The 57,671-nt window shown below is 64.1% G+C and carries 42 protein-coding genes and 3 pseudogenes (2 of these 45 running past the window's edge); 19 read left to right on the top strand and 26 right to left on the bottom strand.

The window, feature by feature from the left end; translation table 11 throughout:
• Positions 1–412 carry the final stretch of a YdcF family protein gene (locus ACZ1JS_RS13185; protein ID WP_465168694.1) on the top strand. Its footprint begins 746 nt before the window's first position, so 412 of the gene's 1,158 nt are visible here — the last part of the coding sequence; the start codon falls outside the window, past its left edge; it ends in the stop codon at positions 410–412.
• 11 nt (positions 413–423) lie between these two features.
• On the top strand, positions 424–1,401 hold the full coding sequence (locus ACZ1JS_RS13180) for a phospholipase C/P1 nuclease family protein (RefSeq protein ID WP_465166452.1): 978 nt from the start codon (positions 424–426) through the stop codon (positions 1,399–1,401).
• Between the two features lie 53 nt (positions 1,402–1,454).
• On the opposite strand, the pseudogene ACZ1JS_RS13175 reads toward ACZ1JS_RS13180, so the two are convergent.
• Positions 1,455–2,687: pseudogene (locus ACZ1JS_RS13175) on the bottom strand (MFS transporter); the annotation flags it as partial.
• A 549-nt stretch (positions 2,688–3,236) separates the two neighbouring features.
• Between ACZ1JS_RS13175 and ACZ1JS_RS13170 the strand changes: the two are divergent.
• A pseudogene (locus ACZ1JS_RS13170) lies at positions 3,237–3,985 on the top strand (IS5 family transposase).
• Positions 3,986–4,524: 539 nt separating this feature from the next.
• Here ACZ1JS_RS13170 and ACZ1JS_RS13165 read toward each other — a convergent pair.
• From ACZ1JS_RS13165 to ACZ1JS_RS13145, 5 genes are all read right to left on the bottom strand, one after another.
• Positions 4,525–5,889 (bottom strand): anti-phage deoxyguanosine triphosphatase, encoded by a 1,365-nt coding sequence (locus ACZ1JS_RS13165; protein ID WP_465166451.1) that lies wholly within the window; start codon positions 5,887–5,889, stop codon positions 4,525–4,527.
• Positions 5,886–6,407, bottom strand: a complete 522-nt coding sequence (locus ACZ1JS_RS13160; RefSeq protein ID WP_465166450.1) for a hypothetical protein — start codon at positions 6,405–6,407, stop codon at positions 5,886–5,888. Before ACZ1JS_RS13160 ends, ACZ1JS_RS13165 begins: the two co-directional genes overlap by 4 nt.
• A gap of 184 nt (positions 6,408–6,591) precedes the next feature.
• Positions 6,592–7,185, bottom strand: coding sequence for a 7-cyano-7-deazaguanine synthase (locus ACZ1JS_RS13155; protein WP_465166449.1), 594 nt, complete (start codon positions 7,183–7,185; stop codon positions 6,592–6,594).
• A complete protein-coding gene (locus ACZ1JS_RS13150; RefSeq protein ID WP_465166448.1) occupies positions 7,182–8,372 on the bottom strand; it encodes a PfkB family carbohydrate kinase in 1,191 nt (396 codons plus the stop codon). Before ACZ1JS_RS13150 ends, ACZ1JS_RS13155 begins: the two co-directional genes overlap by 4 nt.
• A gap of 349 nt (positions 8,373–8,721) precedes the next feature.
• Positions 8,722–9,567: an 8-oxoguanine DNA glycosylase gene (locus ACZ1JS_RS13145; RefSeq protein ID WP_465166447.1), complete on the bottom strand. Its 846-nt coding sequence runs from the start codon at positions 9,565–9,567 to the stop codon at positions 8,722–8,724.
• A 22-nt stretch (positions 9,568–9,589) separates the two neighbouring features.
• Between ACZ1JS_RS13145 and ACZ1JS_RS13140 the strand changes: the two genes are divergently transcribed.
• Together ACZ1JS_RS13140 and ACZ1JS_RS13135 are read left to right on the top strand one after the other, a co-directional pair.
• Complete coding sequence (locus ACZ1JS_RS13140) at positions 9,590–9,889, top strand: helix-turn-helix domain-containing protein (protein ID WP_465166446.1); 300 nt, start codon at positions 9,590–9,592, stop codon at positions 9,887–9,889.
• A 256-nt stretch (positions 9,890–10,145) separates the two neighbouring features.
• Positions 10,146–10,376, top strand: a pseudogene (locus ACZ1JS_RS13135) (transposase); the annotation flags it as partial.
• A 217-nt stretch (positions 10,377–10,593) separates the two neighbouring features.
• Here ACZ1JS_RS13135 and ACZ1JS_RS13130 read toward each other — a convergent pair.
• The 4 genes from ACZ1JS_RS13130 to ACZ1JS_RS13115 all read right to left on the bottom strand — a co-directional run bounded on the left by ACZ1JS_RS13130 (position 10,594) and on the right by ACZ1JS_RS13115 (position 15,975).
• Positions 10,594–13,116, bottom strand: coding sequence for a hypothetical protein (locus ACZ1JS_RS13130; protein WP_465166445.1), 2,523 nt, complete (start codon positions 13,114–13,116; stop codon positions 10,594–10,596).
• Positions 13,113–13,400 carry a hypothetical protein gene (locus ACZ1JS_RS13125; protein WP_465166444.1) on the bottom strand — a complete coding sequence of 96 codons (288 nt, stop codon included), beginning with the start codon at positions 13,398–13,400 and terminating at the stop codon, positions 13,113–13,115. Before ACZ1JS_RS13125 ends, ACZ1JS_RS13130 begins: the two co-directional genes overlap by 4 nt.
• Positions 13,401–13,793: 393 nt before the next feature.
• Positions 13,794–14,588, bottom strand: a complete 795-nt coding sequence (locus ACZ1JS_RS13120; RefSeq protein WP_465166443.1) for a DNA/RNA non-specific endonuclease — start codon at positions 14,586–14,588, stop codon at positions 13,794–13,796.
• Positions 14,581–15,975, bottom strand: coding sequence for a DUF2235 domain-containing protein (locus tag ACZ1JS_RS13115; RefSeq protein WP_465166442.1), 1,395 nt, complete (start codon positions 15,973–15,975; stop codon positions 14,581–14,583). Before ACZ1JS_RS13115 ends, ACZ1JS_RS13120 begins: the two co-directional genes overlap by 8 nt.
• Positions 15,976–16,262: 287 nt before the next feature.
• Here ACZ1JS_RS13115 and ACZ1JS_RS13110 point away from each other — a divergent pair, with 287 nt between their 5' ends.
• Together ACZ1JS_RS13110 and ACZ1JS_RS13105 are read left to right on the top strand one after the other, a co-directional pair.
• Positions 16,263–16,919, top strand: coding sequence for a hypothetical protein (locus tag ACZ1JS_RS13110; RefSeq protein ID WP_465166441.1), 657 nt, complete (start codon positions 16,263–16,265; stop codon positions 16,917–16,919).
• Positions 16,920–17,379: 460 nt separating this feature from the next.
• Positions 17,380–17,940, top strand: a complete 561-nt coding sequence (locus ACZ1JS_RS13105) for a hypothetical protein (RefSeq protein ID WP_465166440.1) — start codon at positions 17,380–17,382, stop codon at positions 17,938–17,940.
• A gap of 101 nt (positions 17,941–18,041) precedes the next feature.
• Here the strand turns inward: ACZ1JS_RS13105 and ACZ1JS_RS13100 are convergent, their stop codons facing one another.
• The 4 genes from ACZ1JS_RS13100 to ACZ1JS_RS13085 all read right to left on the bottom strand — a co-directional run bounded on the left by ACZ1JS_RS13100 (position 18,042) and on the right by ACZ1JS_RS13085 (position 23,717).
• On the bottom strand, positions 18,042–19,958 hold the full coding sequence (locus tag ACZ1JS_RS13100; RefSeq protein WP_465166439.1) for a hypothetical protein: 1,917 nt from the start codon (positions 19,956–19,958) through the stop codon (positions 18,042–18,044).
• Positions 19,959–19,967: 9 nt separating this feature from the next.
• Positions 19,968–20,870 (bottom strand): TniB family NTP-binding protein, encoded by a 903-nt coding sequence (locus ACZ1JS_RS13095; RefSeq protein ID WP_465166438.1) that lies wholly within the window; start codon positions 20,868–20,870, stop codon positions 19,968–19,970.
• A 163-nt stretch (positions 20,871–21,033) separates the two neighbouring features.
• Complete coding sequence (locus tag ACZ1JS_RS13090) at positions 21,034–22,767, bottom strand: hypothetical protein (RefSeq protein ID WP_465166437.1); 1,734 nt, start codon at positions 22,765–22,767, stop codon at positions 21,034–21,036.
• 116 nt (positions 22,768–22,883) lie between these two features.
• Positions 22,884–23,717 (bottom strand): hypothetical protein, encoded by an 834-nt coding sequence (locus ACZ1JS_RS13085; RefSeq protein ID WP_465166436.1) that lies wholly within the window; start codon positions 23,715–23,717, stop codon positions 22,884–22,886.
• Between the two features lie 270 nt (positions 23,718–23,987).
• On the opposite strand from ACZ1JS_RS13085, the gene ACZ1JS_RS13080 reads away from it, so the two are divergent.
• Complete coding sequence (locus ACZ1JS_RS13080; RefSeq protein WP_465166435.1) at positions 23,988–25,151, top strand: hypothetical protein; 1,164 nt, start codon at positions 23,988–23,990, stop codon at positions 25,149–25,151.
• Positions 25,152–25,171: 20 nt separating this feature from the next.
• Here the strand turns inward: ACZ1JS_RS13080 and ACZ1JS_RS13075 are convergent, their stop codons facing one another.
• Together ACZ1JS_RS13075 and ACZ1JS_RS13070 are read right to left on the bottom strand one after the other, a co-directional pair.
• The gene (locus ACZ1JS_RS13075) at positions 25,172–25,606 is read right to left on the bottom strand and encodes a hypothetical protein (RefSeq protein WP_465166434.1); all 435 of its coding nucleotides are present in this window, start codon (positions 25,604–25,606) and stop codon (positions 25,172–25,174) included.
• Positions 25,607–25,949: 343 nt separating this feature from the next.
• The gene (locus tag ACZ1JS_RS13070; protein ID WP_465166433.1) at positions 25,950–26,246 is read right to left on the bottom strand and encodes an ArsR/SmtB family transcription factor; all 297 of its coding nucleotides are present in this window, start codon (positions 26,244–26,246) and stop codon (positions 25,950–25,952) included.
• 138 nt (positions 26,247–26,384) lie between these two features.
• Between ACZ1JS_RS13070 and ACZ1JS_RS13065 the strand changes: the two genes are divergently transcribed.
• From ACZ1JS_RS13065 to ACZ1JS_RS13045, 5 genes are all read left to right on the top strand, one after another.
• Positions 26,385–27,152, top strand: a complete 768-nt coding sequence (locus ACZ1JS_RS13065; RefSeq protein ID WP_465166432.1) for a hypothetical protein — start codon at positions 26,385–26,387, stop codon at positions 27,150–27,152.
• Positions 27,149–28,045 (top strand): 3'-5' exonuclease, encoded by an 897-nt coding sequence (locus ACZ1JS_RS13060; protein ID WP_465166431.1) that lies wholly within the window; start codon positions 27,149–27,151, stop codon positions 28,043–28,045. The genes ACZ1JS_RS13065 and ACZ1JS_RS13060 overlap by 4 nt, the downstream gene beginning before the upstream one ends.
• Before the next feature lie 105 nt (positions 28,046–28,150).
• Entirely contained in the window at positions 28,151–28,639 is a 489-nt protein-coding gene (locus tag ACZ1JS_RS13055; RefSeq protein ID WP_465166430.1) for a hypothetical protein, read from the top strand.
• Between the two features lie 1,237 nt (positions 28,640–29,876).
• On the top strand, positions 29,877–31,898 hold the full coding sequence (locus tag ACZ1JS_RS13050; RefSeq protein WP_465166429.1) for a S8 family serine peptidase: 2,022 nt from the start codon (positions 29,877–29,879) through the stop codon (positions 31,896–31,898).
• A 137-nt stretch (positions 31,899–32,035) separates the two neighbouring features.
• Positions 32,036–32,704: a hypothetical protein gene (locus ACZ1JS_RS13045; protein WP_465166428.1), complete on the top strand. Its 669-nt coding sequence runs from the start codon at positions 32,036–32,038 to the stop codon at positions 32,702–32,704.
• 202 nt (positions 32,705–32,906) lie between these two features.
• On the opposite strand, the gene ACZ1JS_RS13040 is transcribed toward ACZ1JS_RS13045, so the two are convergent.
• From ACZ1JS_RS13040 to ACZ1JS_RS13020, 5 genes are all read right to left on the bottom strand, one after another.
• Positions 32,907–34,571 (bottom strand): DNA recombination protein RmuC, encoded by a 1,665-nt coding sequence (locus tag ACZ1JS_RS13040; protein WP_465166427.1) that lies wholly within the window; start codon positions 34,569–34,571, stop codon positions 32,907–32,909.
• Between the two features lie 141 nt (positions 34,572–34,712).
• Positions 34,713–34,979, bottom strand: coding sequence for a hypothetical protein (locus ACZ1JS_RS13035; protein ID WP_465166426.1), 267 nt, complete (start codon positions 34,977–34,979; stop codon positions 34,713–34,715).
• A 6-nt stretch (positions 34,980–34,985) separates the two neighbouring features.
• Positions 34,986–38,249 (bottom strand): error-prone DNA polymerase, encoded by a 3,264-nt coding sequence (locus ACZ1JS_RS13030; RefSeq protein ID WP_465166425.1) that lies wholly within the window; start codon positions 38,247–38,249, stop codon positions 34,986–34,988.
• Positions 38,249–40,030: a Y-family DNA polymerase gene (locus tag ACZ1JS_RS13025; protein WP_465166424.1), complete on the bottom strand. Its 1,782-nt coding sequence runs from the start codon at positions 40,028–40,030 to the stop codon at positions 38,249–38,251. Before ACZ1JS_RS13025 ends, ACZ1JS_RS13030 begins: the two co-directional genes overlap by 1 nt.
• Positions 39,948–40,679 carry an ImuA family protein gene (locus ACZ1JS_RS13020; RefSeq protein ID WP_465166423.1) on the bottom strand — a complete coding sequence of 244 codons (732 nt, stop codon included), beginning with the start codon at positions 40,677–40,679 and terminating at the stop codon, positions 39,948–39,950. Before ACZ1JS_RS13020 ends, ACZ1JS_RS13025 begins: the two co-directional genes overlap by 83 nt.
• A 498-nt stretch (positions 40,680–41,177) precedes the next feature.
• On the opposite strand from ACZ1JS_RS13020, the gene ACZ1JS_RS13015 reads away from it, so the two are divergent.
• Positions 41,178–41,804, top strand: a complete 627-nt coding sequence (locus ACZ1JS_RS13015) for an SOS response-associated peptidase (protein ID WP_465166422.1) — start codon at positions 41,178–41,180, stop codon at positions 41,802–41,804.
• A gap of 193 nt (positions 41,805–41,997) precedes the next feature.
• On the opposite strand, the gene ACZ1JS_RS13010 is transcribed toward ACZ1JS_RS13015, so the two are convergent.
• From ACZ1JS_RS13010 to ACZ1JS_RS13000, 3 genes are read right to left on the bottom strand one after another with little or no spacing between them, the layout of a single operon-like run.
• Positions 41,998–44,214 carry a DEAD/DEAH box helicase gene (locus ACZ1JS_RS13010; protein WP_465166421.1) on the bottom strand — a complete coding sequence of 739 codons (2,217 nt, stop codon included), beginning with the start codon at positions 44,212–44,214 and terminating at the stop codon, positions 41,998–42,000.
• Positions 44,195–45,478 carry an ATP-binding protein gene (locus tag ACZ1JS_RS13005; protein WP_465166420.1) on the bottom strand — a complete coding sequence of 428 codons (1,284 nt, stop codon included), beginning with the start codon at positions 45,476–45,478 and terminating at the stop codon, positions 44,195–44,197. The genes ACZ1JS_RS13010 and ACZ1JS_RS13005 overlap by 20 nt, the downstream gene beginning before the upstream one ends.
• A complete protein-coding gene (locus ACZ1JS_RS13000; RefSeq protein ID WP_465166419.1) occupies positions 45,475–47,547 on the bottom strand; it encodes a tellurite resistance TerB family protein in 2,073 nt (690 codons plus the stop codon). Before ACZ1JS_RS13000 ends, ACZ1JS_RS13005 begins: the two co-directional genes overlap by 4 nt.
• Positions 47,548–47,916: 369 nt before the next feature.
• Here ACZ1JS_RS13000 and ACZ1JS_RS12995 point away from each other — a divergent pair, with 369 nt between their 5' ends.
• The 5 genes from ACZ1JS_RS12995 to ACZ1JS_RS12975 all read left to right on the top strand — a co-directional run bounded on the left by ACZ1JS_RS12995 (position 47,917) and on the right by ACZ1JS_RS12975 (position 55,911).
• On the top strand, positions 47,917–48,099 hold the full coding sequence (locus tag ACZ1JS_RS12995; RefSeq protein ID WP_465166418.1) for a hypothetical protein: 183 nt from the start codon (positions 47,917–47,919) through the stop codon (positions 48,097–48,099).
• A gap of 144 nt (positions 48,100–48,243) precedes the next feature.
• Complete coding sequence (gene zorA / locus ACZ1JS_RS12990; RefSeq protein WP_465166417.1) at positions 48,244–50,217, top strand: anti-phage ZorAB system protein ZorA; 1,974 nt, start codon at positions 48,244–48,246, stop codon at positions 50,215–50,217.
• An 86-nt stretch (positions 50,218–50,303) separates the two neighbouring features.
• Positions 50,304–50,939, top strand: coding sequence for an OmpA family protein (locus ACZ1JS_RS12985; RefSeq protein WP_465166416.1), 636 nt, complete (start codon positions 50,304–50,306; stop codon positions 50,937–50,939).
• Positions 50,927–52,687: an EH signature domain-containing protein gene (locus ACZ1JS_RS12980; RefSeq protein ID WP_465166415.1), complete on the top strand. Its 1,761-nt coding sequence runs from the start codon at positions 50,927–50,929 to the stop codon at positions 52,685–52,687. Before ACZ1JS_RS12985 ends, ACZ1JS_RS12980 begins: the two co-directional genes overlap by 13 nt.
• A complete protein-coding gene (locus ACZ1JS_RS12975) occupies positions 52,669–55,911 on the top strand; it encodes a DEAD/DEAH box helicase (RefSeq protein ID WP_465166414.1) in 3,243 nt (1,080 codons plus the stop codon). The genes ACZ1JS_RS12980 and ACZ1JS_RS12975 overlap by 19 nt, the downstream gene beginning before the upstream one ends.
• A gap of 403 nt (positions 55,912–56,314) precedes the next feature.
• Here the strand turns inward: ACZ1JS_RS12975 and ACZ1JS_RS12970 are convergent, their stop codons facing one another.
• Together ACZ1JS_RS12970 and ACZ1JS_RS12965 are read right to left on the bottom strand one after the other, a co-directional pair.
• Positions 56,315–56,674, bottom strand: coding sequence for a response regulator (locus ACZ1JS_RS12970; RefSeq protein WP_465166413.1), 360 nt, complete (start codon positions 56,672–56,674; stop codon positions 56,315–56,317).
• 56 nt (positions 56,675–56,730) lie between these two features.
• Positions 56,731–57,671, bottom strand: the final stretch of a protein-coding gene (locus ACZ1JS_RS12965; protein ID WP_465166412.1) for a PAS domain-containing sensor histidine kinase. 1,405 nt of this gene lie beyond the right edge of the window; 941 of the gene's 2,346 nt are visible here — the last part of the coding sequence; its start codon lies off the right edge, out of view; its stop codon occupies positions 56,731–56,733.

The following is a 57,671-nucleotide window of genomic DNA, read 5'->3' as shown; positions in this document are numbered from 1 at the left end:
CCGCTTCGCGCAGGGCGACGTCGCTTTCATCCTGGTCAGCGGCGGCCGCGCCCATCCGCGTGCGACGCCGATCACGGAGGCCGACGAGATGCGCAAGGCATTGATCGAACGCTATGGCATCCCGGCCGATGCGATCATCAGCGAACCCTATGCCCGCCACACCACGACCAATTTACGCAACGCCAGCCGGCTGCTCGCGCGGATCGGAATGCCCGCCGCCACCGATACCCTGATCATCTGCAATCCCGTGCAGAGTGCCTATATCGAAAGCGCGAAGTTCGCCGAACGCAACCGGACGGAGCTGGGCTATGAGCCCGGCCGGGTCGTGCGCCGCGTCTCGCCGACCGAACTGGTCTTCCGTACCTCCAACCAGTCCGACCGCGTCGATCCGCGCGATCCGCTCGACCCCTGAAAGGACCAGCTATGCGTCGCTTTGCCCTGGCCGCCGCCCTGATGCTGTACCCCGCCGCCGCCCATGCGTGGGGCGGGACGGCCCATGCTGTGATCGACCGGGCAGCGATACAGGCCATTCCCGGTAACGGACCGGTCTTCCTGCGCCGTTACGAAGAGTATATCGCTGCCTCGGCTGCGCTGCCCGACCATTGGCGCGGCGATGCGGAGGGTTTCTCGAAGATCGAGGAGGATCCGAATCATGGCTGGTTCCGCGAACAATTCGCCTTTCTGAAACCCGTGCCGCGCTCGCGCTATGAATTCATCCTCGCGCTCTACAAGCAATATGACCGCATCAAGGACCGCGATCCCGCGACCGCGGCGCGCACCAATGTCCGCTGGACCGGTACGCTGCCCTATGCCGCGATGGAGGCGTATGACCGGCTGATCGTCTGTATGCGCGCTATCCGCGCTGCGCAGGCCAGCGGCGGCGATGCGTCGGTGCCCGAGCAGCATTGCGCGTTCCAGGCGATCCGGCTGGGTCATTACATCGGCGACGGATCGCAACCGTTGCACACCTCGGTGAACTCCGATGGCTGGCGCGGCCCCAATCCCGACGGCTATACCCGCGACCGCACGATCCATGGTCGGTTCGAAAGCGGCTTCGTCGATGCCATCGGGCTGAAGGCGGCCGACATCCTACCGCAAATCGGGGCGCCTGCGCTCGCGCAGGGTGACATGTTCGATGCCGTGTTGCGCTTTCTCGACCAGTCGGGCGACCGGATGGAGACGGTGTATCGGCTGGAGAAGCGCGACGGATTCCGCAACGCCGCCGACCCGGATGTGCGGGCGCTGGTCTATGAACGGGCTGCGGCGGGTGCCGCGATGCTGCGCGACATGCTGTGCCGCGCCTGGGCGGAAAGCGCGTCGCCGCCCGCCAAAATTTCACCCTCTCCGCTGGATTTCGCCAACCCTCGCTTCAATCCCGAAACCGGTTCTGTCGCGCCCTGACGCCGGGCAATCGTGCGCAGCAGCCGGGCATGACGCCCATGGTCGAGCGTGAAGCGCCGCAGCAACAGCAGAGCCAGCGCCGCACCGGCGAACGGCACGCCCAGGCCGAGCGCGACCATGCCGATCCGCACCATCTCCGGCTGCACCGCGCCCGGCACATAGCCTAGCAGGTTCAACACTCCGCCGATCATGGCGGTCGACGCCGCGCTGCTCGCCTTCACCAGCACCAGGTAGAAGGCGAACAGCCCGGTTTCGAAGCGCCGCCCGTGCCGCCATTCGACAACGTCGATGGCATCCGCCAACAGACCCCAAGGCAGCATGAAGACGCTGGCGAAGCCGAAGCCGATCAGCGCCGCGCACGCGACCTGCCCCGCCGGCCACGGCAAGGCGCACCCGAACAGCAGCAATCCGAGCGCGCTCACCGCATGTCCCGCTGCCAATAGCCGTGCCGTCGCAAAGCGATGTGCAAGCGTGGTCCAGGCAAGCACACCGCCAAACTGTCCCAAGGTCAGCGCGGTCAGCAACAGAGGGACCGATCCCGGTCGAGCGACGACGTAACTTCCCAGATACAATAGCATCCGCCCGAAACAGGGCATCGCAAATCCAGTCAGCAGCGCCAGTGCCCCCATCCCCAACACCATCGGATCGCCCAGCGGTACCCGAATGCTATCGCCGCGTAATGCGTTGGCGGCGCGCCCGGTACCGCCCGACGCCCAAACGCACAGCAGCATCGTCATCGCGAAGGCCAAACCGATCACGATCCCGGTCCCGGCAAGCGCGCCGAACTGTTGCGTACGGCCGGCTTGCTGCACCACCGGCGTCAGCACGGCGGCGACGACCAACGCGCTGGCGGTGCTGAAGAACAGCCGGTATCCCGAAACCCGCCCGCGGGCGCGGCTGTCGCGGCTGACCTGCGCCATCAATGCGTTATGCGGCACGTCGACGACGGCATAGGCGCTGCGAAAGACGAGGATCGCCGCCGCCAGCACCACAATCCGCTTCACGCCCAGCACCGGCATCGCGTAGATCAGCGCGAATGCCGCCGCACAGGGCAGGGCCGCCACGGCCACTGTCCAGCGATAGCCCCGGCCGGCCGCGCGACAGGCGAGCACTAGCCGCGCCGCCAGCAGGTCGAACACCAGATCCCCCAGCGCCGCGAACAACAGCATCCCGGCCGCCCGCGTGCCGCTCAGGCCCAGCACGTCGGTCAGCAGATAGAGGATCGTGAGATCGGCACCACCGAACACCAACGCTTTGCCGAAATTGCCCGACGAATAGGCGATCATCCGGCTCTCGGCCGCGATGGTCGTTACCGGGGCTGACGAGGGGATGTTCGTACCAGAAATGGGAAATCGCCTCTGTCACCGCTGCGGCGGACACCGGTACCATGGCATCATGTCACTCTGACGACAGCGACGGCGGGCGAACCGGCCGTCAGGAGTGGCCCCTATAGCGGCGAGCCCACATAATTCTTCAATCCAAGTCCGCCTGACCCGCGAACTCCCGAAATAGTCCCGTTCGGCCGAAGACGGAATGCACGACCTGGAACGGTCGCGCCTGGACGATATCCGTTCCTTCGCAGGTCCGTGTTCATTGTAGTCGTCACTGATCGGAGTGTTCGCAGGGGCAAGCTCGGCTTCCTGCTCGTCGGCCTCCGTATAAGCGCCATTGAGTTTGCCGGGATGGTCGTGCACTAAAGTGGCGTGTTCGGCATTCCGTGCGGCCACCTTGGTGTTAAGCTAGGGTCAGGGCCCATTGATGTGAGCGTTGCGATCCGATTCAGGCTCTGCGAGGAGTCTGGGATGAGCGATCTGTTTTAGCTGACGGACGAGCAGATGGCGCGGCTGCGACCGTTCTTTCTGAAGAGCTACGGCAAGCCGCGCGTCGATGATCGACTGGTGCCGAGCGGCATCGTGTTCGTCAACAGAAACGGGCTCCGCTGACGCGACGCGCTCGGCGCCTACGGTCCGCACAAGCCTGTCTCGAGCATTGCCAAGAGGACGCTCGACAACCGGTGGAAACGCTGGGGCGAAGCAGGTGTGTTCACACGGATCATGGAAGGGTTGGCAGCGGTGAATGCCGAGCCCAAGACGGTCATGATCGACGCGACCTGCCTGAAGGCGCACCGCACGGCCTCAAGCCTGCGGGTTGAAAAGGGGATCTTGGCCGCCTGATCGGCCGCACCAAGGGCGGCATGAACACGAAGCTGCATGCTATTGCCGACGCGAACGGTCGCCCGTTGAGCTTCTTCATGACCGCTGGCCAGGTCAGCGATTACACAGGCGCGGCCGCGTTGCTCGACGATCTGCCGAAAGCGCAGTGGCTGCTCGGCGATCGCGGCTATGACGCCGACTGGTTCAGGGATGCTCTGAACGCCAAGGGCATTGAGCCCTGCATCCCGGGTCGCCGGTCGCGCAACGAGCCGGTCAGATACGACAAGCGCCGCTATCGACGCCGTAGCCGCATCGAGATCATGTTCGGCCGTCTGAAGGACTGGCGGCGTGTCGCCACCCGCTACGATCGGTGCCCAAACGACTTCTTCTCCGCCGTCGCCCTCGCTGCCACCATCATCTTCTGGCTGTGATCAACGGGTCCTGACCCTAGCCCGGCCGCCAAGCCTTCAAGAGGTCACGAGCTTTGGCAGAGACGTCCACGCTTATTGGCGCAGGACAGATCGGTCGTGTGGGTTCCCAATATAACTGCGGCGCAGTCCCCTCCAATTACGAAATTTGCAATTATGGAATTTGCACTGAACTGCGGCGAGAAGGCTGGTTAAGTGCACAAGGCTGCGGCGATCGTGCAGTTACAATGGGTTGCTGCCAGCTTTCGTGTCCTTTGCTAAAAGCTCAGCAACTGGCCCTACCGCAAGGCGGCCTGCTGAACACGCTTGCAGTTTCGATTAGGTTACGTAGGTCGATCATACTGGCCTCACGGTCGGCAGGCTGCGTCCTTGAAAGTTGATGGGACACGGTGCCGGACCCCATCCGAGGTGGGTATGTTCCTCTGCAGGAAGTCGATCGCGAGATCCAGTACTGCCAGAACCCGATACACCGAGGTAGGTCTTAGTCCCGAGTGGGTTCGTAGCGTCGGCTACGCGGCCTGCAGAAGGGGATCAATGCCGCCTCAAATCCTATCGAACACTGAACCCATACGTGGGCTAAATAGACGCTCATAGGTCTTGAGCAGGAAGCCGTCAGTCATGCCTGCGATGTGGTCGCAGATCACTCTCGGCTTGTCTTCGGCTTTCTCGTAGCGCGCACGTGTGGACTCGGGAAGCAGCTTCATCGGGTCGGACGACAGTGCGTCGTGGACCGCTACGACCATGCCCTGTCCTTTAAATTCTAGATGCTGGACGGATGCACTCTGGATGACCTTCACCATGACGGCATCCTTCAGCGCATTTAGAAAGGCGCGCTGACGGCCTGGAAGGAAGGCCCGATAGCGAAGAAGCGGAGCCTCGAACTCCTCGTCGGTTTCGATCCGAACGTGGGTCACGAAATGGTGCACCATCCGGCTGATGCACCGTTTCCGACGGCGCTCGTCGGCAAGCGCAGCGATAAAGCCGGCGTGCACGTCGTTGCCGAATTCGTCTGGATAGCGCTCTTTGAGCCGATCGAGGAAGCAGCCCGCGACGGTCTCGGGGATCGCCCCCCGCAGGTCTTCAGCGTTCATCAGCCCCATGGCTAGCGCGTCTTCGAGGTCGTGGACGCCGAAGGCTATGTCGTCGGCAAGGTCCATGATGCTGCAGTCGAAGGACTTGTACCGGGTCCTACCGTGTTTGCCTGGAAACGCTTCCCAGCTCGTGAAACGAGTGCGATCAGAGGTGCTGAGCGGCTCGAGTAGCCACTCGACGACGTCCTGTTCGGTATCCAAGTAGCATTTGGGTGGCTTGCAGGTCGCCCGATCGAGCAACTGGACGACGCTCGTATCCTTTGCAAGTCGAGGCGCCTGTTCTGGATCCGGATTGCGGATGCTGAGATAGGGCGCCGGATACTTGAGGACGCCGAGCATGGTCCTCCGAGTGAGGTTCGCGCCGGCGTTTTCGGAGAAACGCTCGAGACGGGCCAGGATTCGGAGGGTCTGACCGTTGCCCTCGAACCCACCGGCGTTCCTCATGACGTAGTTCAAGGCGTATTCGCCACCGTGTCCGAACGGGGGATGACCAAGGTCATGCGTCGCGCCGATCGCTTGGATCATCGCGAGCTCCGGAATCCACTCGAAGGCCGGATGCTCCGAACAGTCCTTGGCCAGCTGGCGAGCGAGTCCGCCGGCGATCTGCGCGACCTCGATCGAATGGGTGAGCCGGTTACGGTAGAAGTCGCTGTCGCCCAGGTTGAGGATCTGGGTCTTCCCCTGCAGGCGTCGGAAGGAAGCCGAGTGGATGATGCGCGCATAGTCGGTGGCGGGACCGTCACGTGCGTCCTCCTTCTGAGGATTCCACTTCTCCCTCCGGGCCGCCCAGATCATTGATGCTTCCACGCTGCTCATCGTCCTGAATGGTCCCGTGCTGGATACGCGATGCCCTGATCGGCGGGCGGGGGGCTTCCGATGTGGACGGCGCCCACGCCTCTGACGCGAGCCGGCAGCCCGCAGCTCTGTACGATCTCGTCGCCGTGACGGCCCAGCGGGACTGCGGTCAGGCCGAGCGCTTCCGCAGTCAGGCACAGGATTGCCGTCATTGCGCCGGCGTCGCGCCAGAGAAGCGTTTCATGGTTGACGTAGCAGGCGGCGAGCCGGGTCGGGTCCGCGAGAAATTGCACCGTCGTACCTGCGACGGCACCCGTCAGCCCGAAAACGCTCGCAGCGTTAAGGCGGATCGTCTCCGAGGCGTTCCGAGGTAGCCGGGCCATGGAATGGACAGCATCGTCATAGATTCCGACGCCGTCGTTTGCGTCGACGGGGATCGTCATGAGGCGGATCGGATGAATGCCACCGGCGGAGGGACCCGGTCGGCTCTCCCACAGGCCGAAACGTCCATCGAAGCGACGTTCGCGAAGCTGGGTCACGTGCCAGAGTAAGGAACTGAGCAATGCCGGTGGAACCCGGTCACCAACTCTGGACCGACGGGAAGCCAGGACATCGAAGAAGCCGGTAGGCGTTACATGGACGTGGGCCGGTAGCGGATCGATACCAGGAGGTGCGAACGGGATCCATGGCCGGTCGCCCATGGAACGCGGAAGTGGCTCGGCGTCAGTATGGATCGCCATAGAGCTCCCCCATGACATGCTGATGCTTGTAGCATCCGCGGCAGGCGCCGCATGCGATCGCCGACGCATGGCAGCTGTGCGCCCAAGCAAGCAGATCGCGTCCGATGCCGGAGGCGCGCGCGAGCGTGGTGCTGGTCAGGTCGAGCGCCGGGGCGGTTACGCGAAGCCTGCCCTCCTGCATCCGAAACAGCTGGTCGAGGGCTTCGTAGAAGGGCCCGGTCCCATCGACATGAGTGCTGTCCGAGGCGACCGAACCGAGTAGCAGCTCCGTCGCGCCGAGGGAGATCGCTCTCATGCCTGCAAGTGTCGCAAGGAGCTGGTTGCGGAACGGCCACCATTCCGACACCGGAGCGTCAGGGAGGGGGGCGGTTCCCGCCATGTCACCGGAACCGAGCGCGGAACAGTCCGCCGTTACGACGACGTGGTCGATCCCGAGGAGCATGCAGACGTGCTTGGACACGGCGACCTCAGCCGCTGCGGCGCGCTGCCCGTAATCCACGGTGATGGCGACTTCAGGTCTCTTCCAGAACGCGAGCGAGACCGAATCCACGCCGCCGGAAAGCAGAAGGGCCCTCAACGCAGCTGCCATACCGTCTGATAGATCGCCGAAACGACGTCGGTCACGATGTGGCATCCGGATCCCACCGGCATCTTCATGTCCTCGGGGCGCATGTTCTGCGCGAGAGCGACGATCGGGATGCCCCGGGCCGTGGCATAGCCGATCTCGAAGATCGTGCCTGCATCGCCGCCGTTGAGTACGGCGAGAACGGCGTCGCATACGTCCAGCGCCGCCAGATCCAACGGTGCGACCAGCTCCGCGCTCCCAGGGCCGACGTCGTGGAATGGAGAGAAGACGTCGACGCCGGCCGCGAGCAGCTGATCCCGCAACTCCTCGACCAGCCACAGTTCCGCCAGATTGAAGAATGGAGCGGCTATGTACACCCGTCCAGGTGCGGACCGGACCGGCGCGGGCTTCAGGTCCACGAGATCCGCTGCTTTGGCGATCGGCAGGGACATGGTCTCGCAGTAGTGCGACGTCGCGCGTGAGGCGAGGTCGGCGGCTTCGGCGGGGCTGCGTCCCTCGACCGCCCAGAATTGGGTGAACGATGCCGAGAAGACATCGCCGGACCCCAGCTTGAAGACGCTGGCGCTCCGGTAGGCAGGGACGTGGGTTGAGCCGGAATCGGATGCAACCAACGCTCCACGACCACCGCGCTTGACGACGACCACCTGCGCGTCGCCGCGCGCCAGCAGGATATCGACGGCCGACGCAGCGTCCGCTTCGCCGGTGAGGCATGTCGCCTCGCGCTGGTTCAGTATCAGGGCGAGCTCGTCCGCCGTTGAGCCGTTCTCGCCGAACGGGCGGGGGTCGAAGGCGGACTGCGGATCGTAGACGGCGCGCCGCGCACGGATGCGTGCGGTTCCCTCGAGCATGCCGAACCGGAGGATTACGTCGTCGTCGACCTCGATCGGCGGCTGTTGGTGCACGGCGTCGGGCCGGGGGACGATGCGCGGTACCGCCAACGAGTGCGTGTAGTCGAAGGCGATCGCAAACCCGACCGTCGGGCCATCCACCTCAAGGCCGAACGCAGCTTCGAGGTTGGCCAGCCCGTCGACCAGCTGGTCGCTCCTATACGTTACGAGGCGCACTCCGGGAACCGCCCCGCTCATAGCGGCGGCGGCCCGGCCTGCCGATCCGTAGACTTCGCGCCAACTCGGCTCGATGCAGCGCTCTAGATATACGCCGCCGACCACGGTCGTCATACGGGTTCGATCCGTAACTGGACCGCGCCGCCGGATATGCTGAGGACGATGGCCTCGTAGCTATGACCCTGATCAATGCAGTCGATCAGGTAGAGATGCCCGAGGAATGTCAGTGAGCCGGCGACTGAACCTGAGGTGTCCCTGACCTGAAGAATTGCCCGGCCCGTACTCTTGTCGAGATGAACATAGAGACGGTCGTTGACACGCAGTCCTGCCACCACAGCGGGTTGTGGACTGTTGAGCGGTGCCGTTCGCACGGCACTGCACGAAGGCGTGGGCGTTGGCGTCGGACTTGGGTTCCCACCGGACATTTCTGCGTCATCCTTTAGTCGGTATGACGTAGAAGGCTTTACTGGATCAGGGTCAATTGGTTTGCCACGGCGCTCGGTGGAATACTGATCCACTTCGGTTCCATTCCGGGTGGAACGAACGACGTGATCAGGGACGATGGAAGCTGCCGCATCGTCATCCACATAACCGAATCCAGGACGGAGGCGCGCGACCCGATTGCGGTAGCGAACCCGAGGTAGGCAGCCTCCATCAGGCCGTAGTGTCTCTCGACCCGCCACCCTGGATCGAAGAGGTGAAGCATACGGGCGGCTCTGACGATATGGACGTCGAGGATCGAGACGCGGTCGGATCCCCGCCAGTTGCGCACGATCCACGAGGCGGTCTTCGGTCCCACCCCCGGAAGGGCTGTGAGCGCATTGCGGAGGTTCACGTCGTCCGCCTCCTCGTCGATCGCAGCCAAGCCCGTTAGCGCGGCCGCGACATAGCGTCCCTTCTGGGCCGCAAAGCGATAGCGCACCTCTCGGCCGGCGACCTGGAGGGGGGCGGACAGCAGTTCCGTGGCGCTTGCGGCGCATGTCAGGCGGGCAGGATCCTCGCGATCTGCCGCGTTCAGTCTTTCGTAGGCGGCAAGTCCCACTTCAGCCGGAATGCCGTAGCCTCCGAGAAGACACGCCAGCAGCTCCTCACGTAGCGTCCTGCCGAGTTTGTAGTGGGTGGGGTACTCCTCCCCCCACATCCACGCCTGCGAAGCCCAGTAGGCAGGACTGCCAATCTCGTCGGCTCCGCCCCATTCGAGCCATCCGCTGCCAACGCGTTGGCTCGGCGGCGGCAGGTGCATCGACTTTGTCTCACCGCCGACGATGGCGACGATCTTTTGATGCGACGATGCAATGGACGAATGCATATATGCATTTTATCATGCATGAATGACATCCTCAACGCGCGATTCGGTGATTTCGGTCGAAGCCGCCCGACGCCGTCTAGGCAGAAGCCAGGCCGAGCTTGCCGCAGCCCTAGGAATAACGCAGGGCCACTACAGCAAGGTGATGAAGGGCCGGGTGCCACTCTCACCTGCTCTCGAGGCCCGCATGAAGGAATGGCTCGAGGAAGGGAAGCAGCCACTGGTCGTCGACTCCAGCGCGCATCGGATGCGCGAACTCGCGGTGTCGATCCGTATGCAGTTGACGGAATTAATGCATATCGCCGAGCGCGCGCTAGGAGCGTAGAGGATCGGCAGTTCGGCGGGTCGTACCAGAACCTGACAGGCGTGAAGGGTATAGCGGTAACCGCCTATTATTGGAGGCGAGAAATCGCGAGCGCCGCCGATAGTATTACGTGGATGAACTGCCAGACTATCAATCCGGAGGAAAGGAGGGGCGATGCGACCGATGGTGCCGCACCGTCCGCGAACCGTTCGACGACTATGAGATGCTGCCGATTTTGTGAACACTGAGAAAAGGTGTTCTGGGACCGGAAATTGTAATGCAACGGCGAAAGTTCAGCCGCGAGTCCAAGTTCGAGGCGGGGAAGCTTGTGCGGGAGCGCGAGGTGCCGGTATCGCGGGTGACGCGCGATCTCGACCTGCACGAGAACGTGCTGCGCAGGTGAGTGCGTGAGCAGGCAGCGCATCCTTGTTCGGCGTTTCCAAGCCACGGGGTGATGAAGCCGGGGCAGCAGAAGATTGAGCGGCTGCGCCGTGAGCTGGCACGGATGTAGGCTGAGCGGGGCATCTGGAAAAGAAAACGGCGACCAATTTTGCCAGAGGCCTGAAACGTGCCCGATACCCTGCTGCATCACTCGGACCGAGGAAGCCAATACACGAGCAAGAAGTTTCCGCGGCTGATGATAGGGTAACAGCATGAATCAACGGACGTTTGCGCGTGTGCCGAAGCAGCCAGTCGGATGAAACCTGGTTTCCTCACGCGCCAATCTAAGGTACGATTTCAAGATCGTAGTCCTGTGCAGTCTCGTCGGCGAACAGTATCCTCAGCGGGATCACGCCTTCGCCGAGTATCATTTCGGGGGGGATCTGGGTAATGGTTACGCTTTCGCCATTTGCAGCGCGAGTGAATGGCAGTGGCCTTCCCAGGTAGTTCACGGCGACCACCGATTTCAGGTTCGTACCACCTATGACGATCGGTTGAGGGACCGTGCGAGAGACGCGCGCTCCGTCCTTCACGGACGGCTTCCTGTTCGGCTCCTGATTCAGGACCGGAAGATTAAGGAGCACCGTCGCCCCCCTGTCGAGCGCGAGCAGTACCGACTTGACGCCGTTCAACCGATCCTTCGGAATAGTGAACATCAACAGCGTGTCGTCGATGATCTCCATGTTTATCCCTGCCGGACGTATGATCCTGGCCCGGTTTAGTTGAGAACCACGGACAGCGAAGGTGACGTCGCTTTCGTCGACCGCGAAGACGGAAATTCCGGCGGTCGATCCCAAGCCATACTTTAGTTCGTACCGGACTGCGTATTCGGGTCCGGCAAACAGTCGCTTCAGCACGAGCGAGGTTTGACCCTGCAGAGACGATCTGGGGGCTAGAAATGCAATCTCCTTCGAATTTTGCTGTATGAACGGTGCGTCGGTGAGTCCGTAGGCCTTGCCAGCCATCACCGCTACCAATGGGAACGGTCCTCCGACCCGCGGCCCGAATTCCGGACATATCACGATCGGGAGGGTTATCTTCACTAGCCCGTCGCTGAACGGGGAAACCGTCGCCGGTTCATCTCGAACGTGCTCGTCTTCTTCTGGATCATTGGGTACGCGGCACGTCGAGCCGTCCGGCCGCTCGATCAGGCCCTTCCGGACGCCCGCGATTGTGTCCGCGTCGGAGCGGGGCCGCCACCCGACGACCTTCGTCCGATCGTTGAACCGGGCCAGAGCGAACTCGGTGCCGTCGACACGCAGCTTCGTTCCGACGTCGAACCTGCCTGCAAGAACCGCCGAATCGTCAGCGACCTTCTCAACGGCCTTCTCTTCTGAAGATATCTCCCGTTCGGTACCGTCGGAGCTGATGATGCGTGCGCCTCGCGTGGCGACGAGTTGCAGCGGCGAAGTGAACCGAAGCCGCCCCGCCGTGTTCGAGAAGCCGATATTACCGGGTCCCGAGACGAGGTCGCCGAAGCCCACCCGCGTTCCGGCGGGATAGGTTCCCTTCACGATCGCGGTAAGCGTGCCGTCGCCGTTGTCCGTCGTAGTGACACGGTCGATGCGCGTCGTCCTGAATTCGATCTGGGTCGGGATTGGGTCGGAGTTCCTGCAGGATCCTTTGACGTAGTCACCGGCGCTCCCCGTCCGCCGATCGTAGGTTCGCCAGCAGGTCCTTGTGAAGATCGTTAGGAACGAGGAATCCGGAATCTTCGAGCCCGGCGGGAAGGCGACCTGCGCGAACGTCTGCCTCATGCCCTGCTGTATCGTCGATCTGCCCAGTACAGGCCGGAACTGCCACGCGAACGAGATGTTGTTCGGCGACGACGCGCCCGTCGTTGGCTTGGATCCGGCCGTCGAACAACGAGCGTTAGGCAGCGGTTCGGATCGATGCAGCGCGATCGTGTCCTGATCGCGCACCACGTGATACGTCTGCCGGCCCTGCATGAAGCTGCCACCTATGCTCACCACATTCGCCAGGACGGCACCAGCGCCCAGCTGACTCGAACTGCTGACCAAGCTCGCGACATTGTAGGTCTTCTCGCGCGGCAGTAGATTCTGGAGGACTGGGGTTCCGACAACGTCCGTCTGCGGATTGCAGATCGTCACCGTAACCTCCGCCAAGGCCTTCCGGTATCGCTTCGGAGCATCGACGCTGATCGGAAACCCGAACGTCACGTGCCGTCGTCCGATGCCGTCTCCGACGTAGTCGTCGCTCAGCGAGCCTCCGAGAAGAAGTCGAAGGTTCATCAGTTCGTAGTTGAGCTGCACCTGTTCGTTGAGGGTGTCGATCGAGGAAACCGACAGGGCACCCGGTGCCGCCCCTGCTCCGTAAGTCGGCAGCGCGACGGACGGCGGAGCGAACGCTCCGGCGGTGGTCTTCGTCGTCACCGTCTCTCCCGGAGTGGTGTCGGTCGTTCCCGGATACTGTCCGGCAGTCGTCACGACCGTCGACGGCTGTCCTTGCACGATCGTTCTCTCGAAACCGGGCATTGCGGGCCCGCTCAGTTGAGCCGAGAAAGCCTGCTGCCTCGACTCGTAACCCTGCAGGTTGCCGAACTTGCTGGTGATTGAAGCGCGATCGACACCGGCGACGTCGCTCAATTGATCGGCAAGATCCATCAGCATGATCTGAAGGGTCCGGTCGTCGTATATCTTGGGCGGGGCGACGGTGATGCCGTTATCTGCACCGGCTATCGTTGATGCGGCCGTCGTATCGGATCTTGGGTCCTGCGCATCAGCATCGGGATGATGAAGCGCGACTACCGCTGCGCCGAGTACGAGCGTTCGTGCGTAGCTCCTCATTCCAGCACCTCGAACACATGCAAAATCGACTGGGTATCGGCGTTCAAGAAAGCGCGTACCGTCAGCAGGGAATCTGCGAAGTGTCCATAGTCTTCGGTGAACATCTCCCAAGCTGCTACGACCTGCGCCGGATCGTAGGCTCCAACGCAATGCGTATCGAGCTGCATGACGGCACGGATATCCTGATCGCCTTCGGACCATATCAATGTCGATGTCTGGAGATCATCGTTTGTTTCCAGCGCACCGACGTAATGACGAAGCAGATCTACGTTTCCAGTCGTCATCGACTCCGTCTCCGGTGAGCGTGCCTACCTAGAAGACGGTATCTCAAGAATCTTGTTCGATTTAAGAACTCGTCTTGAGTTCAGCTTCCCGTTCCCGAATGGCTCGGTCAATACTTCGATCAGAGTATGGCAGCGCAATTTTTACAAACTCAGAATTGTGGCGATCAACCTCGTTGAGTGCGCAAGGCTTCAGGGGGCGTTCAATCACGAAGGGTCGCTGCCCAGCGGCGGCGTCCGCTGCTAATGGCTCGGTTGTTGTTGGTCCCTTGGGATCCTTTATTTCAAGGTCGCGACTGACCAATGGATCCGTAGAGTGAGGCTGAGCACAAGCAGTCGCTGAAGAGGCAGGGGGTGGAGTTCAAGCGATTGAACCGATGATGAAGGCTCGGGCCTTCATGCCGAACACCCCAGTTCGGGTGACAGATCGGTGAACGAGCGCGTGGCGAGCCGGGGGAACAGGCCGAGGCGGGATCGGAGTTCGACCTCCTCCAGCGTCACGCGCGTCGCGCAGTGATCGAGCGCCCGCGGGGCGGTCGTATCCATGATGAAGGCCGCCATGCGTCCGTCCTGCGTGACGAGGACCTTCCAGTAGCCGGATGGTATGCGGTGGCGTTCGTCGGCCTTCGGCATCGAAGGCATGACGCGTTCGAACAGAGGACCGGTCACGACGTACACCGCGATGTTCCGCCTGACTGCGAGATCGTTCTCCTTGGCCTCCAGCCTCTGCCACGCACCCTGGTTCAACGCCGCACCTTGCGGGGTTATGTTCGAGAGGATGTTCGTGTCGGCCGCGAATGGCGTGCCGGATTGACCGGCGAGCGGTGCCTGATGCCCGCGATCTATTCCGAGCGTCTTGGGGGCGTCGTCGTAATCGTCCTCTTCCAGCGTCTCGTCCGGATCGAGCCAGGGGTCGGCAGCCCACTTCCGCTTGCCCGAAGGGCCGATCGAACTGGGTGTGACGCGGTATGCGACCCAGTCGGCCATCTTCGTCAGATCGTTGGAGGCGAGCGTGTAGATCTCCCGCACGATGATGTCATCGATGTCCGCCGCGCCGATCGGGCAGCCGTGCAGGCAGTGGAAGGTATGCAGTTCCCCGGTATTGCGCGCGGCGGCGTATGCGGTCCACTGAACGGTCAGGCACAGTGCGGCGGCAGTCAGAATCCTGCGGACGACGTTGCGATTAGACATCACCATTCCCTCCGCCCGTGTAGAACGGTGCCGCGCGATCGTGCGTCCGCAGGTTCTCGGGTCTGTAGGGCGCATCGATGTCGTACTGCTGCACCTGCGCCGCCGAGAGCCGTTCGAGAACCGAGGAGTGGAGCGGCGCGTCGCTCCGGAGCTTGCGCAGCTTCTTGGCTGCGAAGCGGAAGATGAAGCGCTGGGTCTCGTCGTGCTGCATGCCCCGCGCGTCCGGTCTGAGCCGCAGCACGCTGGGATCGTACTTCAAGCCGACCGCGCTCGCCGCTCCCAGCATCCAGTCCAGGGCCACGTCCGACAGACGGAACTCGTCCTCCGGGTAGCTGCCTCCGACGTCCGAATGGTTGCCGGCGAACCACAACTGCTCGAACCAGGCGGGATCGCTTTGTCGCCATTGCCCGGGGACGCCCCACGGCACGCGGTCGAAGGATGCGCGGGCCTCGTCGATCGACAGTGCGTGCCGGGCATACCGGACCTGTTCGTCGAGTTCGGTGTCGTACATCTTCATCCGGGCCGAAGCGAAGTGGATCGTCCTCCACCAGGGCACGCCCGGCAACCCGAAGGCGATCTTGAAGCGCGAACCGAGGTTGAAGCCGAGCGCGAGGCCCGCAATCGCTCCGGTCATGATCCCGAACCATTGGAGATATGATCCTGGCAGCCAAAGGGACAGGACGCTCACGCAGCCGATGATGATCGCCGTGATGCAGGTCAGGATGACGATGGCGGCGGGGTTGGCTAGGGACGCGACGGTGTCGAACACGCCAAGGAAATAGGGACGTCCGTTTCCGCCATCGGTGCCCTCGGAACCGTGGGAACGCCGAAAGCGTGCAGCCAGCAGGGTGCGGTGACCGATCAATTCGGTCTGACGCTCCGTTCGCGCGCGTTCCGGTCGGGAGTTGGTGTAGTTATAGACCGCGACCGCCTCCTTCGCGATCTTCCGGGCCGAGGCGGCATCCCGCCTGATCCGCGTGCCGTTTCTGCCGGTCGTCGGCAGTCCGCAGAGCTTGAGGACGCCTCCCAGGCAACGCATCGTGTAGGCGCCGCGACTGAAGCCGAACAGGAAGATGCGATCACCCGGGCGCCACAACCGGACGAGGGCGGCATAGCAGTCGACGATGTTGCGGGTGATGCCGAGGCCCGTTGCCTGGCTCGCGAGGTTGTAGAGAGACCGGGCTAGCGCCGCCGGGGAGTCGATACCGCCGGGAAGGGTGCCGAGGCCCGGATCGTAGAACGCGGTCTGCTCGGCGGGATCGACGCAGCTGTCGGGCGCGACGCGGGTGGCACGATAGAGCTTGTAGATGTTGCTGCGACGCTCATCGACGAGGATGCCACCGCGCTGGCCAGTCCCGTCCGACAAGATGACGATGTTTCGCCCCATGGAGGTCCTCCGTCCCATCGTCATAGAACAAAATGGGAATGAAATCCACGCGTTCCTGCGGCGGGTTCGGTTCAGAACGGATGTGATCCGTCATGGATCGTGTCTCCTAGTTTTCGCCGTTCTTGTCAGAGCGAAAGAAGATTCATCAAAAGAACTCTGACGTTATCCTAGTGGTACGTTAGAAATATTTTTGCCAATTTATTCCATTTTGGATGTAAAATATAGAAAGTTCGTCGCCTGCACTGTAATAAACGTATTGTTAATTGCCGATCGATACTTGCATCTAAATGAAGAAGATTCTGATGAAAAGTGGATGGGGCTGGTTGATCATTGCGCCAGCCTTGGTGGCGTTATGGGGCTGGTGGCAGGTCGGATCGATCGCGTGTGATCTCGAGATGCAGGCCGCGGTTTCGCAGGGGTTGGGTGGAAAGGCTGCCTTCGCATGCCCCTTGCTGGGTTACGAACAGCTGAATCGAGGAACTGCCGTCAGTCCTGCCGATCTGGCGTCCGTGCGGATCGCGGTGGTTGCGTTCATGATCGCTACGCTTTTCGGGACGATCGGCGTACTCGCGGGTTACAAGGCTTTCATCGCCGAACCAAATGCGAGCAACGTCGACAGAGGATTGGCGTGCCTGATTACGACTAGAGGAAGAGGCGCCGAGGTCTTCTGCCATCTTGTCGGTGAGGGGGCGAGGATCGCAGTGACCGCGTTGAGCGTGACGGGCGACGGAGGGGCGGTCCTTCAGACGATGCCTGACCGTGATCTTTCGGCGCGGGAGACTTGGTGCTGGGCCGTCCTCTCCGAACACGCCGTAAGACCTTTTAAATTGGAGCTGACCGCTGTTCTCGAAGATGCTGAAGGTAAGATTTCCGATCTCTCTTCAAAATGGGAGAGAACCGCCGCCGGCTTCAAGTGCGTTTCGTTCAATCGAATATGGAGGTAGAGGTCAAGGGCCTACGATTAGGGTCGCGAAGGCTAGAACGATGAGTACGCCGGCAATGACCATAGCGTTTTTTGCGATCACCCCGTCGGTCGTCCTCGCATTCATCATGACGCCGGCAATCATCAGCAGCAACGCTAGTGCCAGTATAATAAGTCCAGTCAAATCCTTGGTCCTTTCCTGCCGTATGCAAAATGCAAACTATCTTCCATCCGTCGGGACCTTTCACTACTAAGCTTTGTTACGTGGACAGAGTCGGCGCAAGGCTTTGGCGGCTTCAAGCAAAGCTGGCTCGCTCAATGATCATTCATGTCCAACGCGGATTCAGGACGGAACTCGGATTGTCGGACTGGACTTGGGTCGACGAAGCTTGGTCTGCAGCGATGTTGAAACCATCGCAGCGCTGCGTTGGCGGGATGACGCGGCAGAACCCATGCGCTCACCATCGACAATTGGAAGCCGAATGAAAGAAACACGCGCCTTCAACATTCTGACCGCCGACAAGACGTCGATGACGCAGTTCGCGCGGTGGCATAGCCTTCTGGAGTCGCTGGCAAACGTCGGGCTGGCTGGCGAGCGGCTGATGACGGAGTTCGGCTTCAAATACTCCTTGCGAACAACGGAGCGAACGGTGCCCGACTGCGACCTGACGTGGGGGATCGGAGCGGAAGACCGAACGGTTCAGATCAATCCGGCCACCTCCGCCGGAGACGCCAACGTGCTCTCAGCCATCGCTGAGGATCGGAACCAGCCCGGACGCTACGTTCTGCTTCGGCAGGGAAGACTGCAGCGGAACCGCCAGACGATTGCACAGATCAGTGGAGGCGAGTTTCGTCATGCGTTCGGTCGGCTTCCCGTAAGCGCTCGCGGATCGTTCGGTGCGCGTGGGAGGGAGTGGTTCCTGGTTTGCGACCTCGTCGATGACGCGGAGGAAGTCGCACGTCAGACTGCCGAGTTCGTCAGACGATGTGCCGTCGTCAGGTCGACCCATGGTACCCATGCGAATGCCGGCGACGGTTCTTGAACCTGGACAATCGGCTGATCGCCCCAGCGCAGACGCCGACTTCGGTGCGGCGTCCGCCTCGTCCGGCCCCGCACTGGGTTGCCGGATGACGGGTTCGTAATTCAACCGGGGACTGGTTGAATCCACGGATCGCTTCGCGCTTCAGTAACGTTGCCGTTGTCGGCTCGCAGGTGCATGCCGTTCCTCTCGGTTGGCACCGCGAAGAAGGCGATTTCCACTTCGCGACGTTTGCACCACGGCCCATCCCGCTCGATATGGTGTTCCTGGAGCATGCGGTCTGCTTCGATTGCCGAGCACCCCATACGTGCTGTCATTTCGCCGAGCGAGATTAGCTCCGCCGCCATGTTCAGAAGCGGCTCCGTCGGAATCCGGGTGCGGCACGTCGCGGATAGCCGCCAACGGTCCAGGACGTTGGCATGCCGTTCGTGGAGATTGAGCACGCTCATGGCATCGGACCTGCTCATTGCCGAAAAGGTCGCGGTCCCATCCGGCGGGGATCGATCGATCGACCTCGACCAGCGCATCATCGCGGGCTCGACGACGATGCGCCTGATGATGGGGTTCTTTCCGGGCTTGATGCGGTAGCGGAACCGGCCGTCCAGCAAGGACGTGACGATGGCGCCCCAAGGCTTGTGACCCCCGCCGATCGACCGCATGATCGTGCTGAGCGGGATGCCGGCTTCGTCGACGTCGAAGCAGGAAGCGGTCTCGGAACCTTCCTCAAGCTTCGACAGGACGTCATCCACGGATGCGTTCGTCACGCGAGGTTCGTCGCCCTTCCTTCGCAGGGTCCTGGCGCTGGATTCGTCCAGCCGACCCAAGACGACCAGTTGGCAGACCCCGTCGACGCTGATCCCGAGGCGCAGGGCGGCGTCAGTCATCGTCGAACTGAACGCCAGGCTTCTCGTCAGTTTGGTCAATTCCGAAAGGTCGAGCAGCGGTTGGGGTTCACCCTTCACCAAGGCGAAGATCGTCGACAGGTCACCCCTGCGCCGGGCCGCGGCGAGGTCGCGAGTCATGAACGGCATCGAACGGGACGCCGGGTTCGTTCCGATGCCGTACCGCTTCCCGTGTTCCATGATGAAGTTCCTGAGGTCGGCGACGATTTTGACGAGGACCGGCGGCGTAGCGGGACTGTCGTCGAGATCCAGCATGTCCTTGGTGGCACCTTTGTTGCCGTCTCCGAACCTGCCCGGTCTCGTCGCGATCCTCTCGGACGCCAAGCGCTGGAACGCGGTCGGCCATTCGCGCAGGATCCGCCAGGCGGCCGCGACGGCGGCACATATGGCCAAAGGATCGGCGTGCGATCGGAGAGCCCGCTTCATCGAAGGGCAACGCAGGTCCGGCGAATGCACGCCCGCGACGGCGACGAGCAGGTCGAGGAGGTCGCCCCCCGGAATGTGCCGGAGCCGATCGGGCAGTTCGTCGGCGCTCGCGCTGCGACGATCGGCATCGGGATGAACGAGGCCGAGAGCGGTGCGGAGGTCCGGCAGGTCTTCGCTGGGCACCGTCGCGCTCGTCGCGTTCGCCAACGGCTCCCCGCATATGTCGCAGAGCCCGATTCCATTCGAGTGGTACCATCGCTGGATCCTGACGCAATTGGGATCCGGACACCGGGCGGTCAGTATCTGACCACTTCTTTCGCAGAAGGGAAAGGGTCGCAGGTCCCAGACGGCCAGATGCGTCTCCATTTCCGCGATCGAGGTCGGCGAGAAGCGTCTCTCGTTGTGTACGAGGAAGCGCTTGTCGATCGACGATCCGTAGAACATGCGCCGACCGGGACGTTCGGGATCCAGTTGATAGACCATGCCCGCCAGCAGGTCCGAATCGCTGCGGAGGAAGGATGCGACTTCCGCCATCTTGCCTCGTTCCCGCGACAGTTCGGGACGATGCGACCATGTGGCTCCACCAAGCGCCGTGATCTCCAGCGTGTTGGGCAGGAATTCCGCGGCGGCGACGCGCGCGATGAACCCGTTCAGGGATTCGCCGTTCTCGGGACGGCGTGGTGATCCGGTCATCGACGTTCCTCAGGGTTGACGCGTGAAGGGATTGCGCTTGATGAACCCGCCGCCGATCGCGAAGCGGATCACCGCCTCCTCCAGGTCGATCACGTCGATCGCGGTGGCTTCCCTCTCCATTGCCAACCCCAGGGCGATGCGGACGATCTTCATGATTGCCCGGATCGCCCCCGAGGAGGCCTCGACCAGCGGTTCGGCCACGGCTTCGTCCGCCAGGTTGGAGAACCGTACGAGATCCCGGCTCACCAGCTGCTCGTCCAGGTTCGCAAGCAGGTCGACGATGATGGGTTGGTCCGCCTCGTTGTACCATGCGAGCGGTTCCATCGTGATCCGATCGTCCAAGCGCTGAGCGAGTTCCGGACACGACTGCAGGACCAATGAAGCCTCTTCGCTGCCGACGATCGCGACGGGGGCGATCCCGGCATCCATGATGCGTTCCCGGATCGCCGTCGCGATCGGCCGCCGCATCGTCTCCCGTCGGTTCGCGCGATTGAACTCGTCGAAGGCGATGAGTTGAACCTGCGCGCCCTTCATCCGGTCGATGGCCTTGAGCCAGCGGAGCTCGGTGCGGCCGAGATCGGGCCTCGGTGCGCGCAGAGCCCGCAGAATGGCCGTCGGTATCGACTCCACGGTCCCCTCCGTCGGAATCTCGACGTGGAGGATCGGATGCGCGTCCGCTTCGCATTCGCCCGACGCCTTGATCTGAGCGGTCAGGTTCTCGATCGAGCAGGTCTTTCCGCAACCGATCGGTGCGATGAGCATGGCGCCGCCGCAGGGAGCGCCGGGGCGGCGGCCGAGGTAGGAGAGCCGGACTTCGTCCAGCGCCTCGACGGCCGCCTGTTGAGGGGCGTAGGGCAGCATGATGCGATCGAACTCCGCCTTGGCCTGCGGGATCGTGTAGCGGCTGGTCATCGTGCAACTCCTCTGGGCATGCGGCGGCGGGCCGCAGTGGTGCTTGTTTCTTCCGCCTGCGAATGGTGCGGGACGTCCTGGGACGGCCGCCGCTCACGACGTCGCGGCGGATCGCGACGGGCTTGTTCCGCCCGGATCGACAGGATCTCGTTGTCGAAGTTGGTCAGTGCCGCGCGGTCGTGACCGACGAAGTCCGCCGCCGTCTGCGATTCCATACGTGGATCCTGCTGATGTCGAGCGGATCGTATCGGAAGTCGACGGTGGCGGTCGCACCGTCAGTGCGCTGGCGCCGCGTCTCGATCGGGCGCAGATCGTCGAGGAGCGCCGGCACTTCGGCGTAGCCATGGTAGCGGAGGCCGAAGGCGACGATGCCCGAGTTGCTCAACCGGGCCTTCTCCTTGACCGCCATCAGGTCACGACGGAAGGCATCCAGATCGATGAAGTTGTTGATGCCGTTCCTTTCCGCGTCGCGCTGGAAGACGAGTGCCGGCTGCCGGTTGTCGATGCCGGCGTGCGGTTCGGTGTTGAGGATCGCCACGACCCGGATTGCGATGCTCTCGAGTTCGTCCATGAACACTATCGCGTGCTGCGCAGCATCGTAGCTTAGACGTTTCGCATCCTGGATCGGGATGGTGCGACCGGGGATGTCGGCGCAGATGAGACGGTTCACGGTTCCCATCGCGCGTTCACCGATACCCCGGTACCGGGGACGCTTGATCGGGCAGAACCGGAACGAGAAGCCTGCGCTTCGTGCGGCGGCTTCCATGGTGTGGCCTCGGAATTCGACCGCGTTGTCGACGATGATCTCCACGGGGCGACCCCTGATCTGCCGGAGGAACGGATAGCGTTCGAGCATGTCAGGCGGTACGTGCTTGGGCATCGCCATGCGGGATATCGTCTCCCCCACGGTCCAGACGCACGGCGGGATGAAGGTGATCAGATGCGCGACGATCGCCCGCGTCGCCACGTCGATCGCGAGGGTCAGCCACGGCCGACCGAGAACGATTTCGCTCCCATCCGGCAGCTTGTAGATGACGAAGAGGTCGAGACGCGTATGATCGATGATGACGCGCTGCATCGCGAAGTCCGCCGTCAGCGACCGCCCGCCACCCATCCAGTCCTGCAGGACCGCCTGTCCGCCCTTTTCGGCCTTGACGGTTTCGCTTTGTTCGAGCGCGTTGCACCGGCGGCGGAAGGTTGCGTACGAGGGTATGAAGTAGGGATGGTCGGGCTTTCCATGATCGGGATGGCGTCCTGCGTTGACGCTCCTGAGTTCGTCCTGGAACAGCGCGAATGCGCCGGAGATGCTGAGACGACCGGCAATGCGGGCGAGAGCGTTCTTCTGGAGGAGTTCGGCGACGACTTCCGTGCAGTACGGACCCCGCTCGACCTTGCCGGTCATGTTGACCATCTGGGCAGCATGACGGCAACCGGGATGGCCGCGTTCGATTCTCCAGCGTTCGATGGTAGCCGGCGCGTCGTGATCTCCCCATTTCGCGACGAATTTCTCCTTCCAATGCTCTGCGAGGAAGATCGCGATCGCCTTGCGTCCGTTCGGGACGCCGACGTCGTCTAGCATCTGGCATTGCACGAGCTTCTTCGGCACCTGCGGATCCAGGAGGGATGCCTGTTCGATCGTCCACTCTGCGAGATCGTTCTCGGCGCGCTTCGGATCGGCCGAGCCCCGTTTCAGGACCTTCGCGCGGCCAGCGCGCAGGAGATCCTCGAACTGCTCGTCGGTGATGGGACGGAGCACCCCGTTCTCGTCGGGGGCGCAGAAGCAGTCGCCGGTCACGGGATCGATCAGCTCCAGTCTACCGCTCAATCGTCCCTTGAATTGGTGCCGTATTCCATCGAGTTCGATGTTCGCGTTCGATTGGAAATTGTTTCTGGCCATTGATGTTTCTCCATCTTTCGAGGACGAGCGTCGGCGTTCCGCCGATCGCCGTGTGCGATGCGTTTACAGCCGGCTTCTGGGCAGTAGGGGGCAGGACCGGCCGAAGGCCGGATCGGTCAGACGATGGTGACCGTGCTGGCGTCGTCGAGGTGCGAGGTCAGGTCCATCTTCACGAGGCGCCGGACGAGCATGCCCTGAATGACCGCGCGACCGGCGGCGGGATGCCCGGGCTCCAGTGCTTCGGCCAGAACCCCGTAGGTGGTCTGAAGTCCGGAAGATCGGCGTCGATCGCCGAGTATGCGGCGATGGTGGTGTTCGATCCTGACGAAGCCCCGGGATGCGAACAGCGACACGTTCCGTCGGTGCACGATGCTTTCGAACAGGTCTTCCTGGAAGACGATCCTGAACCCCATGTCGCAGCGCCTGCATACCTCGCGGACGTAGGCGAGCTTCAGCCGGTACTCGGGATCGTCGAGATCCCGTTCGGTGCGCTTGACCTCGACGATGATAGTACGCCCGGTCGCGTCGGTAAGTTCGGCGTCCGCTCGGTAGCTGACCCTCGGGCCGAGCGCCGGCATCTCGAATTCGATGCTTTCCGCGTTGATGCGGACGACGTCATGGTCCGTGTCAGCTCTGATGAGATGCATCAGCGCGGTCTCTCCCTGCCAGTGCAGCAGCCGCTGCGCCTTCCACGAGCTGTGCCAGCCGTTCTCGTGCGCACGACCTCCATTGAACGCCCGCAGCGGCCCACCGGCGTCCGAACGGACGATCGTGCACATCGCCAGACGGTCCTCGTCGAGCTCGATCCCGTCCCCAGGGCGACGGAGGCGCCTTTCGGAGATGACGGCGGCCGGGTCCTCGAAGTGATCGAGGCGAGGCGCTCGGATCGCGAGTTGCGAAAGGGGGACGCGGCTGACCGGTCCCGCCTGTCTCGTGCTGCGGGCCGTCACGATGCCCGCCGACGCCGGGGCCGGAATTTGCCGGCGTCCCGGCGTTCGCGTCCGAGGCGACGGCTGCTCGGAATGGCGAGACCATGGATGTGACCCGGGTCGGATTTGCCTCGAAGAAGGTGCAGCAGAATGTCGAGCACTATTAACTCCCACGGTAATGATGCTGGGGACATATGATCCGACGATCCGCAGGTCAATGGCTCCATATCATTTTGTTGTGAGTCGTTGTTCTCATGCTAGTAGACGGTTGGGGCTACTGGGTTTGCGACGATGGAATTGGAACCGGAAATGGACGAAGGAAAGGTGACGCTCGACGAGGCGATGCGCAGGGCGTGGCCCGACGGCTTGCCCGCCCAGGAACTCATGACGCGGGCGCGGCTGGCGAATGAACAGGCTGACAAGCTGGCGAAGAGGCTCGAAGCCGTCCGGTTGTGGACTGAAGGCGTCGGAGACGAACGGCCTTCGAGCGCAAGCGAGGCCGCGGCATCCGCCGGTGTGGCGATCGCCCAATTCCAGCGACTTGCAGCCGGATGGCGATCGAACCGCAGCCTGTCAGCCCTCGGCGTCAATTCGGCGAAACGGCGGACGGCTGGTCGGACGGCGAATGAAGTGGACCGGCAGGTCGTAGTCGATCGGATCCGGATGCTTCTGTCCGAAGATCCGGAACTCCGTCCGTTGGCCGTGCGGCGCCAACTTGAGGCCGAAGGTCGCGGTACGATGAGCGATGCGTCGCTTCTGCGCCTGATCTCGGATGCACGTCGGTTGCTTGCGCCCGGCATCTTCGGCGAGCGGCTGGTGTTCGATTCCGCAGGCATGGATTTCGTCGATCCGGAAGGGCTGCGGATCAGACTGCACTGCGTCATCGATCACGGCACGCGCATCGTCCTCGGCTGGGCGGTCGCGACGGAGCGGACCCGTGCCATGGGCCACGTATGGGCGGCGGATGACGCCTTGGAGCGCCTTCCCTCGATCGACCTTCAGGGTTTGCGGGTTTCGGACGCCGAACCGATGCTCGACTTCAGGCTCGACGTTGAGGACGGGCACGCACGCAAGGCGTTGGACGAGGCTTTCGGGCGTCCGCCGTCGCTTGGGCGGGCGACCCGTACCTTGGGAAGCGCGATAGTGGACGCCGTCGGCGAACGCCTAGCCGACATATGGCTCGGGACCGGGAGCCGTGCACCGGACGTGGCGTTTCGCACTGGGCGAACAGGTCCTCTTCCCGAGTACACCGCCACCATCGACTGGACGCTCGAACCCGCGCTGGAGGGGCACAACGCTGGGCGCATGGCGAAGGTCGAGCCGCCGTTCGATGGGCAAGACCGGATCGACGCGTCGCGCGACAGGGTAGGAAATGCACTGCGACGCGTTCTGGGGGCGGAGAATACGATCCTGTCGCTACCCGGTTACGAATGGATGCGAAACGACGGGAGCTAGATGCTCGTCGTGCGACTGCATCACTGGGTGTCGTTGGCGGTCCGAAGCTGGCGTACGATCGGATAGAGCCGCGGCAATGCCAAGGGCTTCAGCCCCTCGGATTTGCAGGCTGTGACTAGCTCGCTGTGAATGCTCTTCACGGTTCGGTGCGGATCCGAAGACCTTATGATTTCGTGCAGTATGGCATGGACCCTGATCCTTTCGGGAGATCGGAAGCCGACCCGCCGCTTGGCGGGGGCGGCTCCGGGCATGAGTGACGCCTTCGGGTGCAGGCACCATTGCCGCACGATCATGTCGAAGCGATTGGGCGTGACGCCCATCTCGCGTGCACGGGACAAACGATCTTCGGCAGTGCGTGAAGGGGTGTCGAGATAACTCTGGATCACTCGGATACGCCGCAGCGTCTCGTCGCGGCGATCCGGTCTGACGCCCTCTAGGTCGATATCGGTCGCCATGATCGCTTGGGCAGCCGTCCCGTCGCCGTCCGGCCGTACGGTCCGTGCGCCACGAATGGGTGCCCGATCCCCGTGCGCCTTCCAAGCTGCGGTCAATCTCCAGAGACTGTCGACGGAGAGGCCCAGTTCGTCCGCATGCCGTCGGTCATCCTCCCGGGATGGACGGTCCAACTTCGCGTAGCGCGCCACGATCGCTGCGCGACGGCGAGCTTCCGCTTGGTGCTTAGCGCGTCGCGCGTCCCGTGCGTCGTCCAATTTTACCTCCTACCGATGCGATTCGGCAGGTTGTCAATTCTCCTATCCTAACCCGACCGCTCACTCGCGGCGGTCGGCGTCACGGTCTTCATTCGCTGGTTATCGACGTTGCGGAGAGCTGGAGGAGGGCTGACGCCAACTTCGTAAGTCCGACCGGATCGATGCGATAATTGACGTCGCGTCCCCGCTTCTCGCTCCGCACCAGACCCGCCGCGACGAGCGGTTGGAGGTGATAGCTGATGAGATTTCGCTGCATGCCGACTGCGGCGGCGAGTGCGACGGGACCGATGCCCGCCTCGCCGGCGATCACCAGGTGACGGTACAACGACAGCCGGATCGGTTGTCCGAGAGCGGCAAGGCCGAGTACGAGGTCTTCATCAGGCACGAAACAAGAATAATTGTCGCATTAACAATGTTCAAGGTGGAATCGAACAGACAATGCGTCAATAATTCTTGACGCATCGTTAACCATCCCTATCTTTCGGCCAACGGGATGCGGCCCGTCGGAAGAAAGGAAGCGGCAATGACGATCAATACCATCATCACCGGGAACGAACTCGATCTTCGTGATCTGCCCGCGCAGTACGGTGCGGCCGTGCCGCAAACCGATCTCGGGCGATGGTCATGCGATCCGCTGGAAGCCGACGAACCCTCGGACGAGATCGTCATGGTCACGCCTCGGCGGCTGCTGCGTCTCGCCATCGCCGCAGCGGACGCCGGAGCGCGCTTCTCGCGGGAAGGTCTGGATCTCGATCCGGTTGCGTGGATGATCGCGCCGCGCCGGCTGTTCGACGGCAAGTCCGCCATGGACGCCTGTCAGGACCTCGACCACTTCCATCGTTCGGTGGTCCTGCATGGTCTCAACATCGGTCTGGATGCCAGTCCGTCGGACATCGACGACCTGTTGGCGGATGACGGCGACGAGGCGGATGCGTCATTGGAGTTCGCGGACCAGGGAACGGTTGACGACGACCATGCGGAGCGGAGGTTGCCGCGTCCCCATCTCCTGACCTGCTGGTTGGACGCCACCGAGGACGGCACACGCCTGTTCGCCTTCTGCGCGATGGTCACCGATCGTCCGGCCGAACTCGTCGAACAGGTCATCGGTAGATACGGGGCGGATGCCGTCGAGGGCGCGGTGTTCTCGACCGGCTTCGATCATACGACGCCGTTGGCCACTGCGATGATCAGCGACGTTCTGGCCGACACGCTTGCGCTCGTCGCGTCCGATCCGGAGTCGCCGCTCGCTCGCGGGTTGGACGTGGTCGTCGAACAGCGGTTCGCCGTATGAGCAGGGATCTGGTCGCACTGCCGGTCGAACCGGCGGTGCTGGCTCGCGTACTGCAACGGCATGAAGACTATCTGGTCCAGCGCCGTCTGGGCACGATGGACAGGCGCTCGTCGGCAGGAGCGGCGACAGGTGGAATGACCGGTGTCGCCCTCGACGTGGAGACCACGGGTCTCGACCATACCCGGCATGAGGTGATCGAACTGGCCATGCAGCGGTTCCGGCTGGATCAGCATGGCAGGATCGTCGAGACCGGTCGCCCGAGGAGCTGGTTGGAGCAACCGAGCGAGCCGATTCCGGCGGCGATCACCCGCGTCACCGGGTTGACGGACCATGACGTCGCGGGTCGTTCGATATCGGACGGCGAAGCGACGGGCATGATCCTGGGTTCGGACTTCGTCGTCGCGCACAACGCGGCGTTCGACCGTCCTTTCGTGGAGCGTCGTCTTCCCATGGCGGCCGGGCGGCCGTGGGTGTGCTCGCTTGCAGACCTCGACTGGCGCGCAGAGGGTTTCGGAGATCGCACGCTCTCGGCACTACTCTGGCGAATGGGGTGGTTCTACGATGCCCATCGTGCCGAAGTCGACGTCTCCGCCCTTCTGCACCTTCTCGATCATCCCTTCGACGACGGTGGAACGGTTGCGAGCAGGCTGCTGGACCGGGCACGTCGGCCGACGTGGATCGTCGATGCGACCGACGCGCCCTTCTCCGCCAAGGACGTACTCAAGGAGCGTGGCTACCGCTGGAACGCGAAGCGCCGGGTATGGACCGCGTCAGTGTCCGAGGAAGCGCTCGGTGAGGAGATCGGCTGGGCGACCCTGATGCTCTACGGTGGACGGCGCGAGCCCGAGAAGCGACGGGTCACATGGGAGAGCAGGTACGCTGCATCCCTCTGATCCTGTGCAACGCAAGCTGACGAAGCGGCTCCCCGCTTGCCGGATGGCCGTAGTGGCTCTACGCGCCCTGGCCGTCCGTGGATCGGACGTTTCGGGGGAATTGAATTGATCAGGTTGATGGGGATCGCGGTTGCCGCGATGGTATTCGGCTGTGCCGCGCCGGCCAGTGCGCAGATCGTATTGGAGGCGAACGGCGCTCGTGCAGATGACCGATGGGGCGGGGAACTCGGCGTCGGGTACGATTTCTCGCTTCTCCCAGGGTTGAAGGTGACGCCTGCCGTTGGGGCGCTGATCTACGTCCAGGACAACGGGCGCTACTACTTTTACGACAACGGCGGATCCGATGCCTGTCGGGACAGCACCAACGGCCGCTACGCCGACAAGGATCTGTGCAGCAACACGAGATACCGTGCGTATGGGCGTCTGGAGGCAACCTATTCCGTCCCGTTGGTAGCGACCTTCGGCGTCGGCGCGCGGATCAGCGACGAAGTTGTGCCTTACGGCACGTTGGCGTTTCCGGTTGCACCGAAGATTCAGCTGAAGGGCAACGTTGGCGATGGGTATTATGCCGCAGGCCTTCGAGTAACGTTCTGAAGCAGCATGCAGTGCCGTCGGGTGCGGTGCCTGCACGGGATCGGTCGGTCACCTCACAAGCGATCCGACCGACCTACCGTCGCCTTCCGGAGGCGGTGGGGCCGCCGCGACCTTTGGCGGCATGGGGAGGCCGGTTATCGATTTCCGGGAACGAATGTAGCAATCCAGCGTCGCTTGGAAACCGGGGTATCATCAGCGTTTTGCGTGATGTACCTGCTTCAAGCTTTGCCCGATTTGCAGGCGATTGCCGTGGGACCATCGTACGCCGAGCGACGGATTGGCGATCATCTCCGCTCGGCGATTACGGCGGCGACATTCGGGCGGCGCAGCGTGGTCATCACTTCTTCATGAGAAGATCGTCGGCAACGCCGACCGGCCACCAGCGGCCGTCGTGTAATGAACGATCCGGGGCATTCTTCTAATTCAGGTGCCGATCCTCGATCGTGGCTGTAAGTGAAAATCACTTCGTCCCATTCGCGTTCGTTCAGCACTGCATGGAGTGAAGTTCGTCGTGGCCGTCCGCATGCCGAAGGTATGCTGAAGCGGAAATGATGCTTGGCGCGGTGGTGAAGGTTCTTGTTTCGATTTGCGACAGGTTCCTTCAACGGGACGTTTGATTTATCTTTTCAAGGGACACCGCCAAGCATCGTCCAGGGGGGCCAAAGTCATCCTCGGTTTTCTGGTGCCGATGGGTATCCAGCGATGGAAATTATCGTCTTTCCCGCAATCGTGGATTGATCGTGTTAACGTTTCGCGATTAGAGCAGGCCCGTTCGCCGGCAGGCGGACCGAGGCGTCAGAACCTTGTCGGTAAGTAGCCGTGTGCCCGGCCCGAATTCCATTCGGCCGGGGAGCGGGCGTGCATGTCCAGGGCTCTTCGGGGCCTAAAGACGCTCGCGCCTGTCTTACCGCAGGATTCTGAATCCCCGGCTCTTGGGCCGGCACCGCCTCGTCATGACAGGGCGGTGCCGTCGGCTGACATTGCTGGACGGCACGGCGCGAACGGGGGTTCGGGCGTGGACGTTGCCAACGGTTGCCGAAGCGGATGGCTTCGAGGTCTCACGAATCCGACGGCGTTGACGGCGCTGTCCCTTCTGCTCGGCGCATGCGGCGGCGGTGGGGTCAATTCGTCCGGTAGTGCTCCGACGCCTCCCGTGCCGACACCGTCACCGGCACCGACTCCGGCGCCTACCCCGGTGTCGTCCGCAGACACGGCGGAGTACAAGGCTTCGGGGTCCGTGATATCGGCGAAGGCCGCATACGCATACGATCGCGGAGTCACCGGCAAGGGTGTCACGATCGCGATCCTCGACACCGGCATCGACACGTCGGGTCGTGAGTTCGCCGGACGCATCTCGCCCGACAGCAGGGCGTTCGAACAGGGCATCGCCCGCTGCGGCACCTGTCCTCCTGAGTACATCCGTTTCGAGCTGAAGGACGTGAAGGGCCACGGCAGTCGTGTCGCCGGTGTCGCAGCCGCAGCGCGAGACGGCAACGGCATGCACGGTGTCGCCCCCGAAGCGACCATCCTGGCCTTGAAGCTGTCCGCTCCGAACATGACGGGGGTCACTCCGACGTCCGGCCCAGTGCCCGAAGCCGATGGCGCCAACCCGGAGTTGATCGCACCTGCGATCCGGTACGCGATCGACAAGGGCGCGTTCGTGATAAGCATGAGCCTGAACGGTAAGTCGACGGGCGGTCTCGCAGCTGACCAGCGAACCGCGATGGACGCGGTGCGTCAGGCAGACCGGTTGTTCATCGAATCGGTTTCGAACTTCACCGACGAGGACAGCTTCACCGGAATGATAGCCGAGAACCTAGTCGGCGCAGATCGCGCCAACAAGGACTGGTTCCTCTTCGCGATCGGGGTGGATCAGAACGGCAATCCACGTGTGGCCAACGGGAACCCGGGTCCTCTCGCCGACCGCATGATCGCGGCGGCAGGCAACGGCGTGCAGACGGTCGACCAGAACGGCAACGTCGTCGTGGAAACCGGCAACAGCTTCGCCGCCCCCGCGGTCGCCGGGGCGGCCGCTCTCCTCAAGCAGCACTGGCCTCAACTGGGCGGCAAGGCGATCGCACGCATCCTGCTCGACACGGCCACCGATGCCGGAGCCCCTGGTTTCGATCCCATCTTCGGTGTCGGCATCCTCAACGTCGAGAAGGCGATGCAGGCTCAAGCGCCGGCATCGTCGTTCGTCGCGGCGCAGGCGGTCATCGCACGCTACTCGTCCCTGACGATGTCGGCTCCGTTCGGCGGCGGCGCCGGACTCGCTGCTAAGGCGTCGTCGATGACCGTCTACGACCGCTATGGTCGCGACTACGTCATGAAGGGTGCGTCGGAGATCCGCACTGGCAGGTCTGGTCTGCTGGCGGGTGCGATGCTGTCACCGATCGATGCGCCGTGGCGACAGGCTGCTGCGGCGGAAACCCGTTTCGGCTTCTCGTCCTCGGTGCCGAGTTACTGGCAGACCGTCGATCCGAGCCGTCCGGCCGTCATGTCCTTCTCGCCGGGAGCCGGTCAAATGATGACGATGGGCGCCAACGTGGCGTTGGACCGGGGCGATGGCCTATCGGGTTCCGCATTGCGAGCCGTTCTCGATGCGCCGGTCGGAATGTCGTCGTCGTGGACCGGTGCCGGCTGGTCGACCGCCTTTTCGGCTGGATCCTCCCGTGACCGGCGAACGCTGCTGCGCAACTTCGCGGTCACCACGCCACTCGGCCTGGGTGTGGAGGTCTCGGACATGCTCGAACGCGGGCATGTGCTCGGCAGCCGCGGCGGCTCCGAACTGGGTCTGGTCGGTGCCCGTACCACGATGGCGTCGGTCACCGCACGAAGGGCGGTCGTCGGCGTGCTTCTTTCCGCCCGGGCGACCGCTTCCACGACGCATGTCTACGGCGGGTCCGAACTCATGCGCTTCTCGGGACCGGTGCGCGGCACCGCATTCGCGATCGAGGGCGCACACGGTCTGCTCGGTGGCGTCGCAACGCTGGGAATGTCATCCCCGCTGCGCGTCGAACGGGCAGGGGCTACGCTGCAATTGCCTGTGGCCTACGATCTGGTGACCGGAGTCCTGACGACGGCGGATACCGCGCTGGATCTCACGCCTCATGCGCGTGAAGTCGATTTCGAACTCGGCTGGTCGAAGCGGTTGTCCGAGAACTCGTCGATGCGGTTCGGCATCGCTCGTGCCTTCGATGTCGGGCATGTGAAGGGCGCGACCGACACGGCGGGCTTCGTCGCGCTGGTGCTGCGTTGATCGGGTCGGTGGGCGCCCGTTCGCCTCCCGAGCCGGCCGCTGTGCACCAGTAGACGAGAAGACAACCAACGGACCTGCGACGCCGGGATGCCTCCCGGCGAACGATGGCGCACGTCCTTCGAACAAGAGGAAGTATCATGATGACCAGAATGACGGCATTCGGCGCGCTCGCGCTGCTCGCGGCCTGCGGATCGGCGTCCGTCGTCGAGAACGGCGCCGCCGCACAGGCGTCATCTACCACGAAGCCGTTGGTGATCGCCGGAGTCTCCATCGGCATGTCTGCCACCGCCGCCCAAGCTGCGCTTGCGCGCGACGGGTGGAACGTCGAGGCATTCCCCGGCCTCGATTGGGCGACCGCCGTTCGCAAGGAAGTGGTTCGTCAACGGAACCTGCCGGTCTACGACTTTCCGCGCCAAGGCATCGAATCTCTGCGCGCGACGAAGGGAGACGAGACGATCGTCGTCAAGTTCCACCCGGTGCCGTCCGGTGCCAAGGTCTCGACCGTCGCATACAGTGCCCCCACGGCGGGTCGCACCAAGGAGCAGTTGAGAACGCAGCTCGTCGAGCGCTACGGTACGCCTACCCGCAGTGCTCCCCCGCAGTCGAACCTCCTGATGGATTGGTGCAATAGCGGCGAGAAGTGCCCATCGGCATACGGTGCTGCGAAGCCGGCCATGCATGCCGACGAGGACTCCTACAGGAAGTTGCAGCTCCTGCTTCTCGAAGGCGTCGATGCCGAGCGGGCTTGGCAAGAGGAACTTCAGCGCGCCGTGGGTCGTGATATGCCGGCGAAGTCGTCGTTCTGAACCAGATCCGCGTTAGGAGCGGATCACACCTCGTCGACCATGTCCGAAGTGACATGGTCGACGCAGTCGTCGAGCCGAGGTTCCCGACAGGGGAAAGAGGCGCAATCGACTTCGATCCTAATTAGATCAGCTCGACCGTCGGCAGCGATGAAGCCGATCACTCATCGATCTGGTTTTCCTGCCGACTGGATCGGAACCAGCGCTATTCGGCGGCTACCTCTTGATCCTCATCCTCGCCAAGAACGAGATCGATCAGGCCTGGTGCTTCCGGACCCTCCAGCATCTCAACGTCCCGTAGCTTCCTCGTGACTGCGCGGGTGCGCTTTCCCGCTTCGTCGACGGTCTTGCGAGCGGTATCCAACTGCTTGCCGAGCTTCTCCCAGACCTGTCCGTATTTGGTGAACTCGGCCTTTGCCGCACCGAGAACCTGCCAAACCTCGCTTGACCGCTTCTCGATCGCAAGCGTGCGAAACCCCATCTGCAAACTGCTCAACAGGGCGGCAAGGGTCGTGGGGCCTTGGATCATGACCCGGTGCTTCGTCTGCATCTCGCTGGCCAGCCCGGGTCGCCGGATCACCTCTGCGAAAAGGCCTTCGGTAGGAAGGTACATGATCGCGAAGTCGGTTGAGTGCGGCGGATGGACGTATTTCTCGCAAATCAACTTCGCCTGCAGGCGAATGGCGCGCTCTAAGGCCAAAGCGGCTCGTTCCACCTCCTCGGCGATGCCGGCGTCCTGCGCGACAAGGAGCCGGTCGTAGTCCTCGTGAGGGAACTTCGCGTCGATCGGCAGCCAAAGCGGCGTGTCCTCTCCAATGCGGCCCGGTAGTCGAACGGCGAACTCCACGTTTTCGCTGGAGTCGGGCCGAATACGGACGTTCGTGGCGAATTGGTCCTTCGTGAGCATGTCTTCCAGCAACATACCGAGCTGAACCTCACCCCAACCACCGCGTGACTTCACGTTGCTGAGAACGCGCTTCAGGTCGCCGACGCCGGTGGCCAGGCTCTGCATCTCGCCAAGGCCCTTGTGAACCTGTTCCAGCCGTTCGCTTACCAGCTGGAATGACTCGCCAAGCCGCTTCTCCAGTGTACCTTGCAGCTTTTCCTCGACCGTTGCTCGCATCTTGTCGAGCTTGTCGGCATTGTCGACGCGCAGCGTCTCCAAGCTGCCGGAGACCGTTTCTCTCAAAGCGTCTTGGCGCTTGTCGTTGCTCTCGGTCAGCTGCACGATCCTGGCTTGGACGGTTTCCAGCGCTTTGCGCTGCTCGTCGCGGCCGTCCCGTAGGGAGGCGAGCAGCCGGTCCGAAAGGCTGCGAACGCCGTCGTTCGTTTCCTTGAGGCGTTCTGCTTGCGAGGTTGCAAAACCTTCTGCATTTTTGCGGACGGCGTCCTCAAGGGTCGTACGCCCAACCGCTGCTTCGCGGCGCATTTCGGCCAATTGATCAGTTTGAGCTTTACCGAAGTCACCAAGCCTGGCTTCGACGGACCCGAGCCGCTTCTCGATAACTTCTGTCTGCGTTCCGAAAGCTGATCGCAGTTCCGTCCGGCCTTCCGTGGCCTCGGAGCGCATTGCCGCCAACTGATCTACCTGCGCCTTTCCGATTTCTGCCAGTCGCGCTTCCGTCGATCCGAAGCGCCCGTCCAGAGCCTCCGTTTGCGATGACACGGCGGCTCGCAGCTCATCGCGGCCCATCCTCGCTTCTTCGCGAAACGTCGCAGGAAGTGTGGTGGCGATCTGTTCGAGGACGGCGATCCGGGTGATGAGTTCCTCCGGCAGCGAGGCCGGCCGTCCGACTTTCAGCAGGATCACCACGCACAGGACGACGACGATTATCGCCAATCCCAACGCCGCGTAGACCGCAAGCTCCATCTTCTTTTCTCCTCCGCATCAGAGCATGCCGTGCACCCGCTCCGTTCTTGATGGGACCGTACAGAGCCTGAAACAAAAGCGACAGTGAGCTCCGCAAGCCCATCCAGACAGGAACGGTCCAATTCTGCGTTGCTTGCAAGCTCAATCTGGTCGCCGATTGGGATGTGCAAGCTGCCGAACGATGCCGTTAAAAGCTGCCGTACATCCTTGCGCTCGTCCGATATCGTGATTGGTACCGGCAGAGTTCCAGAACATGTCGAGCGGCCATCGTTCGGGGCAATGTGCAATTAGACAGCGGAGAGCGAGCCGCACCTCGATGGTGTCGACCTTGCCCTTGCCCGACCGGGCGGCGGCCGCGCGCAGGATGTGGAGCGACAGTTCGACGATGATCCGCTGGTGGCGCGACATGGCCGATCAATGGAAGTCGCGCGACTTGATCCGCACCACCTGTTCGGGATCCATGCCGTTGGCGTGCGGCGGCCAATAGCTGTCGCGCGGACCCGGCCGCCAGCCGGCGTCGCCTCGGTCGGGCGACCCGGCATGACGCGCGCCGTCGCCGCGCCCGGTGGCGTGCGGGAAGTCCATCTGTCCGACCTGTGCAAGCAAGCCGCCATAGTCGATGATACGGTCGCAGATGACGTGCGTGACCAGCCCCTCGCGCTGAACACGGCCTTTCATTCCGACCATCGCGGCCGACATGATGGTTCGGCGCTGCGCCTCAAAACGGTCGGGCCACAGGATGCCATTCCCGATACCGGTCTCGTCCTCGATGGTGATGAAGAGGACGCCTTTGGCACTGCCGGGCTTCTGGCGGACCAGGATGATCCCGGCGACCTCGACGTGACGACCGTCCTTGATGTGGGCCAGATCGGCGCAGCGGACGATGCCGCGCCGTGTCAGGTCCGGGCGGAGAAAGGCGAGCGGGTGGGCGCGAAGCGATAGCTGCAGCGCCCGGTAATCCTCAACCACCTCGCGCCCTTCGGACAACGGCCGCAGCGATACGTCGGGCTCCAGTCCTTCCGGGCTGAAAGCCGTCTCCCGGGCATCGGCGGCGGCGAACAGGGGCAGGGGAGTCTCGCCCAGACCCTTCACCTTCCACAAGCCCTGACGGCGGTCCTCGCCCAGGGCATGGAAGGCGTCCGCCTCGGCGAGCCGCTCGATCGCGGCACGCGGTACGCCCGCGCGCCGCCACACCTCCTCGACCGACTGGAAGGAGGCGTCCCCCCGTGCCGCTACGATCGCGGCACCATGCCCATTGGCAAGCCCGCGCACCTGCCGCAGCCCCAGCCGAACGGCAAGATGGCGTCCGGTGGTCGGCTCCAACGTGCAGTCCCAGCGGCTGGCGTTGATGCAGGCGGGCCGAACCTCGACGCCGTGTTCGCGGGCATCGCGCACGACCTGCGCCGGCGCGTAGAATCCCATCGGTTGGGCATTGAGCAACGCCGCGCAGAACACGTCGGGATGATGGTGCTTCATCCAGCAGGAAGCATATGCAATCTTCGCGAAGCTGGCGGCGTGGCTCTCGGGGAAGCCGTACGAGCCGAACCCCTCAATCTGCTTGAAGGTGCGCTCGGCGAAGTCGCGGGGATACCCTCGGCTGACCATCCCTTCGACGAGCTTGTCGTAGAAGTGGCTGACGCCGCCGGTGAACTTGAAGGTCGCCATGGCGCGGCGGAGCTGGTCGGCTTCGACGGGCGTGAAGCCGGCGCCGACGATCGCGACCTTCATCGCTTGTTCCTGGAACAGCGGTACGCCCAGCGTCTTCTCCAGCACCGCGCGGAGCTCGGGACGCGGATAGTCCGGCTTCTCACGCCCCTCGCGACGACGCAGATAGGGGTGGACCATGTCGCCCTGAATGGGACCCGGCCGCACGATCGCGACTTCGATGACGAGGTCGTAGAAGCGGGCGGGCTTCATGCGCGGCAGCATCGACATCTGCGCCCGGCTTTCGATCTGGAAGGTCCCGAGGGTGTCGGCCTTCTGGATCATCTCATACACGTCCGGATCGTCGTCCTGCAGGTCGGCCATGCCGACGCTCACACCCTTCGCCTCCTCCAGCATGTTGAAGGCACGGTTCATGCAGCCGAGCATGCCGAGGCCGAGCACGTCGACCTTCATGAACTTCAGGGCGTCGATGTCGTCCTTGTCCCATTCGATGACCTGCCGATCGACCATTGCGGCGGGTTCGATGGGGACGAGGTCGTCGAGACGGTCGTGCGTCAGCACGAAGCCGCCTGGATGCTGCGACAGGTGTCGCGGCACGCCGATCAGCTGTCGCGACAGTTCGAGCGCCAACCGCAGGCGTCGGTCGTTCATGTTCAGTCCGAGCTGATTGACCTGCTTCTCGCCGACGCCTTCCTGGCTCCAGCCCCAGATGAGGCCCGACAGCGCCTTGGTCAGGTCTTCGGGCAGGCCCAACGCCTTGCCCACTTCGCGCACGGCACCGCGCGCACGGTAGCGGGTGACCACGGCGGTCAGCGCGGAATGGTTGCGACCATAGGTTTCAAAGATCCACTGGATGATCTCTTCGCGCCGCTCATGCTCGAAATCGACGTCGATGTCGGGCGGTTCGCGACGCTCGCCGGACACGAAGCGCTCGAACAGCAGTTCGTGCTTGATCGGATCGATACTCGTGATCCCGAGGACGAAGCAGACGCAGCTATTGGCCGCAGAACCACGTCCTTGGCACAGGATGCCCCGCCGCCGGCTCTCGGCGACGATGCTGTTCACCGTCAGGAAGTACGGCGCATAGCCCAACTCGCCGATCAGCGTCAGTTCGTGGCCGATCTGCTTTCGATAGGCCGCCGGTACCCCGTTCGGGAACATCCGTTCGATCGCAGTCTGCGTAAGCTGTTCGAGGGCTTCCTGTGCGGTCAGCCCATCGACGACGCGCTCATGCGGATACTGGTAGCTGAGCTGCCCCAGATCGAAGGCGCAGCGCGCGGCAATCTCGGCCGTGGTACGGATCGCGTCGGGGAAGGCCGCGAAGCGGCGTTCCATCTCGTCGGGCGACTTCAGATGCCGGTCGGCATGGCGTTCGCGGCGGAAGCCGAGTGTATCGACGGTACATTTTTCGCGAATGGCGGTGACGACGTCCTGCAGCAGCCGTGCTTCCGGCGCATGATACAGGATGTCGCCGACCGCGACGGCTGCCACATCCGACGCCGCTGCCTGCGCCGACAACTGATGCAGGCGCAACGCATCGTCCGGACGCCGGCGGAACGCCAAGCCCAGATAGCCGCGATCGGCGAACGTCTCGCGCAGTTCGGTCAGATGATCAGCCGTCGCCGCGTTGGGTTCGTGTGGCAGCAGGATCGCGATCAGCCCATCGTTCCACGCCACGACATCCGACCAGCCGAGCGTACAGCCGCCCTTGCCGGCGCGCGATTTACCCAGCGTCAGCAACCGCGTCAGCCGGGACCACGCCGCCTTGTTGCTTGGGTACAGCAGCAACGCCCTGCCATCGGTCAGATCGACCCGCGCGCCGGGGATCAGGCGAACACCGGTCGCCTTCTGCGCTTCCCACGCCCGCACCAAGCCGGCGACGCTGCCCCGGTCGGCGACACCCAGTGCGCTGTGCCCCTGCAGGGCGGCCGCGGCGAACAGTTCGTCGGGGCTGGACGCGCCGCGCAGGAACGAGAAGTGGCTGGTCACCTGCAGTTCGACATAGGTGGCCATCAGCCGAACAGCCCGTGCAGATACCAGCTGAGATCGCCGGTGGCGTGGTCGACGCCGTCGCCTCGGCGGAACAGCCAGAAGCGGGCGCCGCCATCGTCCTCGACCCGGAAATAGTCGCGGACCGCCCAGACCTCCCCGTCGCGTCGCCACCATTCGCCATGAATGCGTTCAGGACCATCTCCGGCCACGACCGCATGGACCTTGCCACGCCAGGTGAACCGGCGCGGCGGCGCGTCGGGCAGTAGCGCCAGAACGCCGATGAGGGGCTCGGGACGCGCCAGCAGGCGTATTGGCCGTCGCCACGCCGGCCAGCCGTGCGGTACTTCGAGCGGAGCTACCCGACGCACGGCCCGCTCGGGTACGTCGCTTTCGATCGGTGCGAGAGTAAAGACCGCAGTCTCGCCGATCCGTCCGGCGATCTGATCGACCAGCATAGCGACATCGGGCACCGCATCGTCGCCGGCGAGGTTCACAGCCAGTGCAGTCGCACCGAGTGGATCGGTACGGGGCACGATGAGACGCATCGCCTCGATACCATCGCCCGGATCGATCCGTTCGATCCGGAGGTGGAAGAGCCGGGCAAGGTGGGTCGCATCGCGGGTCGCTCGCGCAGTCCCGACCGCGAGATGCTGCTCGCTGCCGTCGATCCGCTCGACAGTGAGGATCATTGCACGTGCGCCGCGTCCCCGGTCCTGAAGCTGACGGATGAGGTCGGCAAGCAGATCGCCGATCACCTGTTCGATCGCTTCAGCTGTTCCGATCGGTTCGAGCAGGCAGCGGCGCGCCGCAGGTATTTCCTCCGGCACCACCGGGACGATCGGTTCGGGTACGCGACCCAGCGCTTCGTCGAGGCGGCGCACGCTTCCGATCCCCAGCCGCCGGGCCAGCGGCCCCCTTGGCAGCGGCAGCAGGTCGGCGATGCGATCCAGGCCGAAGCGATTGGCCGCTGTAACTGCTTCGGGCGTGAGACGAAGTGCAACTGGTGGCAACGACGCCAATGCCTGCGCTTCGCTCCCATTTGGAATCACACTGACGGCGTCATGCCCGTATCGCGCCAGGGCATGCGCTGAACCCGGCGTTCCTGCTACCGCGATCCTCCCGGTCAGACCGAAGCGTCGGCAGAACCGAACCAGCCGCTGGCAGAAGCGTGCTTCGCCACCATGAAGATGCGCGACGCCGGTCAGATCCAACCACAGGCCATCCGGTTCGCTGACCGCTGCGGTCGGCGTCCAGTGTCGCACGGCATGGTGCGCCAGATCCTTCAGCAGCTCTCGATCTGCATCCGGATCACCAGGACGAATGTCGAGATCGGGAATCAGCGCACGCGCCTGTGTCACTGCCATCCCCGGGGTCAGGCCCAACGCCAGTGCCGCCGGACAGGCGGCTGCGATAACCTGCCGCTGTCCGATCTGTTCGCTGAGTATCAGCGGTACGTCATGCGTGACAGCGGGCAGCGGTGGCGCACTACGGACGCCATTTGGGGAAGGTCGCTTGAACGGATGCTCCGCAGCCTCGGAACGCCGGCCCAGTTCGCGCATCTGCGGTCGCTGGTGAAGCGGCAGCGAGGCGACCTGCTGTTCGATCACCGCACGCGACGTTTCCTGCGCCCAGCGGGCACCAGGACGCCATCCGCCGCTTCGCGGGACCGAACAGGCACCGGGGTCGTCGTCGATCGGAAGCTCGGGCGCGACCTGCGGTTCAGGCAGCGCGCGCGGTCGCTCCAACCGCCGCAGTCGCTCGATCGCGAGGTGCGGCAGGTAGAGCGAGGCGACCCGTATCATCGCACGCCTCCAATTCCATCGTGAAACCCGGTCCGCCACGCTGGCGGGCCAGTTCGACCATCCAGCGCGCGCGTCCGACGCCGGGAGCCGGCAGCCGGGTCGATGGCGCGCTGGCAATCCGCCACCGGGTCATCGCCGCCGACAGTTCCGTGAGGGGGCATACGCCCTGACGCCGCCACCGGCGCGACAGCAAGGCCGGCGTGTTGCCGGTCACAGCCGCCAGTTGCAGCCGCCGCGTCGCGACCATGTCGGCGCGCTTCACTTCACCAACCACTGCAGCCAGTCCGCCATGCCGAAGGCCGTCCTCCATCACCGCCAGAACGTCCTTGTCCTCACGGACCTCGGCGAAGAGCAGGGTCGCAGGGTCCAGGCCAGCCTGTTCAAGTCCTGGCGCATACAGGTCGAACCGCGTCAGCGCCCACAGCACGCGGCGCCCGGTCCGCGCAGCCGCCCGTGCCGCGACACCGACGGCGAACAGCGTGGCAGCGGCGTCGTCGGTCAGCGTCGGGGTTGTCGACGTCACTTCGTGCAACCCGTTCAGCGCGAGGCCGCCGTCCGTCAGTCGCGTGTCGAGTGGGTCTATATCGAACGGCAGCACATCCGTTTTGCCAACTCGCACGTCCCCGATCTCGTCACGCAGACGCGCCATTATCTCGGCTGAAGGTGCTGTTGCGGACATGGTTGCTGCGACTCATCTGTTCGCTATATGTTCCATTTATTCCAGCGCCCGGTCAAGGCGTTGCGGACGCGGATATGTGATCGGGGGCGGAACGAAGCGGTGTCGGACGGTCGAAATCGGGATGATCGCACAGGAGCGGATCACGACCATGTCGGGCGCCGACTCCGCACGCTGGAGGAGTGCGCACTGCATAAACGGACCGTACGGCTGACGTGTCCGAAGTGCGGCCACGTCCGCATTCTCGATGCGGTTTCGCTGTGGTGGCTGTTCCACCAGCGCCGCTGGGATGGCACGTTGGCGCTGGTCGGTCGGCGTCTATGTTGCTCGTCCTGTCAGGTGCGGGGGCATGTCCAGCGACCGCAATTGATGGTTGGTCGTGATCCGCCGACGGGTGCGCCGCTACCCTATCCCGATGCGGCGACGTGGAAGAGGCTTGTCTCACGCTATCGGTCGTGATCGAACGACCGGATGTGCAATCTATACAGCATCAAGGTCGACCCGAGGACCTACTTCGACGCTTTGGATGCGGTCGATGACGCTACCAACGTCCTGCAGGTCGAGAAGGACTATGCCGCGCCCGGCAAGCCCGGCTACGTCGTGCGTGTCGAGGACGGTCGACGGGTGCTGAGCACGATGCGCTGGGGCTTTCCCACCCGCAAACCCCGCAAGCGCCCTGCCCGTGAAGGGGAACTACCCTTCCTCTACGACTGGTGGACGAACGCCCGGAACATGCAGAGCGGCATGTGGAAGCCTTGGCTGATGCGGTCGGAGCATCGCTGCCTGGTGCCGTTCACCCGCTTCTCCGAACCCAAGGCTGCTGCGGATCGCCATAGACCGGATGATACGGCGTGGTGGTTCACGGTCGAGGATCAGACGGTGCCGTGCTTCGCGGGACTGTGGAAGGTCGATCAAGACCATGACCGAGTCTACGCGTTCTGCACGACCGAACCGAATTCGCTGGTTGCGCCCAAACACCCTAAGGCAATGCCGGTCATCCTAATGGCGGAAGATCAGGACCGCTGGCTGACCGCTTCAATGGATGAGGCAATAGCGATGCTGAATGCTTATCCGTCGCAACTTATGCATGTCGACTAACCAGTCGTGACAGAACGTAGTTTTGATTGCGCGGATGATCAAATCCTAATCAATTAGCGGTGTGTGTGACGGCATTCTCAACTAAATAGGAAGTGGTTAGGATGTTTCGTGACTAGCTGAGCAGAAGTGACTATGGTTGGTAGGCAGTGGCCCGTCCGTTTTCAAATTTCGATTTCGATGGGTGGACGTGCGCTCAGCCTCGCGAGGCCTCTGCCATCTGCTGAAGTATGGCCGTGACGCGGTCACGATGCCTTGCGTTTCGGACAGCCCACAGACGCCGGAGCAGATCTTCGTCAACGAAGTCATCTAACTTGGCTGTGCGTAGTCCCTCTACAAAGGCGGCGAGATCGTCGAGCGGAGGACATTTCTCCAGCCCTGCAAGAACGGCCATCAGCTCCGGAGGTGAAGTATTCAGGGCAGTGACGCCGATGTCATGTACTTCGGCTTCGAGCCCCGCCGCCGTCAGCAGTATCGCCAGTAGGCCGTTGACGGCGGTACCTGCCCAAGTGATCAGGTGCGTGTCGGAGCCGGCCTGGACGAGCGTCCTGTGGTCCAGCCCAAGTTCGCGGTATGCCGCTCGCCCCTGGTCGAGAAACTCCAGCGCCGCCGAATCCAGGTAGGAAGGCCGTTCGTCATCGTTCAGGACCGCCAAGATCGTGGCGACCAGTTTGTCGTCGAGCGCCTCGCTTGCCGGCCGGTTGAAGCGCGGCAGCTTGCCCGCGCGATGCTGGACGACCTCGAGCACCTTGGCGCGATCGTCAACGGCCTCCACCCGCCACCGGCGCCCGGCGAAGCCCACCAGGGACCCGATCCCGAGCAAGTTCACGACGGGTACCGTGCCGATGGTCCGTCCGCCGGCGACCAGCCTCCATTCCTGATCCGTCGAGAAGACCGCGTAGAAGTCGCGGCCGCCTACCAAGCGCTCGCCCACCTCTCCCAGCATCAGAAGTCCCTGCGAAGACTGCTCCAGCAGGTCGACGCCCGGACGCGCCGCACCGCGGAGAAGGTCGGCGTAGTCGCCAGGAGCCATATGGATGAAGCTGTCCGACCCCGCCAGCGCCTTATGGGCCGGACCCGGTTTAATCGCTCCACCTGAGGCGATCAGCGAGAGCGTCTGGTGCAGCACAACCGTCGCTAGAGACGGATCCGAGCGTGCGGACTCGACCCAGTTTTCCTGTAGCAGGCGCACGCAGGCGACGGCGCGGGCGGTGTCGAGGCGGAGACGATCGAGTTGATCGGCATCGGCCGCGAGATGCTTCTCCCTGACATATATGCGCAGCACGGCGGGTTTTCCGCGCCTACCGCTTCGGCCGAGCCGCTGCTTGAGGCCCGCCATCGATCGGGGTGCGCCGATCTGGGCGATCGACGTCACGCTGCCGAGATCGATGCCGAGTTCCAGCGTCGTGGTCGCGACAGCGGTGGTCGGCAGGGCGCCTTCCTTCAGCCGCGTCTCGAGCGTCTCCCGGAGTTCCTTGGAAAGGCTCCCGTGGTGAGGGAAGAACTCCTCAGGCACACGCGCGCGCTCGCAGCGCTGGCGAAGTCGGTCGGCAAGCGCCTCCACCGTTCGGCGGGACCCGCCGAAAACGAGATTGTTCGAGCCCCGCAAATTGGCGAACAGATGGTCGGCGATGCGGCTCAACGCGTCCTCGGCGCCGTCCTCTGCGATCTCGTCGATCCCGTCGGAGTCGGGTGGCTCCTCGTAACCGCGTACCTGGAGCCGAACACCCGGTCCGCCTGCGGGGGCGCGCAGCACGGCGACGCGCTCGGGCGATACCTTGTTCACCCAGGACCGTGCCAGTTCCGCATCGCCGAGCGTGGCGGACAGCCCGATCCTCCGCGGGCGACTCTCCGCCAGCCGGTCGACCCGCCGCAGCAACGAGGCGAGATGCAGGCCGCGTGGACCCTGTAGGAAGGCGTGCAACTCGTCGACGACGACGGCGAGTACGCCGCGGAAGAGGTCGGCCGCCTGGCTTGGCCGGCGCAGCAGCAGTGCCTCGATCGACTCCGGGGTAATCAGAGCCACGCCGGCCGGTTCCCGCAGGAGTCTCGTCTTTGGGCCCTGCGGAGCGTCGCCGTGCCAACGGGTGAGCGGCAGCCCCAGACGTTCGCACAGGTCCTCGAGCCGCCTGTGCTGGTCGTTGATCAGCGCCTTCAACGGACTGACGTAGAGGAGCCTCAGGCCCTTCGTCCGGGCGGTGGCAGCGAGGGTGAGGAGCGGCAGGAACGCCGCCTCGGTCTTGCCCGACGCGGTGCCCGCCATGATGATGACGTCGTCCTTCGATCCCAGGATCGTCCGCGCCGCCTTGTCCTGGATTTCCCGAAGACCCGACCAGCCCTGATCACGGATCCAGCGCAGGACCTCGGGATGCAGCCGATCGTAGGTCGATGACTCAGATGCGGAGGTCGACAAGTTCGTCGTCCATCTCCAAATCGTCCGTATCCTCGGGTTCCGGCGCGACGCCGCCTAGCAGTTCGCGCCAATCGGTGCCGGGGTTCTGCTCAAGGACGGAGAGGAACTGCACGAACGCCTTGATCGTGTTCCGCGGTGTACGGAAGTAGGCCTCGCCGATCCGCCTGTTGCAATGCTCCATGAAGCCGGTGAGCGCCGCGTCGGGGACAAGCACGTTCGACGCGTCGCCGAGTGCGAACACCGAACGTATGTTGGACAGGAGCACGAGGAGATCCTCGGGCGAGAGGCTCTGAAGGCGGAGGACGGGACCGGTCATGTCGATGCGGCCGTCGGTGGCGAAGCTGTTCTCCGCCAGGCGGGACTGCAGGGCCTGATAGCTGTAGAGTCCGCGGCGGCTGTCGAGCAGAAAGTCCGGCGTACCGCCGAACACGAAGCCCAAGCCCTCGACGTTGCCCTGCAGCGTGTCGTTCAGGATGCGCAGGATCTGCTCGTAGTTCTGGTTGCGTGCTTGGGTGCTCTGCAGCTTGTAGAGGTTCACCATCTCGTCGAACATGACGAGCAGTCCGGCGTAGCCGGCGATCCTGACGAAACCGGAAAGCAGCTTGAGGCTGTCGTAGACGTCGGAGTCGTCGATGATGCTCCGCACCGGCAACGCCTGCCGAGCCTCCGTCTTCGTGGGATACTCGGCGCGGAGCCACCGCAGGGCGGCGGCCTTCAGCGCGTCGTCGCCGTCCTCGTGCGCCCGCCAATACGCCTTTAGCACCGTAGCGAAGTCGTGGCCCCCTATCATGTCGAGGAGTGGGGCGAGCCGACGGTCGATCGTCTGCTCGACCGGGATACCCGCATGCTCCGCCCCGCGCACGCAATCGGTGACGAACCGCTCGACGAGGCTCGACAGCGCGCCACCCTCCGGCTTTGTCCTAGTAGCCATGTTGCGCACAGCCTCCGCGTAGAGGCCGCGTGCCTGTCCCGCCGTGGCGTGCATTCGGCGGTCAGGGGCAAGGTCCGCGTGAATCGTGACGAGCTTGCGTTCGAGTGCGATCAGGCGGACGAGGTTCAGGAAGAAGGTCTTTCCCGCCCCGTATTCCCCGATGACGAAACGGACCGCGGAGCCGGCGTCGGCGATCCGATCGATGTCGCGGACCAGGGCCTCCACCTCGCGGGAGCGACCGACCTGGATGTGGCGCAGCCCTACCCGAGGCACGACGCCGGCCGAAAGCGCCTGCACGATCAAATCACGGTCCTTGCGACGGATGGCGTTCAAGCGGCGACTCCCATAGGCTGCAGTTCCTCGACCATGTCGGGCAGGACGGACACGTCGCCGTCCTCCTCGACCACGGGGCTCCCGAAGCGGTCGAAGCCCCATTCGTTGATAATCTCGAGCGCCCCCTCGGGCATGAGGCGAAGTTCGGAGGCGAGGGCCTCGAACGCGCTCCGGGAGAGCGGCCCGACGACAAGGCGCTCGAGGAGCGCGGAGTGTGGTCCGTCGAGCCCCTCGAACGCGGTGGCCACTGACACATGCGGAGCAGCGACGGGTACCGGCGCCTCGGCTTCCTCCTCGGTGAAGATCGTGGCGAGAAGGGCGGACACACGGCTGGTCTCGTGGCGCACGCGTTCAAGCCGCGCGGTGTCGATGGGGACGGCGGCACCGTCTCGATCGGGAGGAAGCGGCACCGTCCGCTCCGGGACGGAGTCGACCACCAAGACGGGCCCCTCGTCCTCCGCAGCCCTGTGAAGGGCCGAGTAGAGCCCTGCGACCGGCAGCCCCAAGGCCGTGTGGAGTGCCTCCAGGAAACGGACCTCGTCGGGCGCGATGCGGCCGTCGGCGAGCACCGCCTCAATGGCGGCGCTGACAAGCTCGGAGCGGTGTACGGGAGCCACCTCGCCGAGCTTCTTGAGAGCGGCTCGGATCTTGGGCGGGTCCGCAGCGAGCGCTCGGGCGTGGGCCATGAGCCTCGCTACCTCCGCTTCATTCAGGTCCTGCATGCCCCGGAGCCGGCGCTCCAACGCCTCGACCTCGCTTGGCGCGACCTCCCCGTCGGAGGCCGCAGCTAGGATCGCGACCTCGACCGTCCCCCTGGCCTCGGTGTACGCCGCCCGGTCATGTTCCACGCCGCAACCGCCAATGCCTTGGAAGACGGCCATGCGCGAGCTGCCGCGCAGAGTGGCCGCGGCCCCATACCGCCGGTCCGGTTCGAACCCGTAGTCCAGCGCATCGAGAGCGGCACAGAGCTGTCGGACGAACTGCGCGCCAAGTTTCCCGTCGCCCTCCTCGGTATCGAGGTCGAGCGCTTGGGCTACTTCCTTCGCGGTCGGGCAGGACCCAGCTCCGGCGAGTCCATGGAGCGCGTTCCGGCAAGCGCTGAGAGAGGCGCGGTCGGCGCGAATGGCGGCAGGTAGGAGGAGGTCGCCGCGCAAGCGGCCCTTCACCTCCGGGTCACGTCCAAGCAACCGGCTGTAGGGCGAGAGGTCTTCCATGCAGCCGTCGAGCATTGCGCGCAGCGGTCCTAGCGGCGCAGACGTGCTCGAAATGTCCGGCAGGCCATCGATCGCGAGCTTCACGCTGAAGGTCCCGCTCGCGGCCCTGTACTCCTGCCGCACGACGGACTTAGGAGTCCGCACCTTCAGCCCGTCGGGATGGCGTTCGGCGAACCGATGCCACCAGAGGGTCCTGAACTCCTCGAAGCAGCGCTGCCCTGGCGTGCGGAGGTGCACGTCGGGAAGCGCCAGCACCCACCTCAGCGTGTCGTCGGCGTCGAAGGGCTTGCCGTCCCGGAGACGTTCCCCAAGCCGTATGCGGACGTCGAGCGGCAGTTCGAGGTCCCAGGAGTGGGCGCACGCCACGGTCGGTGGGCCTTCGTCCCGATCCTCGTAGATCGCTGCGAGCGCCAGGAACCTCGCTGCGTAGCTCTGGAACGAGTGGTTCTCGCCGTAGATGTTTAGGAGACGCCTCACTTCCGCGAAGATCTCAACCGCCTCGTTCCGCTCGTCGTCGACTAGGAGCCGCTGCTCGAGGCCGTAGAAGAAGAGGAAGACGTAGCCGATTGGGATGGCGGGATCCGACCTTCCGCGGGAGATCCAGTCGAGATAGGTCCAGCGGGCGCGGGGATCGAGGCCTGAGTAGGACGGCCAATACGACAGGGTATCGCCGGCCGGATCGCCTCTCGGATTGACGGTCAGGAAGGGATCGATGCGGCTGTGGTCACGCCTCGGGTCCTGATCACGGGGAGCGCCGTAGGGCACGAGGTCGACCTCGAACTCGTGACCGCCCGCCTTCAGTCGGGTGCTGCGCCGAATCCAGGAACGTCCCCGCTCAGCGGGCGTCAGAACCATTGCGTCCGTTCGCGACACACGGTCGGGCCCGGGTTCCGAGAGAGCGGCGGGCGTGGGCGCCGCCGGACGCTCTCGCTCCACTTCCCGCCAGTTCCGCGGCGACGGGGCTGACGCGGCGCCCCTCGCAGTCGTCCGATCAAGGTAACTCTGCGCCTGATCTAGGGTCGAAAACGAATATCCCCTTGTGACAAAGCGGCCGTTTTCGTCCAAGCGGATGCCGGGTGGCAGCTTGTCCGGACCTCCCGGCGACGCCGCGGCGACGTCGCGCGCCTTTCCGGCAGCGACCGGGGCGCGCTCCCGTCCGAGTTTGTCATGCAGGCGCGGCGGAAGGTCAAGGGAAGACGGTTCTTCATCGGATGAAACGGAGGCGTGAGCGAGCGGATCCTGGCGGACAGCTTCGTCCTGCCAGAAAGCATCTCGCCCCCGGCGCTCGGATCCCAACATCTCACCAAATCGTCGCGCGACCCGCGCGAGCCAACCCGAAGCCATGCCCGCTTCTCCCCTGCGGTGATGCTGCCTTGTATCTACGCGGAATTCCAGTGGGATCGGTGAATGAACGTGCCGCGCGCCCCGATCCGGCACGACGTCGGGCATGGCGCTCTGATCTGGCTTGCGGCAGGATGACGTCGGGGGCTGGCGACTGCCGGTGGATTCGCAATCGCTTATGCGAGAGCGACCTAGGGGGATTTCGTAAAGATGAGCGTCACAGAAGTTCCAGTCGTTCCGCTGATCGTCGGGCTTTTCCTGCTGGGATTCGCGATCGCCTTCGTTCGCGGGTTCCTTCTGCCGGCGATCAAACTCGATCGAATGCTCGATGCGATCAACGCCCGACTCGACGCCGAAAGGGCCCACGGTCGCACGGACCTCACCAGCTGCTTCAGCGAAGATCCAAAGATCCTTTCCATCTGGAAGGAGTTCAAGGAGACGCTCCACGTCCAGAAGGAACTGGACCCCGCGACCGGCGAGATGAAGGAAAAGGCGGTACGATCGACGGTGCCGGCCGAGGCGTATCTTTCCCCTCACGCCGTCGTCGACGCCCGGGTCCACACAGAGTTCTTCAAGCACCTGCCAGGCATCTTCACCGGCATCGGCATCATCGGGACGTTCTCCGGACTGCTTAGCGGCCTTAGGACGTTCCAGATCTCCGAGGATTCCGGCGTCGTCCGGAACAGCCTGACGTCCCTCCTGCACGGCGTCAGCGAGGCCTTCTTCGTCTCGGCCTCGGCGATCCTCCTGGCAATGCTCGCGACGGTGGTGGAGAAGTTTCTCCTCAACAGGCTCTACGGCAAGCTCGCACGGCTGACGCACACCGTCGACGAGGCCTACGTCGCCGGGGCGGGCGAGGAATACCTTGCGCGCCTGGTAATCTCGTCGGAGGAGTCCGCGAGCCAGACCCGCATTCTCAAGGACGCGCTCGTCTCCGATCTCAAGGAGATCCTGACCGACCTCGCCGAACGTCAGATCGAGGCCACGAACAGGCGATCAGGCGAGCTTGGCGCGTCGATCGCTGGCGCCCTGACCGAGGCCCTCAAGACGCCACTCGACCAGATCGCCGGCGCCGTCGGCCAAGTCAGCCAGGACCAGTCGTCGGCGGTGACGCGGCTGCTGACGGACGTGCTGGCGAGCTTCAGCGAGCGGCTGGAGAAAATGTTCGGTAGCCAACTCTCCGGTATCGGCGACATGCAGCAGCGTACGGTCGACGCGATGCAGACCGCAGTCGCGAAGCTTCAGGAACTGACCGCGAACGTGGAAGCCGCCGGTGCGAGGACCACGGACGCGATGGCGACCAGGCTCGAGCAGAGCGTGAGGGCCATCGAAGCTCGGCAGGCCGCGACGACGGATGAGCTCAGGTCCGTCCTGGGCGAGATCCGGTCGACCACGGGCGCGATGCAGGCCGAGACGCAGGATCGCCTTCAGGGAATGCTGGCCGAGATGGGGCAGCGCATGTCCGAGGCCGTCGCCGCGGTGGAGCGACAGGCGGCGGAGCGAAGCCGGCAGGCGTCCGAGGAGGACAGCCGCCGTGTGGAGCAGACCGTCGGTGAGGTGGGACGCATGCGCGGCTCCGTCGACGAACTCTCGACGGCCGTCGCGCAGCTGCTTGAAGCCTCGAAGGAGATGGCCGAGGGCGTCGAACGGACGACCCGGGATGCGTTCGCGAGATTGAACGGGGGTGCCGACACGCTTCTCGCCGCGGCGAGCCGGTTCGAGGCCTCCGGAAGGGAGGCGGCCGGCAGCTTCGATCGCGTGGCCGCGGTGACGAGCGGACTCGCCGATGCGGCGGGCAGCGTCGCCGGTGCGGCGCGCGGCCTGGACGGTGTCGTGGCGGACCACCGCGCGGCGCGCGACTCCGTCGCGGCCATGGTCGGGAGTCTCAGCGGGATCGTCGAGACGGCGTCGAAGGAAGCCTCGATCACGGCCGACGTGCTCGGCCGCATCGAGGGCGCGGCGCAGAAGCTGGCCGCCGCGCAGGCGGAAGCCGACGGGTTCCTCGACGAGGTCGTTGACGTGATAGAGCAGTCGCACCTCAAGTTCGCCGAAGGCATGAAGGGCACCGTGAACGAGGCGAACCGCCAGTTCCACAAGGAGCTGACCTCGGCGACCGGGCTGCTCAAGGACGCGATCCAGGAACTGGAGAACGCGGTCGTTCCCACCCCTCGGCAGGCGGCCTGACCTAAATGTTCGGTCAGCGCACTTGGACGCCTGTGAGGGCGCGGGAAGAAGGTGAGAAGCCGTTCTGGATCTCCTTCGCGGACCTGATGAGCGCCCTCATGGTGCTGTTCCTACTCGTCATGAGCGTCGCCCTCTTGGCGGTGACGAGGACGATCAGCGAGCGCGAGCGCCTAGAGACCGAGAGGCAAACGGCGATTGAGCGCCTTCTCGACCGTATCGAGCAGGCGGCCCGTCGCGAGAAGGGCATCCACGTCGACCGCAACCGGGCGGTGATCGACTTCGGTGATCGCGCCCGCTTCGACACGTCCAGCTTCACGCTCAATCCTGATCAGGAGCGCCTGCTGCGCGCCTTCGTGCCGCAGATCCTCTCGATCGCGCGCGACAAAGGAGGACGACGCTGGCTGAAGCGCATCGTGGTCGAAGGGTTCACCGACCGCCGCGGCAGCTATCTCTACAATCTGAACCTCAGCCTCCAGCGGAGCCAACGCGTGCTGTGCGCTCTGATGGCGCCGCCCACGTCCGGCGAGATGGCGATGGGAAGGAACGAGCTGGAGGAAATCCGTCGCCTGTTCCTAGTCGGCGGTTACTCGTCCAATTCGGCAAAGGACTCTCTCGACGCTTCACGACGCATCGAGCTGCGACTCGAATTCTTCGGGGTCGACGAACCCTCCCGGTCCTCCGTGCCGGCCTTCAAAGGAGAATTCGGCGCATGCGCCCTCTGAGTCCGCGCGCCTCGGCATTGCGGGATCGCATCGCGATTGCGGCGGCATCCATCCTCGACGGGATGGCGGAACCCGACCTGTCTGAGATCAGGGCCCAAGTGAGGGATCTTCGCGCACTCGTGGGGGGCTCGGGCTCGTCAGCGGGCGGCGCCCCGGACAGGATCCGCGCAGCCGTCGCGTCGTTCCGGGATACGGGCCGGCTTCCCGACGCGCGCGCCGCGCGGCTCGTCTGCTGGGGCACCACGATCGCGCTTCCCTCCCAGCCCGCGTTGATCGAGGACGGCGAACGCTTCGCGCCTCTCCTGAATGAGGTCGACGTCTTCAGGACTTCGCCGCGACCCTACCGCCGCTGCTGGCGAGGACTGCTCGACGGCTACCTGCGGTACGACCCCGACGGTGCGTCGGCAGCGGGAGCTGGCCGCCGTAACTGGGGGCTCCTGCGCGAATACCTCAACGACAATCTTCGTGGCCTCGAGCGAGCCGGCCAGCCGCCGGACTGGCTGGCGGTGATGGACGAGCACGCCAACATCCTCACCGAGGATCCCTGCGGGCGATACGGGGCTTCGCTCGTCGAGGCCTCCGACGATCCGTTGGAGCCGCTTCGACGCGAGCTGTCGGCCGGCGATTCCTCGTGGTTCGGTCGGAGAATCTTCGAAGCGCAGATTTCCGCCGTCGTGGCGTTCGACGACAGGCGGCTGCGGCTGGCACTCCCTCGCGTGCTCGAACTGATCGACGCACATCCCCTGCTCGCGGATGCGGCACTCGCCCGGGTGCTCGATCGCTACGCGGAAGTCGTCCCCTGCCAAGTCGAACCGGACCTGCGCGACGCATCGGTGTCCCGCTGGGGCAATCCCTGGCTCGGATGGAACGACAAGAAGTGGACGCAGGTCGGCGATGGTACCCGCCAGATGGTCTCATCGTGGCTCAAGCTGCGCTTCATAGAGACCTTCTTCGGCCTGCTGTCTGAGGACAAGGCCAACGACCAACGCCGCATCGCGTTCTGGAAGGGGCAAGTCGACAACATCGGCGACATGTGGTTCGCGCTCGGCGATGCGGCCTACTCGGACCCGAGGCCGGACTTCCGCGCACTTCATCGGGACATGAAGGGAAGGCTCCTGAAGCTCGACAACGGCGGGGGAGCCCGGAACAACGCCTTCATCATGCGCATGGGTCGACACGTGTTCGTCGAATTCGGGGAGAAGGGGAACGCGATGTTCGCGTTCGACGGAGACGCCCTCCCGTTCGATCTCTCCTGGCGCTCCGTCTCCGGGAACAAGACCGCACTGAAGCATCCCTCCCACGTCGCCAGGGTCATCCACGTGGACAGCCTCGGGGAACGCTGGGAGCGCAAGATCGAGAGGGAGATGGCGAGGCTCGGCGCCGGCGGGCCGGCATCCTCTGCCGCATCGGGATCGCAGTATCGGAGGCCGACGAACCCGGTTCCGACAGCCGACGCAAGGGCCACGCCGGGATCGCGACCCGCGACCGATGAGGCGCTCCCTTCGTGGCAGAGGGGCACCGCGACAGCCCCCGCCGTGGCCGGGCCGTCGCCCTCTGTTTTTCCGCGACTGCCCGATGGCGATCCGGCTGAATTCCTCAAGGAGCGATCCATAAGGTCGATCGACCTGAGGGATCGCGGTGGAGCCCTGTGGGCGTACGTCCCCCGACATGGTCCCATGGCCGCCGAACTGTCGCGCAGGGGCTTCGCATGGGCGGAGCGCAAGGCCGCATGGTGGCTGAAGCCGTGATCTGGGGACGACGCAGCAAGGTGCCGGTCGCGCCCATCCACGCCGACGACGAGCCACGAACCACGATCGATGAGTTCGGAGTCGTGGTCGGCACGGTTTCGAGCGGAGATCGAGGAACGGCCATCGCGGCGCTCACGGAGCAACTCGCCGAGGAGGGGCTCGCCGAACCGATGGACGCGGGCCACCGCCTTCCCTGGCGTCAACTCTATCTTCTGCTCGACGACGAAGAGGCACGGTCCGAACTTTCTATCATCGGCCTGCCGCCGATCATCCAAGCCACTCCGAGACTGGTGAGCCGCGGTTCGCTGACGGATCCCACCTTCGCCGTCGCGATGGACGGTTGGCTTGACGCCGATCGGCGAGCGCTGCCAAGCGCCGCTCTCCGCGGAGGCGCCCTCGAAGTGGACGGACGTCCCAACCTCCTTGAGCCAACTGTGTGGCGTCTGGTCGAAAAGGTCCGCGCCTTCGCGAGACGGTCGGAGGAGGAAAGGGGCGAGACCGCCCAGCGGCGGGCATGGGGGTCAATCCGATCCGATGCCGTGGCGGCGGGCGCCTCCCTCGACGACTTCCTTCTCAGGACAGTGGTCCTCACGCCGGAACGGCTGCAGATGGCGCTCCGGCGCTCGACCGATCTCGGACTGGTCGAGGTTGAACCGTGGTTTGAAGGCGCGCCGGCCGACTGGCTGACGGCATTCGATCGGGCGGCACAGCTCCGAGACCGGTATGACCTGCCTACCACGGACGGGATCGTTCAGGTGATCGTCTCACCCCAAGTCGCGACCGTGCTGCACGAGATCAAGCGAATGCCGGGCCGAAGGGTGACCGGCGCGCGTGCTGAGGCGTTCCTCCTCAACCCAGTCGCAGCGCTTGGCCCGGATGCAGCGGAAGTTGTCGACTCCGCGCAGTTCGAGGCCGCACGCGAGGAGGCAGGGATCGTCTTCGACCGGTTCGCCGCGATAACGCCCGGACTGCGCGGGACTGCGGGCCTCGGGCTGCTCGTGACGACCGGAAGCGGCGGGGAAGTCGCTACCGAGGAGGTCTGGCTCGAGGACGACGACGTCCGCGAGTTCGTGGCGGTCGTACGCGCCAATCTCGAGCGTGGCCTGCAACTCTGCTCGTGGGACGGCTACGAGTTCGAGCTCGATGGCGACAGCGCCCTCCATTGCGATGCGCTGATGTCGGCACTGGAGCATCTACATCCCGGTCTGATCACGCACGGGGAGATCTACGACCTTACCGGCTACTCCGACCGCGTAGTAGGCATCGGTCGCGAGGATGCCATCTACTCGCCCCATATCGCCCGCAGGAAGGACGACGAGGGCTGGTTCCCGGAGAATCTCGTCCCGGTCGTCGGCTGGAGCGATCCGGAGACCGGGGAGGCGGCCTTCCTGCCGCTGACGGACGACCTCGCGGCGGAACTGAGGAACGGGGTCGACGGGGCCATGCGGGACGGCTCCGACGCCGTCCCGCTGGCGGGCTGTCCCAAGCCGATCCCGCTCCAGGAGGCGCAGGCAATCGTGGCGACCTTCCGTCGGGCCGAGGTCGCTGCCGCGAGCGGCGGACTGGAACCGGTGACGCGGACGCGAAGAGGTCCGAAGCCGACGCTCATCCTGAAGGGCAACATCGGACAGGTGGACTATAGGGAGGAGCGGCTTACAGCCCTCAATGAGCCCAGAGGGGCGGCGCGCATCCCAGGGAAACTGCGCGCTGGCGTCGAGTTGAAGGAGCATCAGCTCGCCGGCCTCGCATGGATGCAGCATCTTCTATCGCTTGCACCGGACCGGTGCCGCGGGGCGCTGCTTGCCGACGACATGGGCCTCGGCAAGACGTTGCAGATCCTCAGCCTGATCGCGCGAGCGCGGGAGGAGGATCCGTGCACCGCGCCGGCGTTGGTCGTCGCGCCGCTCTCCCTCCTCGAGAACTGGCGCGAGGAGGCGGGTAAATTCCTTGAGGACGGCGCATTGCGGATCCTGACGGCGTATGGCGATGATCTCGCCGGGCTGCGCGTCGACAAACTTTCCGTGGATGAGCAGCTTCGACGAGAGGGACTGGTCCGTTTCCTCAAACCGGATTGGCGCGGCGACGCGGACCTGGTGCTGACGACCTACGAGACGCTGCGCGACCTCGAGTTCTCGTTCGCCCGCGAGAAGTGGTCGGTGATGGTCTGCGACGAGGCGCAGAAGATCAAGAATCCGAATGCCGCGATGACGCGCGCCGCGAAGAAGCAGCAGGCGGCGTTCCGCATCGCCTGCACGGGCACGCCGGTCGAGAACAGCCTCGTCGATCTCTGGTGCCTGTTTGATTTCGTGCAGCCCGGTCTTCTAGGGGCCCTCAACGAGTTCGGCACGACATACCGGCGGCCGATCGAGGCCGATGGCGCCGACGACATGGCCAAGGTCGAGGAACTGCGCGCCGTTATAGCACCTCAGCTGCTGCGCCGCATGAAGTCGGAGGTGGCGGCGGACCTCAAGCGGAAGGTCGTGGACGAGCCGAGCCGAAGGCTGGTGATGAGCCCATTCCAACGCGGCCTGTACGTGGGCGCCATCGACGCCTTCAGGAAGGAGCAGCGGCCTGCTGCCCACCTCGCGCTCCTCCACCGGCTGAGGTTGCTCTGCTCCGAGCCGGTCGGCGCAACCACTTCCTACTCCTCCTTCGAGGAATACAGGACCTGTTCGCCCAAGCTCGACTGGCTTGTCGCGACCCTTGAGGAGGTGCGGCGGAGGAACGAGAAGGCGATCGTCTTCTGCGAGTTCAAGGACATCCAGCGGCTGCTGCGGCACTACGTGCGGACGATCTTCGGCATACCTGTCGACGTGATCAACGGTGATACGTCCGCGGTTGCGGGCGCCACCGATGGAAGGCAGGGCCGCATTCGCGCGTTCCAGGAACGGCCCGGCTTCGGCGTGATCATCCTATCTCCTGTGGCGGTGGGCTTCGGCGTGAACATGCAGGCCGCCAACCACGTCATTCACTTCACGCGCACCTGGAACCCGGCGAAGGAGGACCAGGCGACCGATCGCGCCTACCGCATCGGCCAGACCAAGGACGTGTTCGTCTACTACCCAACGGTCTCTGCGCCAGACTTCAAGACCTTCGATGTGAAGCTGGACGAACTGCTGGAGGCCAAACGGGCTCTGGCGGGCGACATGCTGAACGGGACGGGCGAAATCGGAGCGCGCGAGTTCGATCTCGGAGAGTTGAGGCCAAACGGCAGCAAGTCGTAGTTTGGTCGAAACCGGTCTGTCCGCCTCAGACTAAGCACCTATGGTAATCAGTCATTCGTTGGCGCGTTGGGCGCCGACAGCTTCCGAACATTTTTTGCCGTTCCGGTCAGGTCACGGGTACGACCGCTATCGCCAAGAACGGCCAGTCATCGGTTCTCGACCGAGGGGCAGCATCGCCCGATCAAAAGTCATTCGTTGCACGCTCCCCCGCCGCGACACTGGCTGCTGCGGCACACCATTTGGCAGTCCCATTTTTCCGTCTCTCCGGGACATTTTCGGGAAAGAGCAAATGGGAACAGATTTCGGGAAAACTGCCCCCTATAGGCATAGGAAGGGCCGCTCCGCTCGTTTTGTCCCGTTCGACCTTCCCAATCGGGAACGGCACAGAAAGACAATCTTGAGATCAGGCCGGGCGAGTTTCCCCGCTGGCGATCAGCCGCTGCATAGCGGCGATCACCTCCGCGTGGTCGATAGGCTTCGAGTAGAACTCGGCGCGTTTGGGAAGCTCGACGCTATCGCGGGTGAAGTAGGCGGCGGTCAGGATGATCTCGATCGGCGGCCAGCGCTTGCGAATTGCCGCTGCGATCTCGATGCCCTTGCGGCTGCGCGGCATGTCGAGGTCCATGTAGACGAGGCGAATGTCCAGACGTTCTTCGAGGAGCTGGATGGCGTCGGCGCTGCTCAGCGCTTCAACTGCCTCGAAACCGGCTTTCTCGACCATGCTGATCGCATCGAGGCGCAAGATCGGTTCGTCCTCGACCACCAGCACCGGCCATCGCTTGAGGGGTTGAGATTGTCCCATGACTTCGTGGCTACGCCTTACGCTTCCTGTATCTGGTAAAGCGGTGCCGTGGCCTGCACCGACAAACCTTCCGCCTCGTAGCTTAACTGAACGCCTCCCGAGCCGGTTAGTCCCATGCGGATGATGCGTGAGCCGAAACCTTTTCGCGTCGGCTCCACGGCAGGCGGACCGCCCCTTTCCACCCAACGTAGGTCGAGTGCGTCCTTGTCGCCGTCACGCCGTGTCGCCCAGGTCACGGCGACTTTGCCTTCCGGTGCTGTCAGCGCGCCGTATTTGGCGGCGTTCGTCGCCAGTTCATGCAGCATGAGTGTGAGTGCCAGCGTCGCGCGCGGTCCGATCGTCACGTCGGGACCGGTCAGCGTGAAGCGATCCTCACCGAACGTCTCCAGCGCCTTGCGGGCGACTTCGCCCAAGAGGGCGCTCGACCAATTGTCACGGGTCAGCACATCGTTCGCCGCAGCGAGCGCGCCGAGGCGCTTGCCGAATGCGGCAACGGCGTCCTGATCCTCCGCTTTGGAAAGGGTTTGATGAGCGATGGCCTGCACCACGCTCATGGTGTTCTTGATGCGATGCGCCAGCTCGCCGTTGAGCAGATGCTGCTGCTCACGGGCCTTCTGGAGTTCGGTGTGATCGCGGGACACCGACAGGATGCGGGCGGTTTCCCCGTCCGGGCCGAGGATCGGCGAGACCGATACCGACCAGTGCCTGGGATTGCCGGCATAGGTATCGGCGGGCGCTTCGAAGTGGGACGTCTCGCCGCGCTTCGCTGCTTCGATCGCTTCGCGAGCGTAGGCGGGACCGCTCTCCTTCAGGAACTCCGGCCACGGGCAGTCACGCACCGTGTTGAAATCGCCGATCTCCATGACCTTCATGCCGCCATCGGTCATGAAGGACAGGCTGCCGTCCAGCTCGACCACCTTGATGCAGTCCGTCGAGGCGGCAAGCACGCTGCTCAGGA

The organism is Sphingomonas sp. BL-S-05 (assembly GCF_055521695.1).
Note: the sequence above shows the minus strand (reverse complement) of the source record. Positions and strands in the feature narration are given on the sequence as shown.

Coding starts and splice junctions, on each gene's coding strand:
- ACZ1JS_RS13060 (WP_465166431.1), top strand. CDS start 27,149: ATGAGCAGGGATCTGGTCGCACTGCCGGTCGAACCGGCGGTGCTGGCT.
- ACZ1JS_RS13140 (WP_465166446.1), top strand. CDS start 9,590: ATGACATCCTCAACGCGCGATTCGGTGATTTCGGTCGAAGCCGCCCGA.
- ACZ1JS_RS13165 (WP_465166451.1), bottom strand. CDS start 5,889: ATGAGCAGCGTGGAAGCATCAATGATCTGGGCGGCCCGGAGGGAGAAG.
- ACZ1JS_RS13040 (WP_465166427.1), bottom strand. CDS start 34,571: ATGGAGCTTGCGGTCTACGCGGCGTTGGGATTGGCGATAATCGTCGTC.
- ACZ1JS_RS13180 (WP_465166452.1), top strand. CDS start 424: ATGCGTCGCTTTGCCCTGGCCGCCGCCCTGATGCTGTACCCCGCCGCC.
- ACZ1JS_RS13035 (WP_465166426.1), bottom strand. CDS start 34,979: ATGTCGCGCCACCAGCGGATCATCGTCGAACTGTCGCTCCACATCCTG.
- ACZ1JS_RS12980 (WP_465166415.1), top strand. CDS start 50,927: ATGCGCCCTCTGAGTCCGCGCGCCTCGGCATTGCGGGATCGCATCGCG.
- ACZ1JS_RS13015 (WP_465166422.1), top strand. CDS start 41,178: ATGTGCAATCTATACAGCATCAAGGTCGACCCGAGGACCTACTTCGAC.
- ACZ1JS_RS13105 (WP_465166440.1), top strand. CDS start 17,380: ATGAAAGAAACACGCGCCTTCAACATTCTGACCGCCGACAAGACGTCG.
- ACZ1JS_RS13000 (WP_465166419.1), bottom strand. CDS start 47,547: ATGGTTCTGACGCCCGCTGAGCGGGGACGTTCCTGGATTCGGCGCAGC.
- ACZ1JS_RS13090 (WP_465166437.1), bottom strand. CDS start 22,767: ATGGCCAGAAACAATTTCCAATCGAACGCGAACATCGAACTCGATGGA.
- ACZ1JS_RS13095 (WP_465166438.1), bottom strand. CDS start 20,870: ATGACCAGCCGCTACACGATCCCGCAGGCCAAGGCGGAGTTCGATCGC.
- ACZ1JS_RS13145 (WP_465166447.1), bottom strand. CDS start 9,567: ATGCATTCGTCCATTGCATCGTCGCATCAAAAGATCGTCGCCATCGTC.
- ACZ1JS_RS13075 (WP_465166434.1), bottom strand. CDS start 25,606: ATGGCGACCGATATCGACCTAGAGGGCGTCAGACCGGATCGCCGCGAC.
- ACZ1JS_RS13115 (WP_465166442.1), bottom strand. CDS start 15,975: ATGGGGCGAAACATCGTCATCTTGTCGGACGGGACTGGCCAGCGCGGT.
- ACZ1JS_RS13100 (WP_465166439.1), bottom strand. CDS start 19,958: ATGACCGGATCACCACGCCGTCCCGAGAACGGCGAATCCCTGAACGGG.
- ACZ1JS_RS12985 (WP_465166416.1), top strand. CDS start 50,304: ATGAGCGCCCTCATGGTGCTGTTCCTACTCGTCATGAGCGTCGCCCTC.
- ACZ1JS_RS13150 (WP_465166448.1), bottom strand. CDS start 8,372: ATGACGACCGTGGTCGGCGGCGTATATCTAGAGCGCTGCATCGAGCCG.
- ACZ1JS_RS13030 (WP_465166425.1), bottom strand. CDS start 38,249: ATGGCCACCTATGTCGAACTGCAGGTGACCAGCCACTTCTCGTTCCTG.
- ACZ1JS_RS13130 (WP_465166445.1), bottom strand. CDS start 13,116: ATGAGGAGCTACGCACGAACGCTCGTACTCGGCGCAGCGGTAGTCGCG.
- ACZ1JS_RS13020 (WP_465166423.1), bottom strand. CDS start 40,679: ATGGCGCGTCTGCGTGACGAGATCGGGGACGTGCGAGTTGGCAAAACG.
- ACZ1JS_RS13045 (WP_465166428.1), top strand. CDS start 32,036: ATGATGACCAGAATGACGGCATTCGGCGCGCTCGCGCTGCTCGCGGCC.
- zorA (WP_465166417.1), top strand. CDS start 48,244: ATGAGCGTCACAGAAGTTCCAGTCGTTCCGCTGATCGTCGGGCTTTTC.
- ACZ1JS_RS13080 (WP_465166435.1), top strand. CDS start 23,988: ATGGAATTGGAACCGGAAATGGACGAAGGAAAGGTGACGCTCGACGAG.
- ACZ1JS_RS13110 (WP_465166441.1), top strand. CDS start 16,263: ATGAAGAAGATTCTGATGAAAAGTGGATGGGGCTGGTTGATCATTGCG.
- ACZ1JS_RS13125 (WP_465166444.1), bottom strand. CDS start 13,400: ATGACGACTGGAAACGTAGATCTGCTTCGTCATTACGTCGGTGCGCTG.
- ACZ1JS_RS13065 (WP_465166432.1), top strand. CDS start 26,385: ATGACGATCAATACCATCATCACCGGGAACGAACTCGATCTTCGTGAT.
- ACZ1JS_RS12975 (WP_465166414.1), top strand. CDS start 52,669: ATGGTGGCTGAAGCCGTGATCTGGGGACGACGCAGCAAGGTGCCGGTC.
- ACZ1JS_RS13120 (WP_465166443.1), bottom strand. CDS start 14,588: ATGTCTAATCGCAACGTCGTCCGCAGGATTCTGACTGCCGCCGCACTG.
- ACZ1JS_RS13025 (WP_465166424.1), bottom strand. CDS start 40,030: ATGATACGGGTCGCCTCGCTCTACCTGCCGCACCTCGCGATCGAGCGA.